General features: G+C 31.5%; 55 protein-coding genes and 1 pseudogene (1 of these 56 running past the window's edge). 24 read left to right on the forward strand and 32 right to left on the reverse strand.

The features are described 5' to 3' along the window. Positions 1-98: 98 nt before the first annotated feature. Positions 99-575 carry a hypothetical protein gene (locus NEF87_RS01260; RefSeq protein ID WP_457918291.1) on the reverse strand — a complete coding sequence of 159 codons (477 nt, stop codon included), beginning with the start codon at positions 573-575 and terminating at the stop codon, positions 99-101. Between the two features lie 658 nt (positions 576-1233). On the opposite strand from NEF87_RS01260, the gene NEF87_RS01265 reads away from it, so the two are divergent. Further along, positions 1234-1998, forward strand: coding sequence for a hypothetical protein (locus tag NEF87_RS01265; RefSeq protein WP_457918292.1), 765 nt, complete (start codon positions 1234-1236; stop codon positions 1996-1998). A gap of 181 nt (positions 1999-2179) precedes the next feature. Here the strand turns inward: NEF87_RS01265 and NEF87_RS01270 are convergent, their stop codons facing one another. The 17 genes from NEF87_RS01270 to NEF87_RS01350 form a co-directional block, all read right to left on the reverse strand. After that, positions 2180-2413: a cold-shock protein gene (locus tag NEF87_RS01270; RefSeq protein ID WP_371804574.1), complete on the reverse strand. Its 234-nt coding sequence runs from the start codon at positions 2411-2413 to the stop codon at positions 2180-2182. Between the two features lie 44 nt (positions 2414-2457). Beyond that, complete coding sequence (locus NEF87_RS01275; protein ID WP_457918293.1) at positions 2458-2934, reverse strand: hypothetical protein; 477 nt, start codon at positions 2932-2934, stop codon at positions 2458-2460. A 50-nt stretch (positions 2935-2984) separates the two neighbouring features. Then, positions 2985-3182, reverse strand: a complete 198-nt coding sequence (locus tag NEF87_RS01280; protein ID WP_371804576.1) for a hypothetical protein — start codon at positions 3180-3182, stop codon at positions 2985-2987. 24 nt (positions 3183-3206) lie between these two features. Next, positions 3207-3806: a hypothetical protein gene (locus tag NEF87_RS01285; RefSeq protein ID WP_457918294.1), complete on the reverse strand. Its 600-nt coding sequence runs from the start codon at positions 3804-3806 to the stop codon at positions 3207-3209. Positions 3807-4782: 976 nt separating this feature from the next. Then, positions 4783-6279, reverse strand: coding sequence for an asparagine synthase-related protein (locus tag NEF87_RS01290; protein ID WP_457918295.1), 1497 nt, complete (start codon positions 6277-6279; stop codon positions 4783-4785). Positions 6280-6292: 13 nt separating this feature from the next. Beyond that, complete coding sequence (locus NEF87_RS01295) at positions 6293-7477, reverse strand: NAD/NADP octopine/nopaline dehydrogenase family protein (RefSeq protein ID WP_371804579.1); 1185 nt, start codon at positions 7475-7477, stop codon at positions 6293-6295. Between the two features lie 40 nt (positions 7478-7517). Continuing rightward, positions 7518-9218, reverse strand: a complete 1701-nt coding sequence (locus NEF87_RS01300; RefSeq protein ID WP_457918296.1) for a methionine synthase — start codon at positions 9216-9218, stop codon at positions 7518-7520. A 710-nt stretch (positions 9219-9928) separates the two neighbouring features. Further along, positions 9929-10513: a hypothetical protein gene (locus tag NEF87_RS01305; RefSeq protein ID WP_457918297.1), complete on the reverse strand. Its 585-nt coding sequence runs from the start codon at positions 10511-10513 to the stop codon at positions 9929-9931. Between the two features lie 42 nt (positions 10514-10555). Then, positions 10556-10879: an Hsp20/alpha crystallin family protein gene (locus NEF87_RS01310; protein WP_457918298.1), complete on the reverse strand. Its 324-nt coding sequence runs from the start codon at positions 10877-10879 to the stop codon at positions 10556-10558. 12 nt (positions 10880-10891) lie between these two features. Next, positions 10892-11251, reverse strand: coding sequence for an Hsp20/alpha crystallin family protein (locus tag NEF87_RS01315; protein ID WP_457918299.1), 360 nt, complete (start codon positions 11249-11251; stop codon positions 10892-10894). 27 nt (positions 11252-11278) lie between these two features. Next, a complete protein-coding gene (locus NEF87_RS01320; RefSeq protein ID WP_457918300.1) occupies positions 11279-11614 on the reverse strand; it encodes an Hsp20/alpha crystallin family protein in 336 nt (111 codons plus the stop codon). Positions 11615-11999: 385 nt separating this feature from the next. Continuing rightward, positions 12000-12728: an HAD family hydrolase gene (locus NEF87_RS01325; protein ID WP_457918301.1), complete on the reverse strand. Its 729-nt coding sequence runs from the start codon at positions 12726-12728 to the stop codon at positions 12000-12002. Between the two features lie 161 nt (positions 12729-12889). Beyond that, positions 12890-13444 (reverse strand): HD domain-containing protein, encoded by a 555-nt coding sequence (locus tag NEF87_RS01330; protein ID WP_457918302.1) that lies wholly within the window; start codon positions 13442-13444, stop codon positions 12890-12892. Between the two features lie 165 nt (positions 13445-13609). Then, entirely contained in the window at positions 13610-14443 is an 834-nt protein-coding gene (locus tag NEF87_RS01335) for an alpha/beta fold hydrolase (RefSeq protein ID WP_457918303.1), read from the reverse strand. A 278-nt stretch (positions 14444-14721) separates the two neighbouring features. Next, on the reverse strand, positions 14722-15948 hold the full coding sequence (locus NEF87_RS01340) for a hypothetical protein (protein WP_457918304.1): 1227 nt from the start codon (positions 15946-15948) through the stop codon (positions 14722-14724). Between the two features lie 912 nt (positions 15949-16860). Continuing rightward, a complete protein-coding gene (locus NEF87_RS01345) occupies positions 16861-17973 on the reverse strand; it encodes a hypothetical protein (protein ID WP_457918305.1) in 1113 nt (370 codons plus the stop codon). A 264-nt stretch (positions 17974-18237) separates the two neighbouring features. Continuing rightward, positions 18238-19368, reverse strand: a complete 1131-nt coding sequence (locus NEF87_RS01350) for a hypothetical protein (protein ID WP_457918306.1) — start codon at positions 19366-19368, stop codon at positions 18238-18240. A gap of 90 nt (positions 19369-19458) precedes the next feature. Between NEF87_RS01350 and NEF87_RS01355 the strand changes: the two genes are divergently transcribed. After that, on the forward strand, positions 19459-20736 hold the full coding sequence (locus NEF87_RS01355) for an FAD-binding protein (protein WP_457918307.1): 1278 nt from the start codon (positions 19459-19461) through the stop codon (positions 20734-20736). Between the two features lie 117 nt (positions 20737-20853). On the opposite strand, the gene NEF87_RS01360 is transcribed toward NEF87_RS01355, so the two are convergent. After that, complete coding sequence (locus NEF87_RS01360) at positions 20854-21708, reverse strand: CPBP family intramembrane glutamic endopeptidase (RefSeq protein ID WP_457918308.1); 855 nt, start codon at positions 21706-21708, stop codon at positions 20854-20856. Positions 21709-21919: 211 nt separating this feature from the next. On the opposite strand from NEF87_RS01360, the gene NEF87_RS01365 reads away from it, so the two are divergent. Then, a complete protein-coding gene (locus NEF87_RS01365; RefSeq protein ID WP_457918309.1) occupies positions 21920-22879 on the forward strand; it encodes a dipeptidase in 960 nt (319 codons plus the stop codon). A 214-nt stretch (positions 22880-23093) separates the two neighbouring features. On the opposite strand, the gene NEF87_RS01370 is transcribed toward NEF87_RS01365, so the two are convergent. After that, positions 23094-23684, reverse strand: a complete 591-nt coding sequence (locus NEF87_RS01370; protein WP_457918310.1) for a hypothetical protein — start codon at positions 23682-23684, stop codon at positions 23094-23096. Between the two features lie 181 nt (positions 23685-23865). On the opposite strand from NEF87_RS01370, the gene NEF87_RS01375 reads away from it, so the two are divergent. From NEF87_RS01375 to NEF87_RS01395, 5 genes are all read left to right on the forward strand, one after another. Next, complete coding sequence (locus tag NEF87_RS01375; protein ID WP_457918311.1) at positions 23866-24993, forward strand: LVIVD repeat-containing protein; 1128 nt, start codon at positions 23866-23868, stop codon at positions 24991-24993. 158 nt (positions 24994-25151) lie between these two features. Beyond that, entirely contained in the window at positions 25152-25634 is a 483-nt protein-coding gene (locus tag NEF87_RS01380) for a GNAT family N-acetyltransferase (RefSeq protein ID WP_457918312.1), read from the forward strand. Between the two features lie 225 nt (positions 25635-25859). Then, the gene (locus NEF87_RS01385) at positions 25860-26114 is read left to right on the forward strand and encodes a cold-shock protein (protein WP_371804594.1); all 255 of its coding nucleotides are present in this window, start codon (positions 25860-25862) and stop codon (positions 26112-26114) included. Positions 26115-26393: 279 nt separating this feature from the next. Further along, entirely contained in the window at positions 26394-26648 is a 255-nt protein-coding gene (locus tag NEF87_RS01390; RefSeq protein ID WP_371804594.1) for a cold-shock protein, read from the forward strand. A 167-nt stretch (positions 26649-26815) separates the two neighbouring features. Then, positions 26816-27583, forward strand: a complete 768-nt coding sequence (locus NEF87_RS01395; protein WP_457918313.1) for a hypothetical protein — start codon at positions 26816-26818, stop codon at positions 27581-27583. A gap of 198 nt (positions 27584-27781) precedes the next feature. Here the strand turns inward: NEF87_RS01395 and NEF87_RS01400 are convergent, their stop codons facing one another. Further along, positions 27782-28642: a PKD domain-containing protein gene (locus NEF87_RS01400; RefSeq protein WP_457918314.1), complete on the reverse strand. Its 861-nt coding sequence runs from the start codon at positions 28640-28642 to the stop codon at positions 27782-27784. A gap of 163 nt (positions 28643-28805) precedes the next feature. Next, positions 28806-29975, reverse strand: coding sequence for an AGE family epimerase/isomerase (locus NEF87_RS01405; RefSeq protein WP_457918315.1), 1170 nt, complete (start codon positions 29973-29975; stop codon positions 28806-28808). 90 nt (positions 29976-30065) lie between these two features. Between NEF87_RS01405 and NEF87_RS01410 the strand changes: the two genes are divergently transcribed. Then, positions 30066-30950, forward strand: a complete 885-nt coding sequence (locus NEF87_RS01410; protein WP_457918316.1) for an isoaspartyl peptidase/L-asparaginase — start codon at positions 30066-30068, stop codon at positions 30948-30950. A 93-nt stretch (positions 30951-31043) separates the two neighbouring features. On the opposite strand, the gene NEF87_RS01415 is transcribed toward NEF87_RS01410, so the two are convergent. Further along, complete coding sequence (locus tag NEF87_RS01415) at positions 31044-32099, reverse strand: hypothetical protein (RefSeq protein WP_457918317.1); 1056 nt, start codon at positions 32097-32099, stop codon at positions 31044-31046. Positions 32100-32109: 10 nt separating this feature from the next. Beyond that, positions 32110-32778, reverse strand: a pseudogene (locus tag NEF87_RS01420) (aspartate/glutamate racemase family protein); the annotation flags it as partial. Between the two features lie 1163 nt (positions 32779-33941). Between NEF87_RS01420 and NEF87_RS01425 the strand changes: the two are divergent. Together NEF87_RS01425 and NEF87_RS01430 are read left to right on the forward strand one after the other, a co-directional pair. Beyond that, a complete protein-coding gene (locus tag NEF87_RS01425) occupies positions 33942-34115 on the forward strand; it encodes a hypothetical protein (RefSeq protein WP_371804600.1) in 174 nt (57 codons plus the stop codon). A gap of 164 nt (positions 34116-34279) precedes the next feature. Then, the gene (locus NEF87_RS01430) at positions 34280-34879 is read left to right on the forward strand and encodes a hypothetical protein (RefSeq protein ID WP_457918318.1); all 600 of its coding nucleotides are present in this window, start codon (positions 34280-34282) and stop codon (positions 34877-34879) included. Between the two features lie 14 nt (positions 34880-34893). On the opposite strand, the gene NEF87_RS01435 is transcribed toward NEF87_RS01430, so the two are convergent. Then, positions 34894-35463, reverse strand: coding sequence for a hypothetical protein (locus NEF87_RS01435; protein ID WP_457918319.1), 570 nt, complete (start codon positions 35461-35463; stop codon positions 34894-34896). Between the two features lie 31 nt (positions 35464-35494). After that, entirely contained in the window at positions 35495-36157 is a 663-nt protein-coding gene (locus NEF87_RS01440; RefSeq protein WP_457918320.1) for an HAD family hydrolase, read from the reverse strand. A gap of 158 nt (positions 36158-36315) precedes the next feature. Here NEF87_RS01440 and NEF87_RS01445 point away from each other — a divergent pair, with 158 nt between their 5' ends. Then, a complete protein-coding gene (locus NEF87_RS01445; protein WP_457918321.1) occupies positions 36316-36720 on the forward strand; it encodes a hypothetical protein in 405 nt (134 codons plus the stop codon). Between the two features lie 38 nt (positions 36721-36758). Here NEF87_RS01445 and NEF87_RS01450 read toward each other — a convergent pair whose 3' ends face one another. Then, positions 36759-39551 carry a heavy metal translocating P-type ATPase gene (locus NEF87_RS01450; protein WP_457918322.1) on the reverse strand — a complete coding sequence of 931 codons (2793 nt, stop codon included), beginning with the start codon at positions 39549-39551 and terminating at the stop codon, positions 36759-36761. Positions 39552-39709: 158 nt separating this feature from the next. Here NEF87_RS01450 and NEF87_RS01455 point away from each other — a divergent pair, with 158 nt between their 5' ends. From NEF87_RS01455 to pruA, 3 genes are all read left to right on the forward strand, one after another. Continuing rightward, positions 39710-40288: a rubrerythrin family protein gene (locus NEF87_RS01455; protein ID WP_457918323.1), complete on the forward strand. Its 579-nt coding sequence runs from the start codon at positions 39710-39712 to the stop codon at positions 40286-40288. 3 nt (positions 40289-40291) lie between these two features. Beyond that, a complete protein-coding gene (locus NEF87_RS01460) occupies positions 40292-41008 on the forward strand; it encodes a VIT1/CCC1 transporter family protein (protein WP_457918324.1) in 717 nt (238 codons plus the stop codon). 369 nt (positions 41009-41377) lie between these two features. Then, positions 41378-42997: an L-glutamate gamma-semialdehyde dehydrogenase gene (gene pruA / locus NEF87_RS01465; RefSeq protein WP_457918325.1), complete on the forward strand. Its 1620-nt coding sequence runs from the start codon at positions 41378-41380 to the stop codon at positions 42995-42997. Between the two features lie 27 nt (positions 42998-43024). Here the strand turns inward: pruA and NEF87_RS01470 are convergent, their stop codons facing one another. Beyond that, entirely contained in the window at positions 43025-44593 is a 1569-nt protein-coding gene (locus tag NEF87_RS01470; protein ID WP_457918326.1) for a monomeric [FeFe] hydrogenase, read from the reverse strand. Positions 44594-44636: 43 nt separating this feature from the next. Continuing rightward, positions 44637-44882 carry an NAD(P)H-dependent oxidoreductase subunit E gene (locus NEF87_RS01475; protein ID WP_457918327.1) on the reverse strand — a complete coding sequence of 82 codons (246 nt, stop codon included), beginning with the start codon at positions 44880-44882 and terminating at the stop codon, positions 44637-44639. A 111-nt stretch (positions 44883-44993) separates the two neighbouring features. Between NEF87_RS01475 and NEF87_RS01480 the strand changes: the two genes are divergently transcribed. Both NEF87_RS01480 and NEF87_RS01485 read left to right on the forward strand, forming a co-directional pair. After that, positions 44994-46490, forward strand: coding sequence for a dihydrolipoyl dehydrogenase family protein (locus NEF87_RS01480; protein WP_457918328.1), 1497 nt, complete (start codon positions 44994-44996; stop codon positions 46488-46490). Between the two features lie 189 nt (positions 46491-46679). Next, positions 46680-48032: an MFS transporter gene (locus NEF87_RS01485; RefSeq protein ID WP_457918329.1), complete on the forward strand. Its 1353-nt coding sequence runs from the start codon at positions 46680-46682 to the stop codon at positions 48030-48032. 157 nt (positions 48033-48189) lie between these two features. On the opposite strand, the gene NEF87_RS01490 is transcribed toward NEF87_RS01485, so the two are convergent. Next, positions 48190-49479: a hypothetical protein gene (locus tag NEF87_RS01490; protein ID WP_457918330.1), complete on the reverse strand. Its 1290-nt coding sequence runs from the start codon at positions 49477-49479 to the stop codon at positions 48190-48192. Between the two features lie 24 nt (positions 49480-49503). Beyond that, positions 49504-50805 (reverse strand): hypothetical protein, encoded by a 1302-nt coding sequence (locus NEF87_RS01495; protein WP_457918331.1) that lies wholly within the window; start codon positions 50803-50805, stop codon positions 49504-49506. 184 nt (positions 50806-50989) lie between these two features. On the opposite strand from NEF87_RS01495, the gene NEF87_RS01500 reads away from it, so the two are divergent. From NEF87_RS01500 to NEF87_RS01520, 5 genes are all read left to right on the forward strand, one after another. Then, positions 50990-51148, forward strand: a complete 159-nt coding sequence (locus NEF87_RS01500) for a hypothetical protein (RefSeq protein ID WP_371804614.1) — start codon at positions 50990-50992, stop codon at positions 51146-51148. Continuing rightward, positions 51149-51517 (forward strand): peroxiredoxin family protein, encoded by a 369-nt coding sequence (locus tag NEF87_RS01505; protein WP_457918332.1) that lies wholly within the window; start codon positions 51149-51151, stop codon positions 51515-51517. A 193-nt stretch (positions 51518-51710) separates the two neighbouring features. Continuing rightward, on the forward strand, positions 51711-52829 hold the full coding sequence (locus NEF87_RS01510; RefSeq protein WP_457918333.1) for a (Fe-S)-binding protein: 1119 nt from the start codon (positions 51711-51713) through the stop codon (positions 52827-52829). A 16-nt stretch (positions 52830-52845) separates the two neighbouring features. After that, a complete protein-coding gene (locus NEF87_RS01515) occupies positions 52846-54126 on the forward strand; it encodes an NAD(P)/FAD-dependent oxidoreductase (RefSeq protein ID WP_457918334.1) in 1281 nt (426 codons plus the stop codon). Positions 54127-54135: 9 nt separating this feature from the next. Then, entirely contained in the window at positions 54136-55017 is an 882-nt protein-coding gene (locus NEF87_RS01520) for an EamA family transporter (protein ID WP_457918335.1), read from the forward strand. Positions 55018-55045: 28 nt separating this feature from the next. On the opposite strand, the gene NEF87_RS01525 is transcribed toward NEF87_RS01520, so the two are convergent. Next, positions 55046-56062 (reverse strand): hypothetical protein, encoded by a 1017-nt coding sequence (locus tag NEF87_RS01525; RefSeq protein WP_457918336.1) that lies wholly within the window; start codon positions 56060-56062, stop codon positions 55046-55048. Positions 56063-56281: 219 nt separating this feature from the next. Here NEF87_RS01525 and NEF87_RS01530 point away from each other — a divergent pair, with 219 nt between their 5' ends. Together NEF87_RS01530 and NEF87_RS01535 are read left to right on the forward strand one after the other, a co-directional pair. Further along, positions 56282-57055, forward strand: coding sequence for a CDP-alcohol phosphatidyltransferase family protein (locus NEF87_RS01530; protein WP_457918337.1), 774 nt, complete (start codon positions 56282-56284; stop codon positions 57053-57055). Between the two features lie 402 nt (positions 57056-57457). After that, on the forward strand, positions 57458-57671 hold the 5' portion of the coding sequence (locus NEF87_RS01535) for a desulfoferrodoxin family protein (RefSeq protein ID WP_457918338.1). The gene runs 65 nt beyond the window's last position; the window shows 214 of its 279 coding nt (coding positions 1-214); it begins with the start codon at positions 57458-57460; its stop codon lies off the right edge, out of view.

Here is a 57671-nt window from a genome sequence, read left to right on the forward strand (position 1 = left end):
AATCTTATTTTTATATCATAAGTAGATAAAAAATTCTAATTTAACGACGATTAAAAAAGTACATTCTATTTTGATTTTCGTGAAAGTTTGACAAGTATTTAAAAATTCGTTAAGAATTTCTGATCTTTTCGCTTTAATTCCGATGTTTCTTCATAGATTTTTTGAATATAAGTTCTCTGAGTGAAGAAAGAATTCTTTATTTTAACTAATGAATTTTTAATGTCATTTCCATCACCAATATCATCGGATATCGACCGACAATTTCTTACTTTATCTTTAATTTGTTTAAAACTTTGGATAAACAAGCGATCTAAATGTGCATCGATTCGATGCGTATTTTGGTCAAAATAGTAGTCAAATACTTTATGGATATTGAGGATGTTAATATTTAATATACGGCTTTGCAGTTGTCCAAGGTGTTTAATTAAAATCGAATTTACTCCTGTCATAATATTCCTTTCAGTTTGTATAAGTTGATCATAATCTTCCTTAGATTTATCATGTTCAACTTTCGGACCGCTTTTTTCTACTTTAACAAGCTGTCCTTGTTCATTTCTGATGTATTTGTTTCTCATACTTAGATTTCACTTCATTATTTGGATTGAATTAAAAAAAGAGCGTGTTTTAGTCCCTTGAATTTTTCATCATCATTTTTTTTTTTATTGCTTTGGCATTTCCAAGTTTGGATTCAGATTTTGGGTAAGTATATTTTTCCCCTTAAGTGCTCCATAAACAATTATATTGAATTTAGTAGGTGATTTTTCTGCACTTAACCTGGAAAGTCTAAAGAATGGCTGATTCAATAAAAAAATGGATCATTATTTTTGTTGTTGCGAGTGAGGGATATTAAAATTGTTCAATGGGATTCAAAATAATTGCAACGTATACCTATATAATAGGTACACTTCTTTAAAAAATTTTCTATAAAAATAGAAACTCTCGCCAAACAATCTCTTGAATTTACTTGGTTATTTAGGACTGCGCTTGAGATTTTCAATATCCAGAATCATTCAGTAATCTTTCAAAAATTCAGCAAAAAAGAAATTACTTTTAATAGTATTTTTTGGAGCTAACTCAATCTATTAATTCTTCTTTAGAAAAAAGGATTTTTTACTATAAATAAATCACAAAGATCCAAGGATTTGTCCCAACTTTTATTCTGAAATTAAAATTTTTAGAAAACTGGGAAATTCAGTTAGTTTATATCTTTGAACTAACTTATGAAGATTAAAAATGTTTCAATACTCAAAGAAGAATCATCAAGTCAAAATTTTTTGTAAAGGTTGTAAAGAAGATATTTCGTTTGCAATTCCAGAAAATCTTTTTCAAAAAGAAAATATCAAATATCCTTATGTTTTTAGGTTTGTACATGGGGAACCTCCACACTCCATTTCCATGTATATTGATAAAAATGATTCAATTCGAGGATTTGAATTTGGAGATTCTATTACACTTTCGGATGATTTAATTGAAAAAATTATTATTGAAAATGAGTTAAAAGGGGAAGTGAAAAAGGAAAAAGAGAATATTATTATACTCAAATCTATTTTTGACACGTTTTCAACAGTAATTGAAGCAAAAGTACCTGAAACAGACAAGTTAGTTCAAAAAAACAATGCAAGTTTAACTTTACAATTGGAATCGTTGTATGAAACACATGATCATGCTCGATGGGGCGATAAAATTTTCAATATTCAAAAAAAAAATGAAAATTTTGTCATTTCAAACAATAAAGGCGATGTGTGGGAATTTAATTCTCAAACCAAGAAAAAGAAAATTCTACAACAATCTAAAGACTTGAAATTACATAATAAGTGGTTTCGAATAGTCACAAAAGATGGAAATGTCGGATTTGATTATCGAAATATCTATATTGGTATGGATTTTAGTGGAGACTCCGTTATAATTGAACAAATTGGATCAAAATATGTTGTTTCCCATGAAAATATAATCATAAAAGAACAGGAAGTAAATGAAACCGTAAACAAAAGAACTTAGCCTTTTTTTTAATATTAACCATCAATATTGGAAATGCTGGTGCGATTTACTATAACTTCGGTGCCAATATGTTCTTTATTTAAAAAAAAACATTGCATAATTAAATCATATGCATAAGTTTTCTGTTTAAAACAATTTTTAATAGAGGATTTATCCACATGTCTTTCCATTTTCTCTATTACTAATTTTTTAACAAATTTTTAGTTAATTCGATGTCACTTGCGTATGGACCTTTTCGATTCTTTAGTATTTCAAATTCAACTTTATCTCCCTTTCTGGGTGATATTACTCCAAAATTATATTGATTTATTTCTTCAAAATGAAAAAAAACATCCTTTTTATCTTGATTTACTGAAATAAAGCCATATCCTTTGATAGAATCATACCATTTTATTTTTCCTTTCTTTTTAATCATTTTCACCTCCAAAATTGCTTATATTGATAATTAATTTGTTAATTTTAATAACCTGATAAAAAACTATGATTATTTTGTTTCAACTCAGCAGTTTGTTTATAAATCTTTTTGATATATTTTCTCTGGGTAAGAAACGATGTTTTTATTCTTGATAATTGACTTTTGATCTTTGTTTTTTTATTCATCTCATCGGATATCGACCGAGAATTTCTAATCATATCTTTAATTTGTTTAAAACTTTGAATAAACAAGGTATCAAGGTGTGCATTGATTCGATAGGTATCTTGATTGAAATAATATTCAAATACTTTCTGAATATTTAGAACATTGGTTTTTAATATTCGCCTTTGCAATTGGCCAAGATGGTTATGCAGCATTTTTTTAATTTCAACCATTATATTACTTTGTTCTTGCTTGAGTTGATGGTAATCATCTTGGGATTTATCATGATCCACTTTAGGGCCATGATCTTCAACTTTAACAATTTTTCCATATTCATTCTTGATATATTTGTTTTTCATGTTTTATTTGCACTCTTTCTTTTAATTCATTTTAAAAAATAGAGGAAGGGTTAATTCTGGATGTCTACAAGATTTTGATTTCTGACTTTGATTTTTGTTACTTTAGTTTTGCCTCGTTTGTTTTTATATTTCCGGAAGAACTCTCCATTTTTTTCAAATAAGATGGGTTTAATGAAGCCATCACCTGGAAATTCCTCTGCTTTTACATAGATTTTCTTTTTTAAGTTGTAAAATATTTTCGCTGACATTGTCATTTCCTTTTATTTAATTAGTTATATTTTTTTTTTTAATAAAATGTAATTTGGAGACTGAATTTCAGTCCCATTTATTTCTTCTTCCTCATAATCATAGCCCAAATCTATCCATTTTTGTATATAGGCTTTTCTATCTTTTTGAATTGCAATTTGTATGAACTTACAATGAAGTTTTTTCAAATTATATTCGATATACATATGAAAATATTCATTCAATCTGAGATCTGCATAATAGGGATGAATTTTCATATACAAAATTTGATATACACGTGGTTTATAGGGTGATATAATTCCGATTACTCCCCCAATTAAGTTTTTATTCCCTATTTGAAATAGAGGGACAGATGTCTGTTGGAGTGCTTTATCTCGATTTAGTTGCAAGAAATCAAATTCCTTAAATGAATCTTGATTCCCATCTAACAGGAGAAAACACCCCTTTCCGTAGAATTGTTGAATAATTTTGTAATGGATAGGTTTTAGATCAATATTATCAAATGATTCAAAAAATTGTTTAATTTTTTGAAAATCATGATAATCTGTTTTCTTAATTTGTAGATTATTAAAAAAGATATTAATTTGGTTAACTATGGGGCATTTTTTTCGATTCTTTGATATCAATTTGTATTTCACTTCATGTCTATTAATTATTTCATAATATTATATTCTAAATTCTCCCTCTTTTTTGAGAAGGGAGAGACTTTTGGCCGATTCGGTAAAATAAAATCCTTTTTCATTGAATAATCAAGAAAATCATCACCTAATTCCTTATTAAAAATCCTTCTGCACGTATAATTCGTAGGACTTACCCATTTGACTTGAAAATCTTGCATTTTAGTCCTTTGCAGATGAATTTAGATGGAAATGTGGAAATTATTCTATAAAATCTGAACGATAGGTGTATCAACAACAAATTCAAACCTTATCCTTTTGTTGTGAATAATTGGAACGTAATTGTTTCAATTCGATTATGAATAACTGCCAAGTACTATATTAATTAAGAATTTCTCATATAAAAATTTTTCTATCGATTTTGAAGATATTTAATTAATATCTTTCTAATACAATGGGACATTTAGAAATCTGCTGAAGATCCAGATTATTAACAGTTATTCCGATCTCTTTTAATAGTTAGGATGAAAATAGGCGAAACTTTGGTGTTTACTTTTATGCGTTATTTTAATGAATTTGGTCTCCTAGATTGCAATTTTGATCCCAGAATGTTTTTTGTATATTTTTACTCATTTATGCTGAAATTAAGGATTTATTCGTTGTTTAAAATATGGAAAAAATTCAAGTTTAATGAGTTGCAAAACGACATTTGTTACAATTAGATGAGAAAAAACATTTGGTCGATTAAATTGGAAAAAATTTTAGTATTTTTGGGTAGGAAACGGAAGCGATTTAATTCCATTACAATACAATCAATTTTCAATTTTAACCACAATTTACAATAATTTCTTTAGATTATGATCTAAAACATAATATATGGCTAATTTTAGAGCTAAGATTTGTTGTAGTAAACTTTGGGATTTATAGATTATCTAACCTATAATAAAAAATATTCAATGGCGAAAAATAGAGTAAAAAAGAAGAGTTACACAATAAATACAGAGGTTCGAGGCATATTTTGGATGAATTCTTCGGTAAAACCAAATTTCTGATTAAATACTTGCCAATAATGTAATTCTTCCTTATTTTTCAGGATAACTCCTGGAAAAATCTCTTTTTGGTTATTAAAAGCATCATCGGTAAATTTTTTGTCAAAGTAATCGCGTAAAATAAATTGAGAACCAACACCTTTTGAAAATTTGGCTTTATGACGCTTATATACACTCAATGGGATTATTTTCTTAAAGCTTTCTCGAATAATCCATTTTTCTAATAGTTCCCCTTCTGCTGTTTTGTAAAGTTTTACTTCTGAAGGAAAAGTAAAGGACAAATCAACAATTTCCTTATTGAACCAAGGTGCTCGTGCTTCTATTCCAAATGCATAAGGTATTCTGTCAACCCTTTGTAAACCTGTAGAATGTTCTATTTTTAACATTTCTTCAATTTCTTTGTCAAATTGTTCAGAAGTAAGTTCTTTCAAATAATCATAACCTCCAAATAATTCATCTCCACCCTCTCCTGTCAACAATACATCCGCTTTTTTACCGATCTTTGAGCAAATATAGTACATCGGGATAGCGCTCCTTATTAGTGCAGCATCAAAAGTTTCTAGATGGTAAATTACATCATCGATAATTGGAAGCATTTCTTCTATCGTGATTTTGAAAATATGATGATTTACTTCTGGATACATCTTAGTAAAATTCTTTGCATGTTCAAGATCTGGAGAATTTTCGGCTACTACAGTATAAACATCGAGATTGGGTATATATTTCTGTGCTAATGCACATATAACGACGGAATCAATACCTCCACTTAATAGTGCAGCAACTTTACCATTCGTCCCAATTGAATTTTGAACTGCTCTATCTAAGGTTGTGGACAGTTTCTGTTTCATAATATCTAAATCATTGATAGAAGTGGTATTTTCATTAAAATTATAATATTTTTTTAATTCAAGTCCTGTTTCCGAAAAAATCATTGCTTGTCCCGGTTCAATGGTGCGTGGTATGCCTGAAAAATGGCTGAAAATTTTCAATTCGGAAGAAATCAAAAGAAATTCTGGTTGATTCATATAATAAAGAGGATTAAAACCCATCTGATCTCTAACCGCTACAATTTCTTTAGAATTTTTTATTAAAATCGAGAATTCTCCTATCAATTGTTTAAAAAATGCAATCCCATGTTTTTTATAACCACTTTCAAGATATTTCAAATCAATATTAGTAATAGATGAATTTAATTCCTTGATTCGTTCATTTGATAAGTAACCATCTATAATTGAAAATCCTTTATTATTTATACTTACTTCCGTATTCATTTGACCTTTGTTTAAGAAAAAAATCCCCACAGAATTTGGATCGTGGTACGATAGTTTTTTGAAATTGCCACGATGGGCAATTTTTTCAGCGATTTCATGAATATGTTCTATATTGATCGGCTTTTTTTTATTCTTTTTATGGTAATACACAATTCCTGTCATTTTTTGCACTTTTTTACTTATTAATTGTTAGATATTCACCCTTCAATTTTGAAGGGAGCGATTTTTGATGGATTCTACTTGCTGAAATTTTATTTCTAGTTAATAATCTCGAAAAACCTCCTTTAACCTTCTTTTGAGGAAAAGTTTGCAAATAGTTATTTATCGGAAAGCGGATTCGAGATAGAGTTCTTCCATTTTTATAAAAATTAACTCCAAGTAAACTTCCTGCGAGAGTTATGAAAGAATCAATTATTGGGGTTGGAATGTTCAGGTATTTACCAAGAGAAGAAAGAGGTATAAGACCTGTTGGTACTTCTTCCATCAAGTATCTGTTATTTAGATCCTTTGGGGCTTTAATCTTTTTATAGGGTTCAATAATTCTGAAAGCTTCAAAATAATTAGAGGCATTCACATTATATGAATCTCTTACCCATTGTAAAAATGTTTTTGGGCGAATTCCTAATTTGTTTAAAATTAGACATCTTTCCTTATCCATCTCTTTAATAACATTAGCAATTTGCAAAGAAACATCTCTATAGAAAAAAAAATCATTTTTCCTGAGAATTGCCCCTGCATTCAAAATTGAAATAGTTGGATGCAAAAGTGCCCCAATATTATTCAAACTTGTTTCTAGAATGTTTGATACAAAATTTAGTTGTGGAAAAATAGTTTTTAATTCTTTTTGAATTTTAATGTCCTCTCTTTCTGGGTAAAAACAGATGTCCAGAGAATTTTTAATTTTGATAATATCTACTCCCGAATCTGAGATTTTACGGCATGTAAATAAAAGAGATTGGGTTTCTGCAACCTTAATTCGTAAATTCGGTCGTTTCCGTTTAATAAAATTATAAACTTCAACCGCTCCAAATGTCCGTCCTGGATTTAAAATAAGAATTTGTCCATCTGATAAAGAAGGTAATATTCTTTCTATAATTTCAATATGAACATGAGCTGGGACCACTATGAAAATGTACTTGGAATTGTGGATTAAATTAACATAATTAGGCGATATTCGCCCAATAGGGTAAATTCCCTTCATCAACCCTTTAGATACGATTTTTCCTGTTCTTAAAATAGTGCTGATGTTTTCATAAGTGCGAAACCCAAGTTTTACTTTAAATCCTAAATCCGATAAATATACAGCAAAAGCACGACCTCCATTACCGGCCCCAATAATCGTAATTTCATTTGATTTCATTCTTCTCCCTTTTTTTAATTTTTATAAGTATCACTTATTTCTAACAAGTTGGTGAATTTGATAAAAAAGATTTTACATCTAATTGTTCAAATTTAGAAAATAATCTTCTTATTCGATCCTTTTCAAGCAAACGATGGCCATCTTCAGTTACACAAATACATTTACCGTCTATAATTTTAGAATTAATATTTCCAAAGTTTGATGAATCATTTTTTAGATGTGGTGCATCAAAAAATCCATTTTCGACAATTGAAGTTAAAAATTCTGGAGTCAACAAATAATTCTCACCATAATGAGATTCTCCAAAGTCTTCAATCGCGGATAAAGTTATCCGAGCTTCCTTTATCAATTCATTTTTATATCTTTGAATCTCGGGATCATTAGTTAAGTTAATTGGATCATAACTTACTTCCTCAACTACTTTCTTCGCAATTTGTGCGCTAACAATTATATCTTGAGCTTTGGCTGCATGATTCGCTTCACAATAATTTACAATATGTATGATTGAGGGTTTTACTGCCATTTGGAATAACGTTGATAAAGCTAATTGGGCTTTTGCTTCATCTGGATTGTTTGAAAAATATGATAATCCTGCTCGAGTTTCTTTTAATATATCGAATGAAGGAGATTTCAAGGGTTCTACAACCTCAATCATCGCCAATACTCGACCTAAATCCATATTGAGACTGTTACCTACAGGAGTATTAAACATCAATTGTTGAATATACGTTTTGACTCCCAGTTCTTTGGCAATTTTTGCACATAGAAAGGCATCGGCAACAACTATATGGTCTGGAGCTGCTCGAAGTCCCCATTGATGAGGATCATTAATTTCAACGGGTAAATTTCGATGAGCGTGCCACATTATATTTTCTAAGTTTTCTTGAATCGCTAATTTTAACGGACGCTTGGATCTACCATCTAGATCAGAATACCAAAATATCGGTGTTGCAGTCCATGCATTTTTTAAATATTTTAATTGAACTTTACTATTTAATATTAAATCTTGGGTTCCAGCATATATTCTAAGTAATGGGTAATTCCCAACTTGAGCGGAAGCGTAAATTCTTTGCAAATCTTCTGTAGTTCTAATGGGAATACCTCCAGCACCTTTATCACATTTTTCAAGTACATCTTTTCGATGAAAATATTCTTGAGCAGGTTGATCTGGAGCTATTGATATTACATCTACTAATTTTGATTTAGCAATTTTTTTAATTTCTTCTAAAGATTGTTCTAATGAATTCAATCCAAAATGAGTTCGATATATCGGATTTGGGGATTTCAATTTCAGTCGTGAAAGTAAATTAGATGCTTCAATATTTTTTTTTTGAGCTGCTGGATCTTTATCTTCCAATATTGCAACACAATATGAAGGTGATTCTCCCCCGATGAAAATATGTTTAAAGAAATTTAATGGAATGATTTTTTCTTTCAATGCTGGTAAACATCCTAGTAAAAAAATACGCTTTGAAAGGTTTTTTTCATGAATCTCAGAAATAAAGTTTTTAATGATTTCAAATCCAACATCCGGAGTCAATCTAAAAGATAAAGCAACAACATATGGGTTTAAATGTTGGATTTCATAAATTATTTTATCAATTGAACATGCAGGCCCCAAAAATGATGTTTGATAACCATTTTCTTGTGCAATCTTAAAAAAATTGGTTATTCCTGCAACATGAACACAACTGTCAAGACATGCTCCCAAAATGTGTTTATTTTTTGTACTCTGCATCATTTTTTTCACTTTATAACGGTGTAATCTAATAAATTTATCTGGTAAAATCTTTTCAAACAAATGTATTAAATTTAGTATGAGATATGGGAATTATTCTACAAAATCTGAATGATGAATAAATCAACAACAAAATCCTTAGATTTTTTCTATGTTGTGAATAATCGGAATCTACTCGATTCAATAAGACTTTGAATAATTGCCTAGTACCATATTACTTTTAGATCTTCATATATAAAAATTTAACTGTTGAATTTGAGACTATTAAACCAATAACTCTTCATTTATTTAAGATATTGTTAACTCAGATTAAAATACATATTCTCGACTGTTTTATTGATCTATCTTAATCTTTAGGATGAAAAGAGATTTTTTTCTACTTTATTTAATTTTAGGTTATTTTGGCTAACTAGAGCGCCAAGCAGAAAAAAATTTTCCATTAGAGATTTTTCTAAAAATTTAATCATTCATGCGTTTATACTTATTCTATACTTGTTTATACCTAAGAAAAAAAAGACATTATCAAAATTCAAAATATCTTAGATGATGATGGAACTGGCAGAATGGATGATAACATAATCACAAAAAAATCTGTCATGGAATTCGTTTTACATCATAATCATTATACATGACTGACAAATTGAAGTAATTGTAAAGTTCCTATCATTCGAATTGTGATAATTAGGTAAATATGCTGTGTTAAAAAAAAAAAATTATTTATTTACCTTTAAAGTAATCAGTCCATTGTCAGCATCAATGGTCGGTTTGTTTTTGGGTTTAAACGGAAGTCGAATTTGTTTTTTATATTCTACCTTGTCATTTTTCCCAATGATTTTCAATAAATCTCCTTCGATTTTTGTCTCAATATCCTTCAAACCGATTCCAGGCATTTCGAACCGATAAATGTGCGTATCATCTTTTGGTTCTCCTTTTTTTTCGTTCTTTTTTTTCTTCTTTGACAACAATAATTTTGGATTTTTTATAGATGAACCTTCCAATTCTACTCCATATTTAGAGTTTATACCTGATACAAATCTGTTGATAGTATCCTTGTCTACATCACCTTCTATCATTATTTCTGGTTCATCCATCCCAGTTTCATATTTGTAAGATAAAGAATAACTTTTATCTTTTTGATTTGAATCATAAAAATTTTCATAATGGGAAGAAAAATGGTAGTTATCTTTCAAAGAAGAATCTTGCTTCATTTTTTGAAATTTTTTTTCTATATCGTTCCATTCATCATGGATTCTCTCAAATTCTTTATCAATATCGTCAAATATGCGAAATACTTTCATTATTTTACCTCCTCTTTATTTGATTTAAAAAAAAACAACGACTTACTCTAACTTAATTCTATAAGCATCATCCATGGGATTCTTAATTTTACCTGTGATATATAGTAAGCCTTCTTCATAATCTCCTTTTACTGTATCTATATCAACCTCCCAAGGAAAATGTCCTGACAACGAATAATGGGCATTATCTCTTGTTGCCGATAGATCAAAATATTTTGGTAAAACTCGAAATTTGATCTTGGATTTATCAACACCAGGTAAATGAATCTCCAAATTCCATTCTTTTTTGGTAGATTCTACATTGAAATGACTGGTGGGCGTTATTTTATATTTTATTTCTGTTTCTTGTGCTTCTTCTTGAGTCATTCTTTATTCCTCCTAAAATTTTATTTCTTTCGCTCCATCGAAGGGATCCGGAATATGGGCTGTTATGGTTAATAAACCACAATCATATTTGGCAGTCGTTCTCTCAGGAATGATGGTTTTTCCAAAGTTTTGATTTGCATTATACATTAATTGACCACGTTTTGCTTCCAAGTAGAACCATTTGGGAAGCGCTTTCAGTTTAATATTTTCCTTTTTTACTCCTGGTAAAGCGATTTCAAAGGTAATTATTCTTTTATCATAGTCTATGTTTCGAGTCATATCAGGAAAAACATTATATATAGATTCTTTTTTTTCTTCTTCTTGTTTTTGAGCTTCTGTCATTTCTTCTTTTTCTCTTTCTATCATTGCCATGTTCATCATCTCCATTTGCAAAAAAGATTATTCAATTTTAACATCAAAAGCATGTTCGAGAGGATTATAACGTTTTAATTCCACCTTCAATAAGCCTTCCTCATATTTTGCTTTGCTTACATCGGGTTCAACTTTAGTAAGTTCGAGATCCAGTGCATACATTACCTCACCACGGGGAGCTCGTAATGTGAAATAATTGGGGAGAACTCGCATATCAATGTCCTCCTTTTTTACTCCCGGAATTGCGATTTGAATGGTGACAATTTCATCTTTACTCCATACACCATAGCGAGGAGTCACTTTGTAGCGTGGATCATCACTACTTTTTTCCGTCTGGTTTTTTTCAGATTTTATAATTGACATTTTTTAGTCTCCTGAACTTGACAACTCTATGTTGGCAAGAATACAATATCTAAATATTAATCTGAGTATTTAAAGGTTTTGATCATAAGACAACTAAATGTTAATTAAATTACTAAAATCCCGGATAACAGTTTTAAAAATTAAATAATGAGAAATATTTGTTTAATTAAAAATATCTCAACCGATTTTCATTGAGTAATAAATCGGAAATTTCAGATTCCCAATAGAAGCACTTTAATCGAATAGAACCAATCGATGGAAAAAATTCTATACTAAAAATTTTATTTTAAAATAAATTTAGCAAATGATTAGGGTTTAATAAAATTTGATTAAAAGTAGATGAATTTTACAAGTACTCAGTTAAAATTGACCTTTCATTAAAATCTTAATACTTAGCGAGAAATTCTAATATTTCAGGAAGTTCGTGGATAACCATAATATTGTCAAAAGAATATTTATGGTTTTGATCCAACAAAACAGGAATCATCCCAATTCTCTTAGCCATTTCAATGTCCATTTTCAAATCATCACCTACATGAATAATCTTTTTTGGATTCGTTGTTTGCATTAATTCCACTGCAGTTTGATAAACCTCTATATCATCTTTATTGTACCCATAATCTTGAGAGTGAATAAAAATATCAAAAAAGTCAAAAATCCCGAGTTCTTTTAGTTTGGAATGAACTTTCATACGATCTCCATTAGTTAATAAACCAATCTTCAAATTTTTTCTCTTAATTTGTTCAAGAGTTTCTTTACAGCCAGAATTCAAACTAAAATAATTAAAGAAGTTCTCTTGGAATTCTTCACTAATGATTTTGCTTGATCCTTCTCGTTTCAGTCCTATAGTATCAAGCATAATTCCATTAAGGTTATTTCTTTCATCATTTGTTAAATTCATATAACTTCTCCCATAAGCATATTGAAGTCGATTTATTTCTTCCATTTGTTTTTGTAAACCCTTATTTATTAGAGTATTGCTAAGAACCACGTCAGAACCTAAACGATTTAATATTCTGGACCATACCTTATAATAAGCACGAACTGAATCGATTAGTGTTCCAAAGAAATCGAAATATATCCCAATAATTTTGTCCATTATTAAATTTGGCACCTTTCCAACATTTCAAGTCCATATCAAATTAAATCTTATCTGCTTCAAAAATGAATAACAACTTGCTAATAAACAACATGAATACATTTTTTTTCTAATTCTTTGATAATTTATTCATATCAGAACTTACGAAGAAAACCAATAGAAGAAAATACTTGGCGTTATTTAATTTGTTCGTAATATTTTAATCTATTTAACATTAAATTATAAATTGGATCATCAGATAATGCATTCGTTGCCAAATTTGCAAAAAACTTACTTTTTTTAAGAAGATAATTATAGTTATCCATTCCATCTACATAATTTTTAGCGGAATAAATAAAATAACTTAAATTATCGTAGATATCTGCAGCTTTGACTATTAATGCGCTTTTCCCGTGATTTAGACAACGTTTAAACATATCTTGATATCTCTCTTCTAAATTTGCAATTTCGACATTAAAAGAATTGATTGCAACAAGTTCTGCAATTTCATTACCAAATTTCTCAGCAATATCGCTTTTAGTAATTGATGAATCCTCAATTAAATCATGCAATATACCTGCAATTATTACAAATTTCGGATAATTGAATCTCAATATTGTCATTCCTACACGTATACTATGCAAAATTACTGGCTTAGGATTGTTTCCAGAAGAAAGAATATTCTTGACTAGAAAGTTAATTGCGTTCTCAATTTCTTTATCTGAAGAATGATCGTGGAAAATGGAATACATACTTTTAATAAAATTTTAATCTAAATAAGCTTAATTAGATATCAAGATTTTATTTGTATCAGAAAATGTTCATCCTTATTTCTTTTGGAGTATCTAGTTTCTTGGTTGTAGATGGTTAATGGTTTACCGTTTATTGAACCGCAAATATGATTTATAGAAAAAAATTTATAATTTATTAAGAAACTTATCAAAGTATTCATAGAATTCTTCTTTATTCCCTAAATGCACATTGTGGTCGGGAAGTGACATTTCATAAGCAACACAATTTGAAAGTAAAGATTGCATTTTTTGATAATCTTCATCAGGCACCGCCTCATGACTACTAGATCTTATAATGATGACTGGACACTTAATTTTTGGTAATATATGGTACCAATTCTGTTCATATGCAATATTTGCTGTCATCGCTTGAGTACTGAACATCATTTGATATCCCTCTATTGTCTCCACTAAGCTATTCATGAAATATTGATAACCCAGGTCTGAATCAGTTTCCTTTTTGATTAATTCCATCGCTTCATTTAATGTAGGAAATGGCAAGGGCCAATTATTTGTAACTGGGTCTTTTAGATTGATTTGTTCAAGAGGTGTTCTATTCTGTTTAAGAGGTCCAGCAGGGGATTTATCAAGTAAACCAAGTGCTTTGACGTAATTTGGGTAGAGATCAGTAAAATAACTTGCAATACGCCCCCCCATTGAATGACCCACTAATATAATTGACTTTATTTCTAAGTAATTCAGCAATTTGTAAAGATCTTCAGCCATTTCTTCTGCTGTATACTTTGAAATGGGTTTACTGCTAAGTCCATGCCCTCTTTGATCTGGTGCAATAATTCGATATTTATTTCCATATTTTTGGATAAAATCGGCCCAAACTTCTGCTCGACCCCATCTACCATGAAGACACACAATCACAGGTTTTTCTGATTTTGTATCAAAATAAAACAAATCAATATCCTTCAATTTAACTAATTCTCTATAAATCTTTACTTTTTTCATATGATCGCTCACTTAAATACGATTATAATTCACATAACGAAGTCCTATCCATTTTCTAAGAGAGTTTTCGTCATGAATTCTCATATTTTCTTAAAATTGCAATAAATATAAAACTGATTTCTATATTGAATTTATTATTTATATTATAAATTAGTTATTTTCTAAGAGAAAATGCTTGTGACCATTGTGTACAGAAAAAAAGAAAGATTAATTCATTCATCTTTATATTCAACTTTCTTTTTTTACCAAAAAATACATTCTGGTATTATCTACATACTTCATATCGAATTTATTTCTTCATCATTTTCTATCTCAGGAAAGAATTTGTGGATTCCAATCCGAAATTTTTCGCGAAGAATTTCCAGTTTATCAGGTTCAGCAGTTAAGTTGACATTTCTTATATATGACAAGCATTCATCATCTAAAATAAATTTCCTTAACAAAATCAATCGATTCCGTAAATTTCGATTATGAGTTGCTACCAAAATACTAAAAAGAAATTTGTCCTCACTTGATAACACCACCAACGAAATCCCTTCAAATTCTATAGATTTTAATGAACCTTTTATAAAAATTGTTTCAGCTAAGGAGTTAATTGCATGAATTAATGCACCAACTAATTCTTTTGGTGATCCATGTTGTATATCAAACTTTCCTTTTGAGTAAAGCATTATACCTGAAGGTGAAACGATAAAAATCGCATTAGCTTTCCCCATTTTAAGCAAAGTATGAGGTACTATTAGAATGAGCAGAAAAGATATTATTAAAATACTGATAGAAATCCAGATTGAAATGTATATTTCAAATCTTTGATCAAAAAATCCACCAATTAATGATCCTATGAAATCAAATATAAAACTTATCCCAAAAGTTAATCCAGAATAAAGAAATCGCAGTCTGGGAGGGGTAATATCAGCTATTTTTAGAACTCCAAATTCTAAGATCAAGTAATAACCAGTTACCTCAAAAAGAAGACTTATTACTGAGAACGGTAAATAAATTCCAATAAACATTGAGATTAAAGTAGATATGATCGCCATTAAGAATATTAAATATCTTCCCCCTTTATCAGAGAGCCATCCAAATATAAAAGCACAGGAACCTGAAATTATAAAACTAAGAGCTCGCAATGAACAAGTTGAATCAATACGAAGATGGGCCAAGATTAACGAATGGGCAATTCCATTTCCTATAAAGAAGATAGAGACTGCAGAAATTGTAAAGATCACATTTTTATCAAATATGGGAATTATTTTTTCTCGGATTTTGGGACTTAAATTATGGATTGATTTTGGCTCCTTCCATCTAAAAAAACGCCAGAGAATTACCATACCAAATATTGCTATTCCTATCCAAACTAAGATTAAAATGTTAAGATTTATCTCAGGTTTAAGGTTGAAGCTATAATTTATCATAGTAATTATCGATGTAAAAAATAACGCTAAGCCAATGCTCAATCCAATGGTTTTCCCACGATCTTCTGGAAATAGTGAGCGACTTATCAATAATGTTAGATAAGCGTATGATCCATAGCTCAAAAAGCTAAAAATGGGGAGATAGATGAAAAACCAAATAATTTTACTCAAATTCGGTGAAACGTGAGTCAATAAATATGATATTGATAAAATTAAAATTGTTACTGAAAAAAAAAAGAGAATAATTTTTTTATTATTTGATTTCAGATTAAAATTTTTAAAAAACAAGAAAATCCAGATGATACAAAACAATATTGCCGAAAAGAGCATTATAATAAAGAAATTTTGAAAGAATATTGTCCTTTCATCAACATTAAAACTAATAAATGCGAGATTTAATAATATGGTCCCTCCAATTCCAGCATCAATCAAAAAACATAGAAACGCAATTAATAGGGTATAACTCACTTCTTTTTGTTTGAAACTAAATTTTTCATTATCAATTGAATGTTGCACTAGTTAATTTTGTAGTATGAACTTATTAGTCTATGGTAACTATCTCACATTAATGTGAATAACCTAAAAAAAAAGTTTTAATCGATTAAGATGTGATTTTTTCTAGTAAATCAAAGGTTAATAAAGCCACACTTATTAATTGTTTAAAATTCACTGTATCCACCAATTCAAGATAATAAGATGTGGCATCAAGAATCCTTCCCATATTATACCAGAATATGTGTGTATCTATGTTCTAAAGTTCCTCCCATGTCTAAACATGTATAGTTTTTTTATTGCGTACAATGACTCTAAATCTTTAACCACTAAAATTTATTGATAATAATTGAAGAAAATTCTTTTTTTTTGTACTTAATAATTAAAATGGGATAAATTCAATCTTAAGAAGCAAAATAACAGAGCATCTCGAATAATAACTTTATAATATACTAAAAAAAAATTTTTGTTAATACTTTAAAAATGATAAAAACCAAATAAAATCGCTTATTATGGTATAAATGAAAAATTCTTTTGTACATATTGGGATGCGGGTTCAAACATTGATATATGTTCCATTTCTTCATAGAATTCCGAAAATTTGCTATGAAAATCCTTAGTAAATTGAATTAAGGCATTTTTCAAAGATTTTGAGGCTTGAGTCGCTTCTAACATAAATACTAGCGGATGTTTATGATCCCGATATAGAAGAATAACTCGATCTGCTAAGTGGATTTCTGATATTTCTCCCGTTAGAAGAATAGATTGAAAGACTTGATCAATTCCAATAATTAAACTACTAAGTAAGGTTTGTTGATCTGCTTCATTCATTGTTTTTGGAGTTTTTATTGTTTGTTCTGAAATTGATTCGAATTTATTTTTACTTTCCCAATTATATGAGAAAATAGGTATTCCATTCTTTTCTTTAATTACATTCAGTTGATACACTTTAAAAGGTAATATAAAGGCTAATTTTGGCTCTTTTATCATTGCTATTGTCATAATTAATACTCCAATACCGAATGGTAACATATAAATTCCTGGCACCACCAAAGTGATGCCTGTAAGTATCAATATTGTTGTAATTACTCCCAAAATAAAACCTCCAATCAGATTTATTAATGTTATTGATTTTAAATACAACGGTGCAACGATATAGAGTTTGAAACAATAATAAACAAGTAATCCACTCATAAACAAATTCAACGCAGTTTGTGTAAATCGTAATACACCTACCATTTGAAAGCTCGGATCTCCATTATCAAATGGTAAGGGTGCAATATTTCCTTCAAGAGATGAACTATAAAGAACAAGTGTCCCAAGAATTGATACCAAAATCAATTTTATTGGATCTAACCTTATTCTAATTAGAGAATCGACAAAAATTGTGATTACTACTCCCGTAGGAACTAAAACCCAGATACTTATCCGATACAACCAAATACTTTCAAATATATAAGAAAATGCTTGAAATAATACAAATAATGATAAAAAGAACCATCCAATTGCCATTATCAAATAATGTCTAAATTTTTTGTTTTTAAAATTGATTAGAGCTAAAATAAATGAAGTACAAACTGGAACTAATGCTGATAAGCAAAAAATTGCTTCAAGGGTAAACATGATATAAATTTATAATAATCTTATACAAAAATATTTGCCTTATTGCATATTATTTGACAATTAAGATAGGATAGTTGTAAATTTTCTCAGAGCAAAACAAAATTTAATCCTTCGTAAAAAATTGCATTTAGCAAATAGTAGAAGAATGATACTCATCCTTAGAGCAAATATTGCACACGAGACTTCTGAATATGATTGAATAATTCTATTTGAAGATTTATTAGATCGTTAGTTGATAGAAATCTGTATTATTTATGATATTCCTTATTTTTTCTTAGTGGTGTCTTTTGATCCTGCGAATTGGTTTCCATCTAATTTTAAGACTTCGTTTATTAAAGAAACATTAGTATCGACTGCTCTTTTGCAAATGCTGGACAGATAATAAGTAACCCATGGGGAAAAATTCTTTTTCTGACCAAAGGAATAACCTTTAAAAAAAGTTTTAATCGATTTAGGGGTGATTTCTCCTTTTGAATCAAAAGATAATAAGGCTACACTTAGTAATTGTTTAAAACTCAAGGTATTAACTAATTTGGGATAGTAAGATGTGGCATCAAGGACCGTTCCAACATTATACCAGAAAAAGGGGGGCTTTAATGACCTGAAGTTTCTTCCATGTCCAAACATATATGGTTTTTTCGTAGATCGATCATTCCAGCAATTAAGTAAAGTTTTTCCGCACTTTATCAGATTTGCAGGCCTTTTGGCTAAAGGTATCTTATAATAACCTCGTAAAACATCAATTATTAACATTGGACAAACTTCATTTTTTCTTCCAGGTCCTCGAAATTGAGATTTCAATCCAGGTAAACATTTCCATCCAATGCCGTTCTCAGTATCTTCAACTAAATCGTTAATACGTGATATTGCGGATTTAACCGCTGATTTTTGTTCATATCCAAATAGAAGCATCAATGTAGTTATAAGATGATGATCACACAAGATACTTTCCCACATATTTAATTTTTCTTTTGTTTTCCGGTTATATACTTCCCCATACCAGAGAAATTGCCCTGTATCCTCGTCAGTATGCTCCAATAATGAGTCTAAAATATTTTTGATTCGAATATCATCTTCTACCTTTATCCCCCAATTATGAAGCAATAATAGTTGATTAGGAATATAGCGAGGATCATTATGACCTGAAACCTTAAAATCTTTCCAACGGGGTAAATTTGATAATATAGCTTCTACTAAAGGATCCTTGAGCATTTTAGCTTTAGCATTTTGGACTGTGATATTTTTCTCTGGAAGTTCTAAAAGATCTGTGAGAGTTTTATAAACAGTGAAGGATTCTCCAGATCGTAACAATCTTTGGCGATTATCTTGTGGTATTAATTTTAACCAACTTGGTTTCACAGATAGTTTTTCTAGAATTTCGGGAGAATCTTCCATATTGTGAATTTTAATAACATTAATGCATTTTTTAATTTTCCCAACAAAACAGAAGATACAGTTTTTAAAGTAAATGGTGCTTGAAATATTATGGTTATTACATTTACAAAAACTCAAATGGAGTCTATTACAGATTGGTATGATCTTCTAATTGTAGGAGCTGGAACTGCCGGTCTTACCACAGCTATCATTGCAGCTCGTCAAAATCTACGGGTTTTGGTTTTAGAGAAAGGCTCAAAAGTTGGACCTCTCCCTCGTGGTGAAAGTATGGCCTATTTTCCGCTGGAAGATGAGATATTAGGGAAAGGGTTCATTGAAAGCATAATGACTGTTGGCCCTTCGTTTCGCCGATATCATAGCCCGATGGATAAAAAACAAACGTTAGTAGATGTACACACCCCCTATCGATTTTTTCCATGGCATCCTTTTATAGAACGATTTGAGCAACGGGCTATAGCAGCCGGAGCATCAATCCTAACTGGGGTGGAAGTTCTCGCTCCAATCATATCCCCATCAGGAATATGTATTGGGGTTCAATGCAAAAATGCTCAAGAAGAAAGTCACGAATATTTTGCTTTATCCACTATTGGGGCAGATGGTCATTCTTCTGTAATGGGGCAATCTTTTGGAGTTGATTACTCAACAATAAATTGTCCGATTGTTAAATTTCTTGGTGATAATGCTCAAGTTGATATTTCTAAAACTCCAAATCCTCAATTCTTCATGCTTTCCCCAGGACAATTGGAAATTGCACCGCACTTTCCTCCAGCGGCTGCCTACTATTTTCCGATTGGAGGCAATAAAATTGAAGCTGGCCTGATGTTACGCATGGGTCAATTATGCAAAATGAAGAACATTAAACAACCTTCCAATGAAGAAATTATGAAGGTATGGGGTTTTTTAAAAGCCCAATATCCTGGATTTTCTTCAGTTTTTACAGATATTAAAGTTGAATATGAAGGTCTCACTCAGATGCCGAACGCACGTATGGTGGAACATTTTATTCTCGGTAAGGGTGGAGCTGTTTTAGTGGGAGATAGTGCAGGTTTTGTAGATGCCAATGGATCTTCCGGCCTATATTATGGAATGAAAATGGCCGCTGAATGGGTAGGCATCTTATCAGTCCCTATTAATCAAGTCCAAGAAACAGACACAAATTTCTCACAGAAAATCAATGATATTTGGAAGAATGCAAACAGAGAAGAATATGAAAAAAATTTTCGAAAGACAGATGTTTGCAAACATATAAAAACATCTTATAAATTGATTGGTTTGTCAGAAACGTTAATCTTCCGCTGGATTAAAACTGCAAAAGGTCTCAATAATATCTGGGGGCTTTTTTCGTTTATGATTAAGTCGGCAAGTTGATTATCCACTTCATTTTAAATTTTTTTTTTGATTACAACTATCTTGTTAATCAAATAATCCATGTGAAATTTTTAGCAGATTTCTAAAACTAAAAGTGTAAAAAAAAAAGTATTACCTTCAATCTTCTTTGGTCATAAGAGTTTGATTCGTTTTATCTCGAATAAATAATAAACATGCAATCAAACCTCCAAGGATACTGATCCCCACATAAATCCAATAAAGAGGTTGAGCTGAAGCGGGTTGATCGTCATAAAACATATAGAATATCACAAAGGCCGCATTGAAGTTCCCATGCAACAGAATCATGATTAAGATGTTTCCCTTTGCTTTTTGATAAATGTAGGAGTATATCAGCGAAGTGAACATTGTCATTAAGATAAATCCCAGATATGGTGTAATGTTGTGCGAATCCCAAAGCATGAACCAGAGAGGTGTGTGCCAAATTCCCCAGATTGCACCAATAATAAGGCTAGTTGTGATAGGAGAATATTTTTTTAACAGTTGGCCTTGTAAATACCCACGCCACCCGATTTCTTCTTGACCTCCCCCTAAAACTGAAACGAAGACTATATAGGGAATATACAACAAATATGGAATAAACCAAGGATCACTCGGTAATGGGCTCGGAGGGAGGGATAATCCGAAAATCCATCCAATTAAATGAGATAAACCATTGATCAGGAGAGGTAAAATGAAGATAATACTTAAAAATAACCCCCATCGGTTAATTCCCTTTCTTGAAAAACATTTTTTTAGATGTTCTTTAAATGATTTGTTTTCACTCCGTAAAGCCATAAATGATCCAAAAGCCGGAGCAAAAGCTCCGATAATAAGAGCAATGAAATAAATTGCATTTGACAATTCTTCAGAACCTAATGAAATAATCCCGAAATATTCTAACACGGAAGGAATCCACAAAATCCATGAAAATAGAAATGTAGAAGCTAAATAAGTGAGTATGTTTCGACTCATGTTTTGATAAGTGAACTCACCTATATAAATGATCTATAAACCAATAATTTCAGACAAATTTGATACTTTTTTCGCCTGTTTGAAATAAATGTGTCAAATAGGCCAGAGTTTTTTTTTCCATCATTGATCTTGTTTAGTTTTATTTTCCTTCTAATTATTTCTTTTTTGATTTTTCCCCAGATTTTTAAGTTTATTTCGATTAATTATTCCCATGGAAAAGTTTTCGGTAATTGATGGCCATATTGACACTGTCATGCGTATTTTACAAGATGGTCGTAAATTTTATGAAAGATCAAAAGAAGGACACTGTGATCTCCCTCGTATGCAAGAAGGCCATGTTCAAGCGGCCTTATTTGCCATATTTCCAGCCATGACCAAAAGAAACATCCTTGATGGCTTAGATCAATGGTTCAAAGTGGCTTCAGACCCTCGAAATCGTATTCATCAAGTTAAAACTATTGATGATTTTTCGATTGCACAACAAGAAAATAAAATCGGAGCGGTCTTACATTTTGAAGGAGCAGGAGGAATTGATAAGAAATTCCAATTGATGCGGTTAGGATATCAATTAGGATTACGCACGATGGGGCTCAGCTGGTCTAATGTCAATCGATATGCTACCGGATCTATGTTTAAAGGTGATCAAGTTGAAACTGGTTTAACAGATAAAGGAATTCTCTTGATGGAAGAAGCTCAAAAACTCGGTATTACCATCGATGTTTCGCATTTAAATGATCTTAGCTTTTGGGATGTCGTGAAGAATACTTCAAAACCATTTATAGCTTCACATTCCAATGCTCGTTCGGTTTGCAATCATCTGCGCAATCTTACGGATGATCAAATTAAAGCGGTGCATGAAAAAAAAGGAACCATCGGGATCAATTATTCTAAAGGCTTTTTGTTAGAAAATGCTTTTGAAAAGCCCGAGATCGAAGTGGGACTTGATATATTCAAGAAACACATTGATCATATAGTTAATTTAACCGATATAAACACTATCGCTTTAGGTTCGGATTATGATGGAACCACGGTTCCCGATTGTTTGAAAGATTCTTCTAGTTTCCCAATTCTCTTCAATTATTTGTTGGAAAATGGGTATAGCAATCAAGATATTAAGAAATTAGCTAGCGAAAACTTACTCCGGGTCTTTAAAGACACATGGAAAAACTAATTGTTACCGCTTCTTGGCTAATTTTTATTTTTTTTCTTGTTATAGCTACGTTGGATGCAAAGCATTTTAAACTTTTTTTCAAAAATTGTTGTGTTTTTAAACAAAATACTTGATATACCTCATTTTGTCTATACTTAATTTCGAGGTTAATTAAAATTTCATCAATATAATAGTAGATTAGTTCAAAATTAGTGATGTTCTTAATAAGAAGCGGTTATTCTTGACTTTTAAGATACTTATAATTTTTTTTTAAAAATTGTAGATTTTTGATTGTAGAGATCCGTCGATGGGTGATAATCTTCAATAACTCCGAAAACAACCGATTTTTAATTTGAGACATCAGAAAATCTTCCCGTGTATGATAAAATAATAAAAACCCATCCAAAATTTCTTCAAAAGAAATTTCAAAACCGAAAGTTTTCATCAGATTAATCGCAAAGTTAAAATCTCTTCGTAAGTATGCTTTTTTGTTCGTAGTGTAGTTCAATATTAGAAACAAGTCATCTTCACTTGCATTCGAACTAAACAAATTAGAATCAGGGAGATCTACACTTCCTTCTTCGATTTTATCCCATAAATTTGTTAAAAACACATTTCCCCAAAATTTTTTCTCATCTTGCAAATTGTACTCTATACGCACGTGTGGATCTTTTCCATTTCGCAAGAGATTTACTCGGCATACTTTCCTTTTATACCATTTCACAATTTCTCCTAGCACAAAATTAGTATTTTCCCTTGATTTATCTACCGATTTAACAATTCGTACTTCAATAAAAGGAGCAAAATGCGACATTTTTGTTATCACTACTTTCTCCGTTTTAAAATTAAATTTATCGAAATTTGTTTAGTTTTTTTTTGATTCTTTTGATTTAATGAGAAAACATGATAAGTTGAATAATTTTCTTTGTTCATTTTTTTTAGCTGCAGTCTCATAATTCATGTTTTTTACTTAAATTGAATCGATGTATACTATTCTTGATTAAAAAATGACCAAAAACCTAAGATTTTGTACATTTTTTATAGTAAGTTTTGTTGTCTCTGTTTGCTTCTTTTCTAAAGCTCATTTAGCTACCAGTACTACCCTAACTGAAGATCCTTATGAGATTGTTAAAATTGGTAGTCTTGAAGATTCTCCAGGAATAGATATTCAAGTAGTTGACAATGTTGCATTTGTAATGTCTTTCACAGATGGTTTTTCAACTTACGATATAAGCAACCCTGCTAAACCAAAAAAACTAGATTCATATGCCCCAACTAACACTATAAATCCAATCGTGCATGGTGCTCACGCATTGGACATCAAAGATGACTATGCATTTATTGCCTTTTACCATAGTGGGGTCCAAATTCTTGATATTTCTAATCCGTCAAAAATTGCATTGATTGGAGAGTTTAAGGGTGGTCCTGAATACTATTATTCATCCGTTTATGGAGATTTAATGCACTGCATTAAACATAAGAGAGGATTTGAGGTTATTAACTGCTCTGATCCCACTGATCCGAATATTTTAGGAAGTTATTCTGTAGGAAATTATTATATTTATAATTATGCCTATAAAGATCTGGCCTTTTTGCAAGATTCTACACAGGGAAAAGCCATAGTTCTCAATATTTCAGATTTCTCTAATATTCTCCCAATAACATCTTTTCCCTTTAAAATGAATCAAATGCAAATTGTACATGATCTTGCCTATTTTGCTTTAGATTCAGGAGAATTGAAAATTTATAATATATCTGATATTTTACATCCGGAGCTAATAACTAATTATTCTTTAGGTGGAAGTATTAACGATTTAGAAGTAATAGACGATTTGGCATTTCTCTCCCATAGTACAGGGTTGAAGATCCTAAACATCAGTAACGTTTTATCCCCATTTGAAGTAAATAAGTATGTAAATGCTAAATCTGGAGGAGGATTAGCAGTTTCCAAAAATAAAACCTATATAATTTTTGACGATCGAGATGTGGAAATCTATCAATGGCGAGAGGCGACGGATGATGAAGTTCTTTTGGCTAAAAATATTCCAAGTTATTCAGTTGGTTGGATTCTTGGATGGTCAAGTTTCGTTCTTATTGTATTAATGCCATGGAAAAAAAGAAAAATGTTTTTTTGAGGGCTGTTATTTTTTTTTTTTTCCAAAACTAAATTGATCTTCCTCGTATACCGCATAATTTCTTTTAGTATGTGATCTTGTCTTGTGGATAATATTTGTTTCGGGTTAAAGCCAAAAATTACAGATAAATTTTAATTTTAGTTTAGTTTGAAAAACGTATGATTCGAGCAATAAATTCTAACGATGAATTGAAATTACTCGTCCCAATCATTCAAAAAGCCAATTTAACCGTCGCTAGCGAGTTCAACCTAACCATACAAAACGCCCCTACAAATCCAGCCTTCATCACTGAATTTTATTTTTTTGAAGGTATGGAACAAAAAAAACACCAATATTTTGGATATTTCGTAGACCAAAAAATAGTTGGATGTCTCGCAATTCGATTAATATCGGAAAAATCTTATGGCATTGATAGATTAGCAGTTTTACCGGAATTTAGACATCAGGGTTTTGGAGAAATGTTAATTCAACATGTGGAAAATCACATTAAATCACTCGGGGGAAAGAAGATTTTGATTGGAATCATATTTGAAAATAAATTACTCTTAAATTGGTATCTGAAGCTTAGATTCATCCTAACTGGTACTAAGAAATTTGATCATCTCCCATTTACTGTAGGTTTCATGGAAAAAAATATTTAGAAAAACGTTGTTTTAATTCAAATTGGAAAATGTTTTGAAAATTTTTTCTCACCCACATCCTATTTCTCTGCTTTTTTTCTCAAAAATCATACTGGAAACAATAAGTTTTATTACCATGATGCTTTTTAAAAAATAGGTAGAAAGTTTAATCGGATTTCAATTCGGTTTTAATTTTTATCAATCTGTTTGGAGAAATCCGAGCATCTATTAAATAAGTGATTTATAATGGCAACAGGTTCTGTAAAATGGTTCAATGGCCGTAAAGGCTTTGGTTTTATTACTCCTGACGAAGGAGAAAAAGATGTTTTTGTCCACTATTCTGCAATTCAAGTGGAAGGCGATGCATTCGCCAGTTTGAACGAAAATGATAAAGTTACATTCGACGCCGTGCAAGGTGAAAAGGGAATGGAAGCTCGCAACGTAGTTGTGACCGAAAAAGCCCCATACCAACCACGCGAACGACGTGACAATCGCTATTAAGTTAAACATTTTCGTTTAATTTTAATATATTTTTTATTTTTCTGAAATTTTACTTCTTCTTAATTATTTAATTTATCATAATTTCATGTTGTTACATTTTTTCATTTTCTTTGAATTGATGATCTTTTCTTACTTGAAACCGTGTTTTAAAAGGATAAGTTTTTGTATAATGCTGCTTTTATATTCTTGAGTAAAAGAATAAATCGGGTTCAGATTCGATTTTGAGGTTTGCTTAATTGTTTGGAGAAATCCAAGCATCTATTAAATAAGTGATTTATAATGGCAACAGGTTCTGTAAAATGGTTCAATGGCCGTAAAGGCTTTGGTTTTATTACTCCTGACGAAGGAGAAAAAGATGTTTTTGTCCACTATTCTGCAATTCAAGTGGAAGGCGATGCATTCGCCAGTTTGAACGAAAATGATAAAGTTACATTCGACGCCGTGCAAGGTGAAAAGGGAATGGAAGCTCGCAACGTAGTTGTGACCGAAAAAGCCCCATACCAACCACGCGAACGACGTGACAATCGTTATTAAGTTAAACATTTTCGTTTAATTTTAATATTTTTTAGATTTTTTAAACTCATTTTAAAACAAAGATTTCGATACTCCATTAAATCAAGGCAATTGAGAGAGTATTAAGGGATGAATTGATTTATTTCGAAAAAAAGAATATTATTTAATCTTCAGATTTATTCATAATTATGGATAAACAACGCTATTTCTTCGAAAGGATCATCCTCTACACCTATTTCTTTTTAGGAATTGTAATAACTTTAACCATCTTGAATTCAATGTTCCATTATCCCTTGCCATATAAATTTTGGTTTGAGCCGATCAGTCGACTAGGAGGAATTCATGCCTATGCGAATGCTCCAAACCAAACTGCTGGAGCGATTTTTGCATCAGGCATGCAATATTGCACATTCATCTGTGTCTTTCTCTCATTTGCTTATATATATTGGGAAAAGGTAATTTCACCCATTGATTATCAAAAAGACTTTAAATATCATCCGAATCGATGTATGATCATCTTAACAAGCACTATGGGTTTAGGGGCTTTTCTCTTAGGGATTCCGTATGATCACACCAAATTAAAGCTTTTACATGCACTTGGAGCTCTAATATTCATTGGTAGTTTTTCGATATTAAACATAATTGCTCAATTACATAAAAGAATTCGAAAAAAGGGTAATTCAAATGAAATTTCTTCAGGAATCACTTTGTTTGAAGCGATTTTAATCGTTTTAATTTTTATTATGATGATCGTTTATTTAATTGCATTTATGCTATTTCTAATGTCAAAGACACCAAGCATTCCATTGCAGTATTTTAATGCTACGTCTCAAAAAATCATTCTTATTTTATGTTTAGTGGCCATATTTAATCTAGATCCGGATGATGTCTTATTAGAAAGTTTTTGGACAATGGATCACTTAAGAGATGCATTTAAACTCAGAAAACGTGACTAAAATATGCAATTGAATCTAACTGACTTAATAATTTGACATTTTTTTTTAACAATCTCCTTTAGAATATAATATTAGATCGCATCACTATCGAAATAATTTAGGTACAATTTAATATAATATTCTAATCAATTGATTGAGCGGGACAATTTTGAGGTGGAGAAGGATTAGGAAAGGTAATTAAATGAGAATAAATGATTGTTATAAAATCTCTGTGAAATTTATTTTTCGGTTTTGAAGTAATATGACCATAAAACCGATTGAGAAAATTAAAATTTCACTAGAGTAACCTGGAATATTTATTCCTGTATCATGGGGAGAAGTCATTCCAATCATAATATTAATAGTTCTATTAATAGTATCCGAATCCCCATTAGCATCAGTTACTCTCAAATTGACAACATAGGAACCTTTGATAGGATATCTGTGTATTGGATTTGTATTAATGGAATATGTTTTATCTCCAAAAGTCCAATAATATGTTAGGGGTCTATTTCCACCGGTTGTTTCATCAGTAAAAGTTACTAATTCTCCAAATTCATCGGAAGAGATTTCATAGTTGAATTTTGCTTTTGGATATAAATTATCTTGTACTGTAATCGTTAATGAAGCATTATCCGAATCCCCATCGTTGTCAGTTACCAAAAGGACTACATTATATTTTCCAGATGAATTATAGCTGTGAGAGGTGTTCTGCAAGCTGGAGACCATACCATCTCCGAAATCCCATAGATATTCCAAGGGAATATCTCCACTTGATGAAGAATCGAAAAAGTCCACCAATTCCCCCACATAAACAATTTGATTTGAAGCGGTGAAATTTGCAATAGGATATAAATCAAAAGGAGCAGATTTTGTTGAACTAACTGAAAGTTTAATACTATTTTTCTCAAAATTGGTATCTATATCATCATAAGAACTATATTTTGAATAAATGCTGGATTCTCCACCCAATTTTGGTTCAACTATAGAATGATTAATTTTGACTAGAGATATTCCCATCAATCCAAAGACAAGAATAAATAATACCATCATATTACCTTTTCGAGTAGAATATTTCATCTTAAAATGATAAATTAAACAAATTTTATTTAAAGATAAGTATTTTTTGAATAAAAATAAGAAAACATTCCAATGAACTCGCATCAAAATTATCTCTTAAGAATAACCGGTTAAAATATAAGCGATATTTTGATAGATCGTCGTGAGTTTTACGGTATATATTTTATTTTTCAAGTAAGTTAAACTGGACAATACAATTTAAAAGAGACCGTGGAATGTGAAAGAAAGTTTTCCATTTTCCTCCTTTTAAATAATGAGTTGGTTCTCCACGTCGATTTAAATAGCCAAACCATTCCCCATAATTTCTATCAACGAAATGTCCCCAAATCCATGCATCAATGCGCTTGAACCATTCTAAAAATTTTTCTTGCTTTGTTAAACGATAAGCCAATAGACTCGCAGTCAGTGCTTCAGTATGCACCCACCAAAGTTTCATATCCCATTGTAATTCTAAGTGGGGTTTTTGAAGGAGATCTTGAAAATAAAATAGCCCTCCATATTGAGAATCCCATCCGAACTCGAGTTCGGTAAGAATAATTTTACACAATTTCTCGATTACTATTTGATCGCCTTTAATTTCCGCATATTCTAGTAAGAAAACACATCCTTCCAGACCACTCCCAACACAAATTTGCCTTCCGAGACTTGAATCCAAATCTATAGAAAAATCTTGGTTAAGATTTTCCATTAAAACATGACATTCTTTATTCCAAAACCGATTAATCACCATATCCATTGCATCCTCGATAAGGTGATCAAATTTCGGAGTCTCAAAACATTCTCGCATAATATTACCCAGATTGGCGGTAATTAAGGCATGATCCATATAATGTTTGATGGGTTGAGCCGGCATCATCTTTGACCATTTCCCCTTGGGATTAGAGAGACGATCTATATAATTTTGCATGGCCAATTCAGCCGTTTTTTTATATTTGTCTTGAGATGTTGCTTTGTACAAAGCAGCAGCACCCATTACTGCGAAAGCTTCAGAATAAATATTATATGGAGCAATTAAGGGGTTACCCTTTTGATTGAGGGCAAAATAGAAGTTTTGATTTTCAGAATACCCATGAGTAGTTAAAAAGTCATAACCTTGTTCTGCTATTTTTAGCCACTCATTTTGTCGATATGGGGTCATATAAAGGGTAGCAAATTGGTACACAATCCGCCACTGCATCCATATATATTTTGTTGTATCGAAAACCGATCCATCACGATCTAAAAGTGTAAAATACCCCCCATATTCCGAATCAATGGAATTTTTCTGCCAAAAGGGGATGATTGAATTTAATAATTCATCTTCATATTTTTTCTTAAAAGCAGCCCACGACATTACTAAGAGAGATTAATCTCATGTACAATTTAGGATTTTTCCTCGGTGAAGAAACAATCCTTTTTTTATGATTGATCGTAGTTTTAAATTATGCAATATGGAGTTATAGTGCATGGGGGAGCAGGTGATTTTCCTAATGTGCTGATTAAAGATCATCACAATGGTGTGTCTATTGCAAGCCAAATCGCATATCAGATATTAGAGAAAGGAGGGTCTGCCATAGATGCAGTCGAGCAAGCCATAATTTCATTGGAAAATGATCCAACCTTTGATGCTGGGAAAGGATCCTTCTATAACAAATATGGAGAAATTGAAATGGATGCCATAATTGCCACAGATAGCTATCAAGTTGGGTCCGTCTGCTCTATAAAAAATGTGCAAAATCCCATCCAAGTGGCGCGTTTAGTAATGGATAAAACAAAAAATATCATGTTAGTAGGAAAAGGGGCAGAACTATTTGCTCGGGAACAAAAAATTCCTTTTTATCCTTCCAAAATGTTGCAAGGGAGCAAAGAATTGGAGTTAATCTACGGAAAAGAAAAAATGAATAAATTTCTACAAAAAAATCAACGTTTGGGGACCGTAGGATGTGTATGTTTAGATAAAGCAGGCCACTATGCCATTGGATTATCCACAGGAGGTTCTTTCATGAAAATGAAAGGTCGAGTTGGAGATACTCCTTTATGGGGTTCGGGGGGGTATGTTGAACCTATCGGAGGTGCCGCTGCCACGGGAATGGGAGAAGATTTAATTAGAATTCTGATCACTCGTCAAGCCTTAGATTATCTTCGAAACGGTCTGAGTGCCCAAGAAGCAGCAACTCGGGTCATTAAAGATTTAAAAGATAAAACGAACAGCAGTGGGCGGATAATTTTGATTTCAAACGCTAGTTTTGGATATGCCTTCAATACCAAAAAAATGTCCATAGCTTACCGTGATGATACAATGAAAGAAGTGCATGTTACGTTTAATTAATCAAAAAAAAACCATATTGGGAATGGAAAGGGCTCAGGTTATTCTCGAACCATCATTTTTTGCAAGATGAGTTTGCAAGTTGAAAAAATTTTATTAACATTTTTTTACAATTGAGTTGTACACTTTTTCAATGTGTTTTGTTTGTTCCTCAAGTGAAAAAACACTTTTTGCAAAATCATGACCTGGAATTGAGAAAATATTAAAACTTGGATTGATTAGCTCAATTTCATTTACCTTTAAATTTTCATCTTTTCCAATTAAGTCCAATCTCATATAATGAAAAGGATATTCCTGTTCAACTATTGAAATTATTTTATCAATAATTTCTCGTTCTTTACTACTAATTTTATATTTTTCTAAAATAGCACCATTATAATAATCAACGATTTTAATATTTTCATCAGAAGGCATGAAATTTCTTCTTGATAATGTGATTTCTTTATCAATAATCGCTATTTTTATTTCACCGTATTTTAAAAAATCATATTCAAATTTTTGAACGATTATTCTTTGAGAATTGATAATTTTTTGATAAGTTGAAGCATGTTTTTCAAAGGTATTATGATTATAACTTAAATAATATTGTTCTAATTCTTTTAACGACAGTTTTCCATCTAAAATAAGGATTCCTTTAGCCCTTTCTGAAATCAAAGGTTTTGCAATATAAATTTCTTTATCATTGTTTAATTGAATTAATTGATCTAAAGTTTCAATATTTGAAGTTGGAATAACTGGAACACCAAGTTTAGATAGATGAATCAAATATTCTTTGGAAGCATTTTGAATAATGGTTTCCACAGGATTCATAAATTTTGAATTAGGAAAATTTTTTCTTAAATAATCAATTAAATTGAAAAATTCTTCTGTTTGTTCAGATAAACCGTATGCTATGTTCTTAGATTCTATTTCTTTTCCAAAAACTCCAAAATAAAATAAATCTATTTCATCAAAAGGGACATTAATTTCTTTTTTAGATTTATAATCTAAAGCAATTAAATGATTTGAATTTTGATTTCTTCTACAATCAATTACATATGAATTAACTCCTTTTGATTTAAAAAATTCTAAATAAGGAGTAGCTTCGTCTGTAAATTGATATTCCTTTGTGTTCAAAGGATTCAAATATTCCGCAATTATACCGATTTTCATTTTTCTTCCTCTATACTTCTGCAATTCCTTCCTCAGAAACAGAATTAATTATAATATTTTCATTTGATTCAAATAAGGCTCTTTCAACTGCAGCTTTTGCAATAATCTCTGAAGGATTGATGAGAATATACGGTACTTTTTTTGGATCTAAAAGCATTGAAATCTCTGTGCACCCACAAATAATTAATTCAGCACCTGATTTTGTTAAATTATTTCCTGCCTTTTTTAGAAGTTTTCTTGGATATTTCTTATATTTAGATTTAATTCCCATCCTCCCATAAATTGATTCCATAACTAATAGTTCTTGATCTTCTTGATTTGGGATAATTGTTTTTATTCCTTCTTTTCTTAATTCTTCTTCATAAACTTTGCTTTTTATTGTTCCAGTTGTTGCAAGCAAACCTACTTTTTTAACATCAGGATAATTTTGAGAAATAAAATTAACTGTTTCTTGAATCATATTTAAAATAGGAATTTTTACACTTGATTGAACTTTATCAATAAAAAAATGTGCAGTATTACAAGGTATTAAAATAAAATCAGACCCTATTTGTTCGAGAACTTTTGCTGTTTTAATCATTTCGGGTATAGGATTTTTTCCCCCATATAAAATTGCCTTAGTTCTATCTGGTATTTTTGGGTTACTATAAATTATTGTTTGAATATGGTCTTGATCTTTTTTAGCCGGAGTTAGTCAAATTATTTGTTTATAAAGTTCATTAGTTGCTTCCGGGCCCATTCCACCTAATATTCCAATTTTCATTTTTAATCTTTCCTTTATTCTATTTCCGTTCCTTCAAATATTTTGAAAGTTTATTGATTTCCTTCTTTAGAAATTAAACTTTCAGGGACAATTGGAACTTTACCGCCCCAACTTTTAATAATAGTACCCAGCAATTTATTCAAATTTCACAATTAGAAAATACTATTTGCTGAACACTTCGTCGAATTAAAATAAGCTAATAAATACGTAAACAGTTTTAATTCTAATATACATTAATATAAGAAATCCTTTTATTAAAGATTTCCGATGAAATTTCTGCTTTTCCAAAATAATAAATTCACTTTCTATGCAAAATATATCTCAAATTGTTCCTAAATATTAAATAAAATTATATAGATCGGTCATCTTCATAGAGTTCACATTGAAAGCAGAATTAATTCTTCTATTTTCTATCATATGCATGTTCAATGTAATTGAAACTCATTTTCCTGGTCTATTAACTAATTTTTGGCTTATTGTATGAGAAATAGTTTGTGAACTAAATTTTTCGACAAGTAAGTTCCTCTCTATAAGATTTGAATTAGATTCTGCTGCAGTAGAAAGGCTGAAATTAAAAATAGAGAGAAAACACGATGGAAGATTTAAAATTTAAAATATATTAACTCATCAAGGTCGAAAAATAAGGGGCTCAGTTTATTCTAGAACCATCATTTTTTGCAATCAGATACTGTTTTCATCATTGCCCATCTAAGTATAATCATGCACCTCATTAAGAATTATCGATGATATTAAGATTTACATAAAGTTAAATGTATCAATCCTTAGATATTTCATATCCAAAAAAATTACTCACAATCTTGACGATATAGAATAAGTGTGTTATATTATGAAATTTAAGCGGAAAATGGAATCTATTTTACTAATCTATATTATATTTAAAAAATCTTTTATTTCAAACTTTTAGTTTAAGCTCATTAAGCCAAGACCATGCACAAAGAGAAAAACATGAGAGATCAAAAAGTGATTCTACAAAATTTGAATCGAAACCTGAATTATCGTTATTTAAAAGTATTATATTGAACCATCCTGAAATCTCACTTGATGATTTAGCTTTTAAAATGAATACAAATAAAGCCGATCTATTTACAAAATTAATACAATGGAGTGACCAGATTCCCTTTACTATTACTAATGGGTCCATTTTGGTGACTAATATTGAAGATTTTATTAAAAAACTTGATATCCAATTCGAGGAATGGGGTCAAGAAAATTCATTAAAATCGAAAATATAAACATACAATTTATCTAATCTTTTTTTGAAGAAGATAAAAAGGGAAATCTTCCTTTTGTGGATTATTTCTGCTTAGGAACGAAGACTTAAATTTTCAACATCTATAGTATGTACATACTTACTTCAATAAGATTGATATTTTTAATAGAAGAGATGAGATATGTTGTGAATGATAACTCTAAAATAGGATTAGCGATTTCCATTCTGGTAATAATTGGGCTATTTGTGTTAATTCCCTTTGATATGTACCCAGTAATCATTTTTGTGGTCTTTATTGTTGGATTATTACTTGCAATAGCATTTTCTGCCAAAGGACAGCAACTATTCTCCCGTGGTAGTAATGTCCAACGTTGGGAAATTGGCAAAAAGGAAATAACCCATTCTGAACAACAAGAACCTAAATATCAAAAAGAAATCGAATATAGGGAAGATATTGGAAATTCGGTTCTAAATAAGCTTGAGACAGTTCCAAATTCTCAAAAATCTGTATCCCCAAATCAAACCCAATCCGATTTTTCTCAATTTCAACAGATTTTGCTTCAAAAAAAAGAAATAACTATAAATGAAATGGCTCTGGAGCTTCACATGAAAAAAATTGATCTATTTGAAAAATTGATTAAATGGAGTGAGCAAATCCCATTTACAATTATCAAGGATAAAATTGTTGTAACAGACCTTAATAAGTTCATTGAACAGTTGGACGAGCAATTCCAAGATTGGGATAAAAATGAATCAATAAAAGCGGGTAAAATAACGATTAGTTAAATTTCATTTCAATATTAAAATGGACGAAAGGTATGAACTGTCCATTGCCATTTTTTTTGCAGATTCTTTAACAATTCATAGTATCGTGAAGCATTCTTTATAGAATAATGTTCATATTCTTCAATGATGGTCTTCACTGGAGATTCAAAGGTTCGCACATCTAACTTATCGATAAATTTACACCAACTCGCAATATGAAAATCTTTTTCTTCGATATAAAAGGGAAATATTTCACAATTGAATGGTTTAGCATCAGGAAATAAGCATCCATCTTGTCCCAGTAATGGACATCTACCCCGTGTCTTAGCTATAGCAAGGATTTCATAGAAATCTTCTTTTACAAGGGTCATTTTAGTTAACAAATTGGAATCGGGACAATGCCACCATCTTGAAGCTGCTTCATTAATAAATTTTTTATGAATTCGATAAACCACAAATTTTTGGCAAATTTTGGGTGGCAGTGTTCCTTGCCCAATTTCAACTAATGTATGGTATCCACACACTCCCGTAGGTATCCCATGACAACAAAATTTGCAATCTTCGCAATAAGGGATAGAAATAGTTGTGCTGGAATAAGAGTTCATAATAGGCGCCCGTTTCATTCCAATATTTTAATTAAGAAAAATGTGAGAAAAGAGCGTTCAAATCTAAGTCTGCAAAGCTTTCAATTACCAAATCGGCATCTTGAAGTTTATCCCTTGGAAAAGTATTTGCAATAGCTACAGTGTAAGCTCCACTAGCTTTAGCTGCAATAATTCCAGATAATGAATCTTCAATTACAATGCTTTGTTCTGGTTTTGAATTTAACTTCGCCATCGCGGTTAAAAATATATCTGGAGATGGCTTGGCATGTTTTACATCATCAGCGCAAATTATCATATCAAATTCATCGCGAAGCCCCGTTTCTGTAAGACTATAATTAATTTTGTCCAAGCTTCCAGAGGAAGCGACAGCTATTTTTAACTTGAGGGATTTAGCATCATGAATTATTTGCCGGATCCCTGGTACTGGGTCAAGATGATTTTTGGAGATTTGATAGTAAGTATCTTCCTTTTTTTTGGCCAGAACATGCAATAAATCTTTAGAGTAGTCGATGTCATATTTCTCTAAATAAAATTTAGCAGCATCAGTCGAATTTTTACCTAAAATTGCATTATAATCCGTCCCCACTTCTAAATTGTATTCTTTTTTCATTAAAACATTCCAAGCTCCGCAGCTAAATTTTTCAGAGTCCACCAATACGCCATCGCAATCAAAAATTATTGCTTCTAAGGTCATTAGAAATTAAAAATGCGTAAAGCTTAATAAAAAATATGATTCCATTTCTATACTCCACTAGCTTATTTCTTCTTAAAAGGATTGTTGCTGGGTCCTATTTTTAACTAACTTCTAAGAAAGATTTATTAATTGAACATCGTATATTTAAGATAATAGAAATGATGGGTATTGTTTCTGATCTCCTTGATTACATATTTTCAGGAATTGTTAAACTATTCTTGCCCCGAAATACTAGTAACAACTATGGAAAAGGTTGGCCGGTTATTGTCACGGGATTTATTGATATCACCTTAGTTCTAGCAGTGGTATTTGTCCCAATTTTTCTATGGAAAATTATTATTATCATTATCTTGGTGTATGGTATTATGATGTTTCTGGATTTTTTTATAGGATATTTAAATGTCAAAAATAAAGACTTGCCAGGAACTTTGAGATATTGTGAACGTTGTGCAAAGAATATGGGTCGATTTCGATCAGTTTGTCCAAGTTGTGGTTGGTCCTTAAAAGCAAAAAAACAAAAGAAGCAAGCGGAAGTCAAAGAAGAACCCTATCAAGATCTTTGAATTGAAATGAGTAAATAAAAAAAAGATGAATCTTGCATTTATTTAGCAATCATTTGAACATCACAGTGTTGTGGATATTCTACAGTACCACAATTCATTCCGCCAAATTTAGGATCAAGATTCATCCAACAGACTAGTTTTCCTTCATGAGGGATCATATCCCTGCCACAATGCTTTGGTAGGCTTTCTTCATGCCCACATTTTTCACATACTAATTTACTTACCATTATATTTTTTTCTCCATCTTTTAATATCATTTCTGAATTGATTTCATTACCAGAACGAGTCCCATGAGATATTTCGTCATTAATAACTTTGGATTTTTCATTCTGGGAATTAATATTCTCTTTTATTTTGTTCAAATCAAGCCGTTTTAATAATAACGCGGAAGTGACTACCGAAACAGAACTCAGAGCCATAAATAAGGAAGCTATTCCAGGAGGCACAAAAAACCCAAGAATTCCGAAAAATACACCCGCTGCGAAAGGGATTCCAATCAGATTATAAATTCCCGCCCAAAATAGATTCTGTTTCATTTTATTATAAGTTTTTTTTGAAAGAGTAATCGCTGCGATTATATTCTGTAATTCACCCTTAATTAATACGATGTCTGCTGATTCCATAGCTATATCTGTTCCAGATCCAATTGCAATACCCACATCCGCTTTTGTTAGTGCCGGAGCATCATTAATTCCATCCCCTACCATAGCAACAACTGCATTTGGACGACTTTGAATTTCTTCAATTTTCGCAAGTTTTTGAGATGGAAGAACTTCAGCGAAATATTCTTTTATCCCAATGGATTGGGCGATTGCTTTGGCGGTTTTCTCGTGATCACCAGTCAACATGTAAGTACGAATATTTTGCTGATGTAATTCTGCAATGACCGCCTTAGAATTCGGTTTTAATGTATCCATAATTGCCAAGATACCAATTATTGCTCCATTCTTTGCTACAAACACAACTGTGTTTCCTTGCGATTGCAATTGATCAATTTCATTTTTGGCCATCTGCAAAGAGATGTCTTCCTTTTCCGCAAATTTAAGATTACCTACAATTATTTTATCGCTACCGATTTTTCCCATGATTCCAAACCCAGGAATATTTTGAAAATCTTCAACTGAACTTAGTTTTATCTCTTTATCGAGTGCTTTTTCAATAATAGCCTTTCCTAATGGATGCTCTGATCCTTGCTCAATAGATCCCGCAAAATAGAGTACATCCTTCATTGTAGCTTGATTGAATGGAAGATTTTTTACCACATGGGGTTTACCCATGGTTAGAGTGCCTGTCTTATCAAATACTATATGATTGACTTTATGAACCGTTTCGAGACTTTCTCCCCCTTTAATAAGAATTCCCGATTTCGCCCCTAATCCCGTACCAACCATAACAGCGGTAGGGATAGCCAAACCTAAGGCACAAGGACACGAAATAACTATGACACTCACAAATCGGAGTAAAGAATCTTCAAAAGTATACGATTGTCCCCAAAACCAATAGGAAAAGGTGATTAATCCGATTGCTATGACAGTAGGTACGAATATATTGCTAATTTTATCTGCGAGTAATTGCATTGGAGGTTTTTCAGTTTGCGCACCTCGGACCATGTGAATTATTCGACTTAAAACGGTATCATTTCCAATTTTATCGACTTTGATTTTTAAAAGTCCATTTTGATTCACCGTTCCCCCAATAACAATATCTTCAGGGCGTTTTTTAACCGAAATAGATTCTCCTGTTATCATGGATTCATCCACACGAGAAATTCCTTCTTCTACAATACCATCAATCGGTATTTTTTCTCCTGGTTTTACCACAAGAATATCATTTAGATCAATCTCATCGATATCCACATCCACTTCAATACCGTCACGTAAAACTCGCGCAGATGTTGCTTTCAATTCCATTAACTTTGTTAAGGCGGTTGATGTTCTACCTTTAGCAATGGACTCTAACCATTTCCCCAAGGCTATGAAAGTAAAAATCATAACAGATTCTCCAAAAAAGATATCTCCATAGCCGGTAAATGTGGAATAAACGCTATAAAGATAAGCTGTTCCACTCCCCAATGCTATTAGAACATCCATATTGGTACTTTTATTTTTTAAACTGGAGTAAGCACCTCTATAGAAAAAGGAACCCACAACTATTTGAGAAATTGTCGTTAAACTAAATAAAACATATCGAATTGGTTGCATATAATCCATAAATATATCTGTAAACAAGTTGATTTGACCAATGGTGAATATTGGGAGCAATATGATAGCACTAACCAAAAAGAGACGCTTTTTATGTCGTATATCATCTTGATAGTTTTCTCGCTCTTGTTCTAAAATTCCTTGAGTTTTTTTACCTTCAATTCCAAGTTTATAGAACTCTTTCATCACTTTATTTTCTGAGATTTCTCCTGAATTAAAATTTATTTTGAACAATTTCTTTTCATCTATAAAAGTAACTGAATAAATACCTTGTATCATCTTAAGTGATAATATTGCTTGTGTAATCATTGAATTCTGAGTTGTGGGGTCTGTTGAAATTTCTAATCTCGAAAGAGTCGCTTTATATCCAATATCTTTTACAGACTTTAGAATTTCGTCGAGATTGACCTGATTTTTGTTAAAGCTTACCTTAGCGCTTTCTGTAGGAAGAACTACATCTACTCGTTGAATCCCTGGAAGGGATTTAAGTCTTGTATTAATTTTCAATGCACAATTCGCACATGTCATTCCTGAAATATTCAAATTTAATTCTATATCGTCTTTATCGAGATGATTTACTGGATTACTTAAGGAAGTTATATTCGTAGAATCATAGCCATTTTGAACCATATTATAAAGAATAATCTTCAAGATATTGAATTTCTTCAATATGAAAAATAATTATTCTGGGAAAATTGATTATATCAGAAAAGAAAATCGGACATATTTTATAGGATGAACCTAAATTGATCATAAAATAAGTAATAATTTGGGAAGGAAGCAAATCTATGGAATTAACGAAAAAATATCTAAAAGAAGCCATTTCTGGTGAATCTTCGGCGGTTGTGAAATATACGGCTTTTATGGAAACGGCGACACAAGAAGGATTTACAAATATCGCGTACCTTTTTAAAGCATTAATTGCTGCAGAACAAATCCACATTCAGAATCATCGAAAAGCGTTAAAAGACCCCGACTTTCAACCAAAACTCGAAAATTTTCAACAAAAAACTACTTTATTGAATATTGAAAATGCCATTGAAGGGGAACTCTATGAATATAAAACGATGTATCCAACATTCATGAAAGCCATTAAAAAGGAAAGAAAAACAATGTATGGAAAAGTGGGCTATTTATCCTTTGAATGGGCTCGAAATGTCGAAATTACTCATGCTAACGCTTTAAAAATCGCATTGTCGGCTCTCCAATCTGGAAAAGATCTTGGACCAACAGAAATCTGGGTATGTAAAGTCTGTGGTAATCTAGTTCTTGGTGATTTACCTTCAGAACCTTGCCCAATATGTAAACATGATCCTCACTTCTATAAATTAATTAAAAATGAATCTATCGAAACTGGAGAAAAATGAACTATGTCAAATAAACCCTATGAAGATAAATTTCACCTTGAAGGTGGAGAAGTTATCCGTCAAATCACTTTTGGGATGAATGATGGAGTAGTTTCCATTTTTGCCTTACTCGCTGGTGTTGCTGGTGCAGGTCAATCTCCCAAGACCATATTAATTACGCTTTTAGCTGCAACCATAGCGGGAGCACTAAGCATGGCTGCGGGAGAATTTATTAGCGGTAAATCTGAAAAACAGTTTTTTCAACATGAAATCGAGCAAGAACGTATGGAAATTCACCTCACCCCTGAGATCGAGATAGAGGAAATACGATTAATTTATCAAAAAAAAGGATTTGAAGGAAAATTATTGGAAGAAATTGTAGGACAAATAATCAAAGATGAAGATCGGTGGGTTCGTGAAATGGTTATTGAAGAATTAGGCGTGACAGATTTAGAACAAGAAACAAGTTTGAAAGAACCACTCATAATTTTCTTTGCTTTCATTTTAGGCTCACTCTTTCCAGTCTTGCCATATCTTATTTTCCAAACTGTATTTGACGGCACCATTATATTCTGGATCGCAACCATCTTAACTTTTGGAGGTCTATTTATGGCTGGGGCATTGAAAAAATTTGTAACAGGTGCAATATGGTGGAAATCCGGTATTGAAATGTTAATTGTTGGATTATTTGCTTATGGCGTTTCTTATTTCATCGGAAATCTTGTTGGTGTAGCAATCTAAAATTTTTTTTATTTCTAAAAAATTATTCAGTTCCTCGGAGTCAATTCCAAGAATTTATCATATTTTTAGGAGAAATATAACCGATTTATTCAAGAATATGAGACTGAATAGTAGTCTGGGTGTTAATTGAAAATTCAAAAGGGTGTATTCCTCATCAGATAACTAAATGTAATTAATAATCTTTAGGAGTTTTCGAATCAACAGAAATTGTATGTTTATTTCCTTCCCTTGGGCAATTATTTCATAAATTCATATTATAATCTTCCCTTACTGAATGAAAAAGTTTATTTTTAATATCGATATGTACAATCATACATATCGTGAATATAAATTCAATTTGAAAATATTCTCGATTATATCGTGATACATATGCTATGGAATATAGAATTGCCCAGAAATGATATTGATCATATTTCCAGCTATAAACTAGGATCAATAGAACGCAAACGACTAGAACAAGAATTAATAAAAATGAAATCTGAAGTAATTGAGATCCCTCTAATAATAAATGGAAATCCTGTAAAAACAAATAATTTTTTTGAAGTTAGGGCCCCTCATGATCATTCAATTGTACTTGCAAAAGCATATCTTGCAGAAGAAAAACATCTTGAAGAAGCAATTAACTCAGCAATAATTGCTCAAAAGAATTGGTCATCAATTGACTGGTATCACAGAGTTGTTATCTTTAAAAACGCAGCATCTCTATTGGCAGGTCCTAAAAGGATAGAAAATATCGCTGCCATAATGCTAAATCATTCAAAAACACCTTATGAAGCTGAAATTGATTTGGCAGAAATGATTGATTTTTTAAATTTTAATGCTAAGTATCTGGAAGAAATTTATCAAATCCAGCCAAATCAATCTATTAATGAGCGAAATCGATTTGATTGGCGCCCTCTAGAAGGTTTTGTTCTTGCAATTCCCCCATTCAATTTTTATTCTATTGGAGGTAATCTACCCACAGCACCTGCGATATCTGGAAATGTTGTATTGTGGAAACCTGCCAGAAGTGTAGTTTTTTCAAACTATAAAATTATGGAAGTTTTAATGGAAGCAGGATTACCGGCTGGAGTAATAAATTTTGTTCCCTTCAACAGTAATAATTCGAATATTATCTATAAAAATTCAAATCTCGCAGGATTTCATTTTACTGGAAGTTATGAGACCCTTGTTACAATATATCAAACGATCTCCCAAAATTTGAAATATTATAAAAATATTCCTCGAATAGTTGGAGAAACTGGTGGAAAGGATTTTATTTTCCTACATTCATCAGCAAATATTCAATCAGCAGCATTTAATATTGTTCGTAGTGGTTTTGAATATCAAGGTCAAAAATGTTCCGCATGTTCAAGAGTTTATGTTCCACAAAGCCAATGGGTTAACCTAAAACAAAAACTTATGATAATTCTTAAAAATTTTTCATTTGGAGATATTGCGAATCTTAATTGTGCTGGAGGGGCTATTATTAATAAAAACGCTTATGAAAAAATTGTATCCTACTTAGATATTGCAAAAGAAAATCCAAAAACCTATGAGATTATTTATGGAGGTTCTTTTGATTCAAGTAAAGGTTGGTTCATATCCCCTTGCCTCGTCCAATCTAAAGATCCCAGAAGTAAGTTAATGGAAGAAGAAATTTTTGGACCTATTGTGACAATCTATGTCTATCGAGATGAAGAATTTGAGTCAACTCTTAAAATTGCAGATGAAACTTCCCCATATGCTCTTACTGGAGCAATATTTGCCCAAGATAGATATGCTATTGAAAAAGCTGAAAAAATTCTAAGATTTGCAGCGGGTAATTTCTACATTAATGATAAACCAACAGGTGCTATAGTAAGTAGGCAGCCATTCGGAGGTACTCGTTCATCCGGGACTAATGATAAAGCAGGATCAAAATTAAATCTTCTACGATGGCTTAGTCCTCGTACAATAAAGGAAAACGCAGTAGCTGCAAATAATTGGAAACCTCCTTTTCTAGAATAATGATATAATAGGGATAAAGATTGAAAATTATAAATGATCTTTAGGTTGTTTCCAATCCGCAGAAGAACTGTATTTTTTTACTTCTCGTTGAGCTCTCTTGAGCGGTGCTAATGTACCAGGACCACCAACGCAACCGTAGGGACAAGCCATTCCTTCCACAAGTAGTGGTGAAGGATCGAGTTTCCCCTTTTCCAATTTTTTTAATAGAATCACACATTCTTTCAAAGTATCCGCAGCAATAAGTGGAATGTCGTGATCTTGTCCAATAATTGCTTTGGTTTGTTCTATAACTGCGTTTGCTACTCCACCTGCGACGGGAAAACCACGACCTAAAGCCGATGCATCATGCAGTTCTTCCGTACCCACCATTTTTGTTACATCAATATTATTTGCTTGAAATAGAGCTGAGAGTTCTTCAAAAGTAATAACAAAATCCACAAATTCAGCGACTTTAGGAATAAAACATTCTTCCTTTTTGGCGATGCAAGGACCTATGAAGACTACTATTCCATTAGGATCTTCTTTCTTGATTTGTTTAGCAATTTCTACCATGGGTGCAAAAGATTCGGATATATTGAGAGCAAAAGTAGAAGGAAATTTTTTTTCTGCCATCATTGCCCAAGCGGTGCAGCAACTTGTCCCAACAAATGATCTACAATCATCTTTTTCATCAGAATTTTCGATACATTTCTCTCGTTTCTCGATTAATTCAATCAATTCTTCTGCTTCATTTACTACCACGACATCTGCACCATAGGCCACTTCGCGCACATCTTTGAACCCTAGAGTTTTTAATGCTTCAATTAACATTGGGGGTTTAACCAATGGTCCGAATTGGCTTACAAATGCTGGAGCAATCTCAGCATAGACAGAATTAGGTCCTTTTAAAGCAGACAAAACTTGTACTATCTCAGATTTTTCAGCAATAGCACCAAATGGACAGGAAACAATGCACATTCCGCATGAGACACATTGATCGGAATCGATTTCTGCAAATCCATCATCATCTGAATGTATTGCATTGACTCCACAAGCAGCAGCACAAGGTCTTTCCCGATAAACAATTGCATTATAAGGACACACTTGAGCACATTTCCCACACCGAATACATTTTTCCTGATCAATAAATGATTTGCCCGATGGTAAAATAGATACACAATTTTTTGGACAGACTGTTGTGCATGGATGAGCGATGCATCCTCGACACAAATCTGTAACTAAATAGGAATGTTCTGGGCACCTTTCACATCCAACTTTAATTACATTTACAATCGGTCGTTTGGCAACCTTTCGATCTGTTATCATATTGATGACATCATCATCATTGATTGGACCGTGAGCTCCAAATTCTTTAAGATCCATACCAAAGGCAAGCCGAACTCTTTCACGTACAATGGCTCTTTCCTTGAACACCGATTCACGATAAGTGGGGGTGTCTGTATTTATGATTTTATATGGAATATGTTCAATATAACTGGGGAGTTTGTCTTGCACTATCATTCGAGCCACAGCGGATAAAACTCGACGACGAATATCGGTGACCGGAGTATAAAGCCCCCGCATCTTCTCAAAAATATTCAAGGATGGTAATGGCATAAGCTATCGCATTTTTTTATTGTATTTAGTAGAAAAGATATAATTAAGCTTTTAGATCTCTGATAATTTCCATTAACTTATCGGCTGTCATGGAACTATAAATTTCATTATTAATGACTACGGTTGGGGATAACACACCTTCATTGCCACAAGAATTTTGGCATGGAACACTTTCAATTTTGCAGTGTTTCTGAATAAAAGAATCATTTTCTGCCAAGTCGAGCAGCTCTTGTCCACCATGGGTCAAACAGTTCATTCCGCAACATATTTTTAAATTAATCTTTTCCATTAGTTTCTTCCCCATTTTATTTAGAACATATTTGAATTTGAATTTATTCACCCTAGGATATTAATGCGTCACTATTATTACCCCTAAGTGATATTATTGAAAAGAGAAGTAATGAAAGAATATGATTTAATAGTTGTTGGTAGTGGAGTTGGATTAACTGTTTTAAGCTCAGGATTACAACGTGGGTTGTCTTGTGCACTAATTGAAGATGCTAAAATGGGTGGTACGTGTTTAACGCGAGGATGCATCCCGAGCAAAGTTTTAGTTTATCCTGCAGATGTTATTCGCGAAGCAGATCATGCAAAAAAGATCGGTCTTAGTATAAATTTCAAGCATTTTGATTGGCAATTAATTAGTGAACGAATGTGGAGCCAAATTGATGAAAGTGAAGGGATAGAACAAAGTTTGAGTCAAGCTCCGAATTTAAAAATATTTCGGGGTGTTGGTGAATTTACAGGAAAATATTCGCTGAAAGTAAAATTGAATGAGACTGGAGAATACTCCGAAGAATTCAAAGGAAAACAGATTATTTTAGCATCAGGAGGAAGATCTTTTATACCTCCGATTGAAGGATTAAAGCAAGTTGATTTTGTTACAAGTGAATCCTTTTTTGGAGATAAATTTCCAGAACGACCCTGGAAAAGTCTAACGATAATTGGCGGTGGGGTGATTGCTGCCGAATTTGCTCATATTTTTTCAGCATTTGGAACGAATGTAACAATTGTTGAAATGTTACCTCGATTAGTTCCTACGGAAGAACCAGAAGTGTCGAAAATTTTGGAACAAAGTTTTTCAAAACATCTCTCCGTTTTCACAAATCATAAAGCAATTCGTGTAAAACAAAATGGGAATTTGAAAGAATTATTCATTCAAAATCTCGAAACGAACGAAATTAAAACGATTCAAAGCGAAACGCTGCTAATTGCAACAGGAAGGCGTTCTAATGCGGATGTATTGAGGGTGGAAAATGCCAATATTGAAACGACGAAAACAAATTGGATTAAGACAGACAAATTCTTACAAACGAATATTCGAAACATCTGGGCAATAGGAGATGCAACGGGTAAATATCAATTTCGACATAAAGCAAATTACGATGCGGAAATTGTTGTTAGAAATATTTTTGGGAAAAAGGAAAAGACGATGGTGGATTACTCTGCGGTACCTTGGGCAATTTTTACTTATCCACAGATTGCTCATGTTGGGTTAACAGAAAAGGAAGCAATTGATCAAGGTAATCAAATCTATACGGCAGTTAAAACTTATTCTTCTGTAGCAAAAGGATTTGCAATGGGATTAGAGGATACTGATGGACTATTTAAATTAATTGTAGATTCAGACTATCATATACTCGGAGCTCATGCTATTGGACCTCATGCAGCAACATTGATTCAACCAATTGTGTATTTGATGAATGCGGGTTTTTCATGCGGAAATCAAGAATTTAAGATAGCAAACAATCTTCGAAAATTCACTAATGCTTGTCCGGAAGCGGGTTCATTTATGCCAATATATAAATCTATGGTTATCCATCCGTCTCTAAATGAAGTAGTTGGGTGGGCTTTAGGAAATTTACAACCAGTCAATATTGAGCATTCTCATCACTAATTTTTTCTTATTATTTTTCTTTTAGGTTCTTAACACCTTCTCTCGTATGATCAATGATTAAATTTTTGCTTTTAGTGAATTGCTTCAAAAAACAACATATGTAAATTTTGAAAACAAACTTTATATATAACATACACACTAAAATATGTACTGTACACATTTTATAGTCATATATGGATGTTGATTAATATGTCAAATTTGGATAAAAACCCACCAACTTTAAAAACCTATCACCAATATCTAATCATTTGGATTGGCCAATTGATTTCGCTTATTGGATCAAATATTGTTCAATTTGTTATGATTTGGTGGATAACCATAGAGACGCAAAGCGCTGTATATCTGTCTCTCGCCACATTCTTTGGATACATCCCCAGTGTAATTTTAAGTCCTTTTACTGGAGTATTAGCCGATAAGGTAGATCGACAAAAATTAATAATTCTTGCGGATTTCTTGCAAGCTTTTGTGACTTTATTATTAATATGTTCGTTCTATTTCAATATGATGCAGATTTGGATTTATTTCCTTATTATTTCACTTCGTTCCATATTTCAAACTCTTCAAGGTCCGGCAAAATATGCAATAGTCTCTCAAATGGTTCCAAAAGAAAAACTGGCTCGATTGAATGGATTAGATTATTTCTTCTCAAATATTATGAGTTTAATTGGGGCACCAATTGCAGCTTTATTACTCAATTTCTTTGATATTTTCCAGTTGCTATTCGTTGATATTTTTACATTCCTCATTGCCATAATTCCATTCTTTTTCATACGAATTCCTAAATTAGCACATATTGGAGATAAAGTCCAATTACCCTCAATGGGTGAGTACAAGGAAGGAATAAAAGAAGGGTTTCAATTTCTACGAAGAAATGTTGGTTTTTTCAGTTTAATTTTGACGGCATCATTCGTCAACTTCTTCATCATGCCTTTTACTTCTTTGCTTGCCTATTATATCAATGTAGATAATGGAGGAACTGAACAGCATTTAGCTTTAGTGATGATGGCTCAGCAAGCAGGATTAATATTTGGGGGGTTAATTACTACCATAAAACCAAAGCGGAAGAATCCTATGAAATTCATGCAGTTTATTTTAACTATTCAATTTATTGGATTTGCAATTATTGGACTCGCACCTCTAGGATCCTATTGGATAATGAGTCTTGGTATGTTTGTTTCAGGAATGACTTTTCCCTTTACTAATACGATTATCTCAACAATATTCCAAAAAAATGTACCAAATGAAGTCCAAGGACGCATTAGCACAGTTTTAGGTGCATTATCAATGTTAATAAGTCCCATTGGGATGATAATTTCAGGACCTTTAGCCAATTTAATGAGTACTAAGCTATTATTCATTGTATCGAGCCTTATACCAATATTAGCCATTCAGTTTATCTGGAAATTTACACCTATTATGGACGCAGAAAAAATAGTTCAGGATAACAAATCATTAGAAGTGCTCAAAAATCCTGAAATTATGACTGAAGTCGTACCAGTTAATATAAAAGAACCAAGGGAAGAACAGGAATCACTTTCTTGATACCATCTAATATTTAAATTAGTAGAATTTTTTCTTTAATTCCATTTTGGAAAGAATTGAGCTATAATAGAATAATTCCGAGTCCTATAATTATATTAGTATAAAATATGTATGAAAGTATAAAAAAAAGAAGCAATAAAAGTAGTTAGAATCATAATTAAACCAGAAGAATTTTATGAACCGCTTCAACCCACTCCGATTCATCAATATTGCCTAAATTGCCTGTTTTTATAAATCCTTCAATCTCTGTTTGATATCGTTCTTCTAAGTAATTATTTAAGTAATTTAGCCGTTCCCTAAACGAGTCGTCAACAGAATCACTTGTTATTGCAAATATTTTTGCATATTTTCCAACTGCAGCATTAATTTTAAAATTTTGATAATCTACTTCATTTAACATCCCCTTTCCTCCACTAATTTCTTCTATAAAAGAATCCATCGCAGATAGGAAACCTGAAATCATCAATTCGTTTAATGGCATACCCAATTTTGTTGCGTGAGAAAACATAGATAACCCTGAATCATTGGATATTATAAGCAAATTTTTAAAAATATCTTGATATTTCAGATTCTTTTTTGAAGCTTCCATCAAATTGTGAGAGTTTTCTGGAATATAGAATAACTGAACATCTTTGGGTCGATAGCTTTGCTTTTCAGAAAATGCATATTTAGAGATTTTTACTACTTGGGATGCTGCACGAATCGGAGTAGAAGGTAATTTACTAATGTAAGCATTTCTAAGTTCTTCAACTTCACGCTTTGATTTTCCTCCTTTCAATATCCCAAAAATTTGCTCTTGAACAGGATCAACCACATATAACCAACAATTCAATTTTTTCATATCTACTAACAGTCTTTCATATCCTATTTTTAAAACTCCGACTGGTGTAGTCACAAAAATTTTCCAATCTGAGATTTCACCAGCTCTCTCAATATTTAAAAATGTTTCACGATATTTTTCTTGAATATCGTTTCCAGTTAGAATAAATACAGATTCAGTTTTTAAACGCGGATCTTTTTTAGTTAAATATAGATCAATATTGTATTCTTCATCTTTTTTGTTTTGAAATACGTTAATTTTTAAGTCGGCACAATAATCGGCAAAAATGTTGATTAAATCAGATTTTGCAATAAAATCAAACATCGCTAAATTACATTGCATCACTTGGGATGTGCAAATGTCTTTCCCGATAAGTTCAACTTTATTTAATTTTTCTTTTTTTAACCGTTTTTCAATTATTTCACTCGAGAGATAATAATCCAAAATAATTGTAAGGATTGTATCCTTCTCAAAATGATCTTCAGGATTTATTAAAGCTTGGATCAAAGCAAACTTGTGTAAATCTTCAACGGAACTGTGCTCAAATAAACATTCCAAGCATATTAATCCAAATTTTACTGGATTACTTTTTGATAAAAGTGCAAATTTTTCACGATTTGTTGTCATTATTTAGTTCACTTCGCAAACTTTTCAAATTGATAAAGTTGATTTAATTAAAGGGACTATGAGATGATCTATTGATGCAATTGATTGACCAGTTTCATAGAATAAGTCCAATTCTTCATTAAGTTTTTGCTCAAATAATTTTGTAAACACGGCTAAGCGTTCTTTAAAAATTTGACCACCACTTTTGGATAATATCGAAATAACTTTAATTTTTTTTCCTAGAATGGCATTTATTGTAAAACCTTGATAATTTATTTCTTCTAATTTAGTAGAACCCGAAACAGAAGATACAAAAGAATCAAATGCAGAAAGAAAACCACCCACCATTTGTTCATCAACATCTTTCTGTTTGTATGAATAAATTGTCAGACCTGATTTTTTATCCAGAATAATTAGCGAACGAAATATATCAATAAACATTGGTTTTATTAATTTGGAGTGTTCCATCATTTTGGATACCGCTTGGTCTGAAAAGAAGAATTTACGGTAAATTTTATGCTTATATGCATATTTCTCTTCAAAAGCATATTTTGAAATTTTAACCACTTGTGAGGCGGTCCTTAATGGTGTGGAGGGGAGATTAGTGATATATTCATCACGAAGATTTGAGTCTTCATTTTTTGATGTTTTTCCTTTTTCCACTCCAAATACACGTTTTTGAACAGGATCAACTATATACAACCATGTGTGTAATCGCTTCATATCAGCAAGTAATTTATCCATTCCAATGATTAAAGCCCCAATTGGAGTAGTTACAAACAGCTTCCATTCTGAAATTAAGGTAGATCTGGCAAGAGAAGACAAGATTTTTTCATAATCTTCCACCTTTAATTCAAATCCGGTCCGAACTATTACTGATTCGGTGGTTACGAATACTCCTTTTGTTTTTTTAATAAGATATGCGTCAAGATTGTAAATTTCATCGTTTAAAACACGATACACATTGATACCAAGATCTGCACAATAATCGGCAAAAACATTGATGAGTTCTGTTTTGCTCACAAAATCGAATAGAAATTCATTTGATGTAACTGGGAGCAACTTTAGGAGATCGTCTCCAAGATAATGGATAGAATCGAGATAAGAAGATTGAATCGCTTTTTCAGATTGATATTGGTTGTAATAAAAATGAAGAATTTTGTAGATAATTTTCTGTTTTTCTTTTATCTCATCGGTAGCAAGAATTATTCCTTTCTTCTGGCATAATTGTAAAAGATCCTCGATCCGGGATCTAAATAGTATTTCATCTACGGAAATATAATGATATCTAAATGAATTCTTAGCGCTCATCTTATTTACAATATCTAGGAGCTGTGCTTCTTCCATTAATCACTATTAAACGTTTTCTTATAAAAACACTTATTTAATGATTTATCTTTTTTTAACGAAAAATACTTTTAGATTAAAATGTCTCCATTTTATGACCATTTGAATAATTGAAAAGGAAAGAGTTGTATAATTAATATAATTTATTTAAAAGGAGAAGCAACAAACTAGAAACGTGGTAAAAATGCTCACGGAAGATGAATTTGCTAAAAGTGCTGGTTTAAAAGTGGGAGATATGGCACCTGATTTTTCTCTAGTCAATACCGATGGTGAAATCAAAGTATTATCCCAACTCTATAAATCGAGTCCTTTAATCGTGAATTTTTTTCGAGGCTCTTACTGAGTGCCTTGCAAAGAATTTTTTGTGAAAATAAACCAAAATTTGGATAAATTTAAGAAAATTGGGGCAAAAATGATTTCAATTGCTATTGATAATCCGAGAAAATTAAGAAAATTCAAAGAAGTCAATAAATTTGACTTAGAGATTTTAGTAGATCGCCGAGGTGCGATATCTAAAAAATATAATGTGTTTACTACTGGAACTAAAGCGGATCATAAATCTCTAAAATTTCGAATCTCGATTCCCTCAACATTTTTAATAGATGAAACTGGAATAATAAGATGGCGGTTTATAGGTACCAGAGAAATAAGACCATCAATTGATTCTTTAATCTCCAATTTTGAGAAAAATTTTCCAAATAGAACTGTCTAAAAGATCAACCCCTGTTGCAGAAAACATAAGGTGTAACAGAGTTAATCGTAGCAATCGATTGATCTTTTTTTTTTCATTTTCATCAATTTCATCAATTTTATCAGAAATCTCTAATTCTAAATTAAACTTCAAATTAATTCTATTTTTTATTTTAAACATATTTATTAAGGTTAAGATAAAAATTGTATAAAGTATGTTCCGAGAAGAGTTGGAAGAATTAGTTGTTCAAGAAATGCCAAATTGTATTGGCTGCAATGAATGTATGCGGGTGTGTCCCGTTTCAAAAGACCCCGGAATGACAATTTCAATGCTAAATGATCCAATTCTGTCAAACACACCCCCTAAAGGGATAGTAAGAGATTTTGCCCTGAATTGTATACAATGTGGAGAATGTGTTCCCGTCTGTCCCCCTGGGGTTCGGAGAGATTTAATGGTGCTCTATTTGAGGGCAAACATATCTTCCTATCCATCGAATTACGAAAATTATGTCATGCTAAAGCAACCTAACCCTTCCCAAATAGCAAAGGGATTATATGCTGTAAAAAGGCGATCCGCAAAAAAAACTCTAGGAAATTTATATGATAAATGTGATCCCAAAGTGTTAAAAAAGGCGAAAGTATTATTCTATCCGGGTTGCTACATTTTTAACGAGATCTGCCATAAAACGACTGCAATTTTAGATTACCTTAAAGAAGATTATGAAGTCTTGGGGGGTTATACTTCATGCTGTGGATGGCCCCAATATTTGCAAGGACGAATGGAAATGGCCGATGAATTTTTGGAAAGTTTATATAAATATATTATGAAAGTAGACCCAGAATATATAATTACCACATGTGCGGAATGTTTTGCCGCTTTACGTAAAATCAAAGCAATGAAGAATGTAAAATTTATACCTCTAACTACCACTGAATACTTTTTATCTAAAGCAGATTTACTGCCCTTAATTAAGTCAAAAAAAGCATATGGATTTCACGATTCATGCCATATATCGCGAAAATACTTTCGAGATGAAGCCCCTCGTATATTATTATCAAAACTTGGTGAAGTTTACGAATTAAAAGATAATCGTGAGCAATCAAGTTGTTGTCATTATTACAATTTTGAAAATGATGCAATAAATTATACTAACCGCAAAGAGCGGATAGAGCAAGTTAAATTAGGCTCTGATACTATGTTAACCGATTGTATTACGTGTTATGAAGTCTTTAAGGAAAAAATGGAAAAGGAAAACCTTGAAATCGTTGATTTCAATGATTTGATATTTGAATGCATACATAAGGAGGCATCCAAAGAAGATCAAAGCGAATAAAAGATTTGTGATTAATATGGTAAAAAAATATAAACCTGGAATTGTTGTTATTGGTGGAGGTCAAGCAGGAATACATGCAATTGAGGAGATTCGCAAGTCCGATGGTAAAATCCGTATTTATTTGATTGATCATGACAAACATTTGTTTTATTTCCGTGCTGCTTTGAAATATTTTGTAAAGAAGCAAATCGAATTACCCAATTTGAATGCACGTATGGACAATTTCATTAAAAAAAGCAATGTGACTTTTTTTCAAGATGAAGTGAAAAATATAGATAGAGATCATCAATTTGTTTATACTGAGAATAGTTTAGAAATTCCCTATACTAAATTGCTAATTGCTACGGGAGGGATCCCTTTCATTCCTCCAAGTTTAAGAAAGGACGTTGACGGAATATTTCCAATGCATTCTTTGGAAGATACTCTCAATATTTGTGAAAAAGCAGATTCTGGAATATACAAAAAGATTGTAATTTTAGGAGCAGGTGTACTAGGTACAGAACTTGCAGAGTCATTGATAGAACGAGGTGTTTCAGTTTCAATTCTTACTCGGGGATATGTTTTAGTTCCAAAAATGTTGGATACAAAGAGCTCCGCAATTGTGGTCAAGAAATACCAAAAATTAGGTATGGATATCCAATTCAATGAATCAATATCTGAAATCCATACTGATGAATCTGGGCAATTAACAGCAATTACAAACTCTAAAAATGAAAAAATAGAATGTGATTGTTTGTGTGTATGCACAGGTATTCGTCGCAATATTCAACTTGCCCAAGAATGCAATTTAGAAACAGATAATGGAATTAAAGTAAATCAATTCCTTCAGACGAGTGATCCAAACATCTTCGCAGCGGGGGATGTAGTGGAATATTATATTCCTGAATTAAAAACTCACAAGTTGATTGATTTATGGGGACCTGCTGGAAAGATGGGGAAAATTGCAGGAAACAATATGACTAGGGATCACATTACTTATAACTTGGGCACTTTCCATGCTTATACAATATTTGCAGGACTGAATTGCCATGTAATTGGAGAATTTAATCCCAAGAACCCATCTGAGTATGAGATTTTAGAAACGGAATATTTAGTTCGGGATCAAGTTTGCCTGTTTAGACTTATTTTGCAAGATAATCTCATTAAAGGAGTGTTTTCACTCGGTGAAGCTCGACATCCAATGATCCTGGAAAAAATTATCACTTTAAAAAAACAAATTCCTTCCAATATCACGAAATCGATGCTCTTAGAAAGAGGGTTTGATTTTGAACGTATCTTATACTATCAAGAACATTAAGGGAAAAAAATGGTTTTCAATTGGTATATTCTGTTGATAATGGTAGGGTATGCCTTTTTTAACGGAATAGGATCCTTAGGCTTTAAATTAGGTCTGAAAAAAATAGATAAACCTTCTGTTTCACTACAAAATCTTTCAAAAGAAAATCGAAGTGCTTATATTCAGTTATTAAAAACACCAATTTGGTTATTTGGATGGCTTTGTTTAGGGATCGACTTTCTAATATATCAAATAGCGATAAAAAATTATGATCTCTCTGTAATTAAGCCTTTGGTCAACTTGAATTTAATTTTTGTAATCCTCTTTGGAACTATAATTTTAAAGGAGAAAATTGGACTTTTCGAATGGATTGGAATCACATTTATAATTCTTGGAGCAATTATGATAACTCTGTTTAGTACACCCTCAGAAACAAATATTAATTTGCCTAAATTGATAATCTTCATTGGACTCATTTTGATAAGTGTAGTTTTGTTAGTTATTGCAAATCAATTTACCTCAATAGATAATAAGGAACTAATTTTAGGATGTTTTTCGGGAATATTGTACGGCACAGGATCAATTTTTAATAAAGCAGCATATTCCACAAATAATTCTTATTTTCTAACCATAGTATTTATTATATTTTTTGGAATTTCATATGGTTTCGCATTTTTAAGTGGGCAAAGTGCCTATTTAAATGGAAGAATGAGCATTGTGTCAACTTTAGTAAATGTTTTTAGCATATTAACTCCCTTCATTGGAGGGATTTTGATTTTTGAAGAAACACTCATAATAGATACCCCAATAGGTTGGATGAAATATTTGAAGATAATTGGGTTAATTTGTATTCTTTTAGGAATAGCTTTTACTTCTATCAAAAACGGAAAAGAGAATAACTCTCCAGATTAATAGCATTGAATCGCTGGTTATACAATGTTCATCTAATATTTTCCACCTTATGTTGAAAATTCTTAATTTTTGCAAGTCTTTGGGTAATATCTTTAAATTTTTCAAAAAGAGGTAAATTGTTAATTTTACCAGAAATTTCAGTGTCAAAATTAACCCAATTGTACCAAATATGCCCTTCCATTGATTTTATAGGCATATGAGAAAAAATACGATCTAAATATTGCGGATCTTCAGTATAACCATATTCTGCGATAATGTATGGCTTTTTATGCTTTTGAGTTTGTTTTAAGACCTTTAGAAAGTTTTTTTGGTATTGTTTAAAATCAATATTGGATTTTTTTGCCATAAACTTCAGATATTTGACCATTAGTGGATATGAGCGCAAAATAATTTTAGGAAAAATGGAATATATCTTCGCTGCATCTTCAAGAAACATCTGAAAGACCGCACCTACATCTTCTTCATCATTACGAGAGATAGAATATTTGTACATGAAATAATCGGCCCCAATAATATCAGCATTATAATATTTTGGGAAATTTAGATTCGCATTCGTTACAATTGTAGGTCGATTGGTTTTTTTTGAAATATTTTTTTGCACGGCATCAAGATATCGATGAGGGGATAATAATCCATGATAAACTTCATTATTTATGCAGTAAATAATGATATTAGGATACTTTTCAGCAGAATATTTTTGCAAAAATTGATCCAAAATGGATAAAGAAGGTTTCAAATTCCAGTTTACTGGTAGGTTCATTACAATGTTAATTCCTTCTTCACCTAAGATCTTCAAACCTCCATCTGGAATACTCGAAATATGCTGGCCATTTAGAATAGTGGGCCATATTCTGACCGTATTAATATTCATTTCTTTGAGTAATGGGATGATATTCTGGATTAATTCAATAGAAGCCATTTTTGGAGTATAAATTTGACGAGGGTCTTTTTCTAAACGAAACTTATCCAAAAATAAATTCATTCCTTGAAGAAAGAATCTTTCTCCATTGAGATATAACTTTTGATTGATAATTTCAAATTCCATTTATTTCCCAAGTTCCTCGATTCAAATTTTATTTTTTACATAAATTGATTTTTAAATTGATTATGCTCTATATTTAATTGAACACACTTATTAAGGTTAAGAATTTCAATATTAAAAGGTAGATTTTATTCATATTAGGATTAGCATGATATCGATAGAAAGATAAAATGTATTTTCTTATGAGAATTTGACTATTGAAGAATATAAGGATGGGAAATAATGCTTGATACGAGACTTAATAAAAGCAAACTGTCAAAAAAAATTGAAGCAATAGCGGAAAAGTATCTGCTTACCCATATTTCAGCTAATAAAATGACCATTATAGGATTAATACTAGGTATTCTGAGTTCGATTTTGTTTATTTTTCCTTATGTATTGAATTTGAACTCCGGATTTCAGCAAGCTTTAGTCTTATTTGAAACGGATGTCAAGAATAATTCTTTAATACAAGCATTTAGAAACAGCCTATATCAAGCACATTTATTGAATTGGACATGGCAGCTAGGAGACACCTTTTTCTTATTAAGCTTGGTAATGATGCTTCTTTCATTTACTTCTGATGTTTTTGATGGTCCACTTGCTCGTTTAAAAAAGCCCACAATATTTGGAGGAATATTAGATATATTCTGTGATCGGACAGTAGAACTCGCTTTGATAATTGCAATAGTTTTCTCAGATCGAGAAAAACTCGGATTTCCTGGTAGTATTGCTATTAGTTCTATTGTTCTCTGTATCAGTATTTTTCTGCTCATTGGTGGCGCAGTTAATCGTTTGCAAGAAAAAAACTTAAATCAACAAGCAAAAGTAATTTTTTATTCCACGGGAATCATGGAACGCACCGAAACATTCATTTTCATATTACTAATGATGGTGTTTTCGATCTTTCGCTTATTTTTATTGTACTTGTTCGCATTTTTAGTCTTTTTAACTGCATTTCAACGATTTTATAATGCTTATAAAATGTTCTATAAAAAATCCAGCAAAACTGAATAAAATAGGATGTTTCCAAGATAAAAAAAAAATTTTTTGAATATGTGCTTATATTTCTTTTTTTTTATACAAATTCCTTAATATTTTCTAAAATGTGCTGATGAATTCTTGTTTAATCAAGTAATATTTAAGGATGTCGGTAATTTCATTGATTATAAACATATTATGAAAATTTAATTTGAAATATAATTTTTTTTCAACTAACATTTTTAAGTATAAACAGTGGACCTTTTATCAAGTAAAATCTAATCATAAATTAGAAATTTGATATACAACGTTTTTTTTTAATACATCAAGTTTGAGGTAAATAAAATGGACTATTTAAAATGTAAGCACTGTGATGAACTCTTTGAAAAAGTTTTTGAAGGTTCAGTTTGTGATGAACACGGTTGTGCCTGCAACGATATGGATGTTGTAGAGCCAAAGACCGCTGACTGGAAAAATGAAAAACATGTCCCCGTTGTGGAAAAGACAGAAAAAGGAATTAAAGTAACTGTTGGATCTACTCTACATCCGATGGTTGATGATCATTGGATAACAATGATTGAAGTTGTAAAGGATAATATGCAATATCGGGCTTATCTAAAACCAGGCGATGCCCCCGTTGCTGAATTTCCAA

This window comes from Candidatus Lokiarchaeum ossiferum, assembly GCA_025839675.1.
GTDB lineage: Archaea > Asgardarchaeota > Lokiarchaeia > Sigyniarchaeales > Promethearchaeaceae > Lokiarchaeum > Lokiarchaeum ossiferum.

Bases quoted from the DNA above. Each gene is read 5' to 3' on its own strand.
- NEF87_RS01425 (WP_371804600.1), top strand. From the start codon at position 33,942: ATGAATACAAATAAAGCCGATCTATTTACAAAATTAATACAATGGAGT.
- NEF87_RS01410 (WP_457918316.1), top strand. From the start codon at position 30,066: ATGCAATATGGAGTTATAGTGCATGGGGGAGCAGGTGATTTTCCTAAT.
- NEF87_RS01360 (WP_457918308.1), bottom strand. From the start codon at position 21,708: ATGAGTCGAAACATACTCACTTATTTAGCTTCTACATTTCTATTTTCA.
- NEF87_RS01515 (WP_457918334.1), top strand. From the start codon at position 52,846: ATGGTAAAAAAATATAAACCTGGAATTGTTGTTATTGGTGGAGGTCAA.
- NEF87_RS01520 (WP_457918335.1), top strand. From the start codon at position 54,136: ATGGTTTTCAATTGGTATATTCTGTTGATAATGGTAGGGTATGCCTTT.
- NEF87_RS01530 (WP_457918337.1), top strand. From the start codon at position 56,282: ATGCTTGATACGAGACTTAATAAAAGCAAACTGTCAAAAAAAATTGAA.
- NEF87_RS01355 (WP_457918307.1), top strand. From the start codon at position 19,459: ATGGTTATTACATTTACAAAAACTCAAATGGAGTCTATTACAGATTGG.
- NEF87_RS01440 (WP_457918320.1), bottom strand. From the start codon at position 36,157: ATGACCTTAGAAGCAATAATTTTTGATTGCGATGGCGTATTGGTGGAC.
- NEF87_RS01435 (WP_457918319.1), bottom strand. From the start codon at position 35,463: ATGAACTCTTATTCCAGCACAACTATTTCTATCCCTTATTGCGAAGAT.
- NEF87_RS01400 (WP_457918314.1), bottom strand. From the start codon at position 28,642: ATGAAATATTCTACTCGAAAAGGTAATATGATGGTATTATTTATTCTT.
- NEF87_RS01315 (WP_457918299.1), bottom strand. From the start codon at position 11,251: ATGGCAATGATAGAAAGAGAAAAAGAAGAAATGACAGAAGCTCAAAAA.
- NEF87_RS01390 (WP_371804594.1), top strand. From the start codon at position 26,394: ATGGCAACAGGTTCTGTAAAATGGTTCAATGGCCGTAAAGGCTTTGGT.
- NEF87_RS01375 (WP_457918311.1), top strand. From the start codon at position 23,866: ATGACCAAAAACCTAAGATTTTGTACATTTTTTATAGTAAGTTTTGTT.
- NEF87_RS01510 (WP_457918333.1), top strand. From the start codon at position 51,711: ATGTTCCGAGAAGAGTTGGAAGAATTAGTTGTTCAAGAAATGCCAAAT.
- NEF87_RS01265 (WP_457918292.1), top strand. From the start codon at position 1,234: ATGTTTCAATACTCAAAGAAGAATCATCAAGTCAAAATTTTTTGTAAA.
- NEF87_RS01490 (WP_457918330.1), bottom strand. From the start codon at position 49,479: ATGACAACAAATCGTGAAAAATTTGCACTTTTATCAAAAAGTAATCCA.
- NEF87_RS01380 (WP_457918312.1), top strand. From the start codon at position 25,152: ATGATTCGAGCAATAAATTCTAACGATGAATTGAAATTACTCGTCCCA.
- pruA (WP_457918325.1), top strand. From the start codon at position 41,378: ATGCTATGGAATATAGAATTGCCCAGAAATGATATTGATCATATTTCC.
- NEF87_RS01525 (WP_457918336.1), bottom strand. From the start codon at position 56,062: ATGGAATTTGAAATTATCAATCAAAAGTTATATCTCAATGGAGAAAGA.
- NEF87_RS01300 (WP_457918296.1), bottom strand. From the start codon at position 9,218: ATGATGCAGAGTACAAAAAATAAACACATTTTGGGAGCATGTCTTGAC.
- NEF87_RS01330 (WP_457918302.1), bottom strand. From the start codon at position 13,444: ATGTATTCCATTTTCCACGATCATTCTTCAGATAAAGAAATTGAGAAC.
- NEF87_RS01415 (WP_457918317.1), bottom strand. From the start codon at position 32,099: ATGAAAATCGGTATAATTGCGGAATATTTGAATCCTTTGAACACAAAG.
- NEF87_RS01290 (WP_457918295.1), bottom strand. From the start codon at position 6,279: ATGACAGGAATTGTGTATTACCATAAAAAGAATAAAAAAAAGCCGATC.
- NEF87_RS01260 (WP_457918291.1), bottom strand. From the start codon at position 575: ATGAGAAACAAATACATCAGAAATGAACAAGGACAGCTTGTTAAAGTA.
- NEF87_RS01495 (WP_457918331.1), bottom strand. From the start codon at position 50,805: ATGGAAGAAGCACAGCTCCTAGATATTGTAAATAAGATGAGCGCTAAG.
- NEF87_RS01475 (WP_457918327.1), bottom strand. From the start codon at position 44,882: ATGGAAAAGATTAATTTAAAAATATGTTGCGGAATGAACTGTTTGACC.
- NEF87_RS01445 (WP_457918321.1), top strand. From the start codon at position 36,316: ATGATGGGTATTGTTTCTGATCTCCTTGATTACATATTTTCAGGAATT.
- NEF87_RS01470 (WP_457918326.1), bottom strand. From the start codon at position 44,593: ATGCCATTACCATCCTTGAATATTTTTGAGAAGATGCGGGGGCTTTAT.
- NEF87_RS01280 (WP_371804576.1), bottom strand. From the start codon at position 3,182: ATGTCAGCGAAAATATTTTACAACTTAAAAAAGAAAATCTATGTAAAA.
- NEF87_RS01395 (WP_457918313.1), top strand. From the start codon at position 26,816: ATGGATAAACAACGCTATTTCTTCGAAAGGATCATCCTCTACACCTAT.
- NEF87_RS01500 (WP_371804614.1), top strand. From the start codon at position 50,990: ATGCTCACGGAAGATGAATTTGCTAAAAGTGCTGGTTTAAAAGTGGGA.
- NEF87_RS01275 (WP_457918293.1), bottom strand. From the start codon at position 2,934: ATGAAAAACAAATATATCAAGAATGAATATGGAAAAATTGTTAAAGTT.
- NEF87_RS01350 (WP_457918306.1), bottom strand. From the start codon at position 19,368: ATGGAAGATTCTCCCGAAATTCTAGAAAAACTATCTGTGAAACCAAGT.
- NEF87_RS01480 (WP_457918328.1), top strand. From the start codon at position 44,994: ATGAAAGAATATGATTTAATAGTTGTTGGTAGTGGAGTTGGATTAACT.
- NEF87_RS01335 (WP_457918303.1), bottom strand. From the start codon at position 14,443: ATGAAAAAAGTAAAGATTTATAGAGAATTAGTTAAATTGAAGGATATT.
- NEF87_RS01405 (WP_457918315.1), bottom strand. From the start codon at position 29,975: ATGTCGTGGGCTGCTTTTAAGAAAAAATATGAAGATGAATTATTAAAT.
- NEF87_RS01385 (WP_371804594.1), top strand. From the start codon at position 25,860: ATGGCAACAGGTTCTGTAAAATGGTTCAATGGCCGTAAAGGCTTTGGT.
- NEF87_RS01270 (WP_371804574.1), bottom strand. From the start codon at position 2,413: ATGATTAAAAAGAAAGGAAAAATAAAATGGTATGATTCTATCAAAGGA.
- NEF87_RS01310 (WP_457918298.1), bottom strand. From the start codon at position 10,879: ATGACTCAAGAAGAAGCACAAGAAACAGAAATAAAATATAAAATAACG.
- NEF87_RS01455 (WP_457918323.1), top strand. From the start codon at position 39,710: ATGGAATTAACGAAAAAATATCTAAAAGAAGCCATTTCTGGTGAATCT.
- NEF87_RS01320 (WP_457918300.1), bottom strand. From the start codon at position 11,614: ATGTCAATTATAAAATCTGAAAAAAACCAGACGGAAAAAAGTAGTGAT.
- NEF87_RS01365 (WP_457918309.1), top strand. From the start codon at position 21,920: ATGGAAAAGTTTTCGGTAATTGATGGCCATATTGACACTGTCATGCGT.
- NEF87_RS01460 (WP_457918324.1), top strand. From the start codon at position 40,292: ATGTCAAATAAACCCTATGAAGATAAATTTCACCTTGAAGGTGGAGAA.
- NEF87_RS01485 (WP_457918329.1), top strand. From the start codon at position 46,680: ATGTCAAATTTGGATAAAAACCCACCAACTTTAAAAACCTATCACCAA.
- NEF87_RS01305 (WP_457918297.1), bottom strand. From the start codon at position 10,513: ATGAAAGTATTTCGCATATTTGACGATATTGATAAAGAATTTGAGAGA.
- NEF87_RS01295 (WP_371804579.1), bottom strand. From the start codon at position 7,477: ATGAAATCAAATGAAATTACGATTATTGGGGCCGGTAATGGAGGTCGT.
- NEF87_RS01345 (WP_457918305.1), bottom strand. From the start codon at position 17,973: ATGTTTACCCTTGAAGCAATTTTTTGCTTATCAGCATTAGTTCCAGTT.
- NEF87_RS01450 (WP_457918322.1), bottom strand. From the start codon at position 39,551: ATGGTTCAAAATGGCTATGATTCTACGAATATAACTTCCTTAAGTAAT.